This is a genomic window from Paraburkholderia sediminicola (genome assembly GCF_046026895.1).
Taxonomy (GTDB): Bacteria; Pseudomonadota; Gammaproteobacteria; order Burkholderiales; family Burkholderiaceae; genus Paraburkholderia; species Paraburkholderia sediminicola_C.
Map to the genome: position 1 here is coordinate 1 of NZ_JAQQEU010000066.1, position 40,467 is coordinate 40,467.

Here is a 40,467-nt window from a genome sequence, read left to right on the forward strand (position 1 = left end):
ATCATATTCCATCGACTCGCGCGGACCGTACTGCTCAATGAGACTTGCGTGTGTCACGATGCCCTGCCTTTTTCTTTAGAACTGGTCTTCACTCAGCGCCAACATGCCTTCGTTGTTCTTCGCGCTGACGATGGATGCCTCAAGCGCAACGGCGTTAGGCAGAACATGATCGGCAAAGAACTGAGCGGTTGCGATCTTCGAGTCGTAGAACGATTTATCTTCAGCGTGTTTCTCAGCCGCCACCAGTAGAGCACGTGCAAATTGCCAGCCCACCAGTACGATGCCAGCCAGCTTCAGGTAGGGCACCCCGCCAGCAAACACTGCGTTTGGATCGCGTTTGGCGTTTTCGAGCATGAATTCCACCGCGCTTGCCAGGGCCTGGCGGCCTGTCGTGAGCCGCTTGTGCAACGACCGGAACGCCGGGTTGGAGGAGAACGACGCACAGTCCTGGAGTTCTCCGAGCGTTCGATCGATCTGGCCGAGGATCGCCTTCGCCACTGCTCCGCCGTCGCGCAAGGTTTTGCGCCCGATCAGATCGTTCGCCTGAATCGCCGTGGTGCCTTCATAGATGGTCAGGATACGCGCGTCGCGATAGTACTGCGCAGCGCCCGTTTCTTCGATGAAGCCCATACCGCCGTGGACCTGCACGCCGAGGCTCGCCACTTCGATCGAGATTTCCGTGCTCCAGCCCTTCACAATCGGCACGAGATATTCGTAGATGGCCTGATGTTCCGCCTGCACGGCCGGGTCCGTATAGCGATGCGCGATGTCGCTATGGGTGGCCGCAACGTAAGCGAGCGCACGCGCGCCCTCGGTTAGCGCCCGCATGGTCGCCAACATGCGCCGAACGTCCGGGTGCTCGATGATCTTTACCGAGTGCTTGGCCGATCCATCGACCGGCCGGCTCTGCACGCGATCCTTCGCGTAGGCGACTGCCTTCTGATACGCGCGTTCAGCAACGGCGATACCCTGCACACCCACACCGAAGCGGGCCGCGTTCATCATGATGAACATGTATTCGAGGCCGCGATTTTCCTCGCCGATCAGATGGCCGATTGCGCCGCCATGATCGCCGAACTGCAGCACCGCGGTCGGGCTCGCCTTGATGCCGAGCTTGTGTTCGATCGACACGCATTGGACGTCGTTGCGCTCGCCCAACGAGCCGTCTTCGTTGACGAGAAACTTCGGCACGGCAAAGAGCGAGATGCCCTTGACGCCCTCTGGCGCATCGGGTGTACGGGCCAGCACGAGATGGACGATGTTTTTCGCCATGTCGTGTTCGCCCCAGGTGATAAAAATCTTTGTGCCGGACACGCGATACGTTCCGTCGCCCTGGGGTTCGGCGCGCGTGCGTACCAATGCCAGATCCGAGCCGGCTTGGGGTTCGGTCAGGTTCATCGTTCCGGTCCACTCGCCCGAGATCAGCTTCGGCACCCAAGCCTGCTTCTGCGCTTCAGTGCCGGCCGTCAGGAGCGCCTCGATCGCGCCGTCCGTCAACAGCGGGCAGAGGGCGAGCGACAGGTTGGCGGCGTTCAGCATCTCGATGCACGGGGTCGCCAGCAGTTTAGGCAAGCCCTGGCCACCATATTCGACCGGATGCACGACACCTTGCCAGCCCCCTTCGGCGAACTGGCGGAAGGCTTCCTTGAAGCCCGGCGTGGCGAAAACCTCGCCGTCGCGCCAGATACTCGGATTTTTGTCGCCTTCGAAATTCAACGGCGCAATTACGTCGGCGCTAAGCTTCGCCGCTTCGTCGAGCACGGCTTGTGCCGTGTCGGCAGTCGCGTCCTCGAAGCCTGCGAGTGCCGACACGCGATCGAGATCGGCAAGTTCGTTGATGACAAACAGCATGTCCTTGACGGGCGCCAGGTAGCTCATGATGGATTTCCAGAGATGCAATCGAAGAAGGGCCGCGGGCAGGAGAGACTCGATGGGCCGGCGCGGTAACAGTTGAACGGATCTTAGTCCCGTATGGACGCGAATCGACTACCCGAATCGGCCCATCTATTGACAAAATTGGCCATGACTTGCGAGTGAGACGAGTCGCCCCATGCGTATTGACCCCCACGCATGGGGTCAGCGGGCCCGCTCGCCGTTCAACGCTTCACCCGCCGGGCGGCGGCGCGCTCAGGGTTGCCGGCGATATTCACCCGGCGTGCTGCCGGTCCAGTGCCGGAAGGCCCGATGAAACGCAGTGGGGTCGTCGAACCCGACATCGCCCGCGATCGCGGCAATCGGGTCCCGCGTACCGGTGAGACGTTGAATCGCGATATCACGCCGCAGCTCGTCCTTCAGCGTCTGAAATGCGGTCTCCTCGGCGGCGAGGCGCCGGCACAAGGTGCGCACCGAGCAGTGAAGACTGCGCGCGGCGTCTTCCACGGTCGGCACGTCCGGCAGACAGGATGCGAGGTACTGCCTGATGCGGTGGCTCGTGAGCTGCTCGCTGAAGGAAACGAAAATCCAGTCCTCAGGCGCCCGGTCGAGAAATTTGCGCAAATTTGTCTTGCGCTGGCGGACGGGCATGTCGAAATACGCGGCGCTGAAGCGCATCAGCGTTTTTTTGCAGTCGAAACGGACAGGTCCGGGGAACAGATACAGGTGATCCACCGTATGCGGCGGACAGGAGAACGCGAACTCGACTTGCAGCAGCGCAATCTTCTGACCGATCAGCCACGAAGCCACGCCGTGTGCGAGCTTTAGCATGAGCTGTTGCCCAAGCATGCTGACTGTCGACGATGGATCAGGGTGAAGGGCAATGCACGCGATCAAGCCCTCTCTACGCGATTCGAACCTGAAGTCATCGAGGACAATGTGAAAGAACTGCCCGAACCGATGCATGGCAATTTCCAGGTTGGGCGCATCGAGCAGGCTCAGGCAAAGAAACTTCAGTGTGCCGCTTCGCATCGGACGGGCGAAGATGCCAGGCATTTCATCGTCGAACTCAATGGCGAGGGCACGGTATAAAGTCGAAAACTGTTCTTCCGTGACGCGCGCGCCCGGTTCGGTCAGCAGCGCAGGTGAGATGCTGGCTTCGTCCAGATACTTGACGATCAGACCTGGCCGCGCACCGGCGGCAGCAAGGAAACCGTTGAGCAGTGAGATCGGGACGGTGGCGCTGGGCGGATGCATGAGCGTTGACGAGGCTGGTTGACGTCAGTTCACCATGGGCGGCGGCTCGGGCAATGGACTGCGGGGAACCGCGCGACGGGGTGCCCGCCGTGGCCGCCAAGTATCGCCACGCGCCTCTTTGGCATGGATTCCATCGTGACCCCGTGCACTACTATCGGTCACGTGCGTCATTGTACGGCACAGTTCAGACTCGGCAACAGGCTATATGTACCTACAGGTCAAAGTCAGTGGAGATCGGGAGAGCCGCGTGGGTATGCCAGTCCATCCAGTCGAAATGTCGCGAACCGTCGGCCCAGGCCCAGTTTGTTTTTGGCTTGCGTTTTTCCGAGGATTCGGCGTGCCGCGCGCTTCTTTCGTGCTCGATTTTTCCTGCGGGGCGGATGCCGTTCGTGGTTGTGGTCACGTTCACGTCGTCCGGCTCCAGACTAGACGGAATTGATTTGGAGTTCATAGTAATAAGCGACAGGGATGAGTAAGCTCGATGGAGCGTTGGCGCCAGTGTCACGCCGCAAGGCGTGACACTGACGTCGCCCGTGTGTGGGCTGTTTGATTCGGGTCCGAAACGGGAACTATGCCGCGCGCACTTTCACGTAGCGTCCGGGCGCTGGTTCAACCGGCTTGTGAATGGTGCTTCCCGGCTTCTTGCGCGCATTGACCGGTTCTCCAGCGTACGGCTTGAGCCACTCGATCCAATGGTTCCACCAACTGCCCGGCCGTGTTTCGGCCGACGCCAGCCACGCGTCCGGATCGCCGGTCGAATCACCGCTGGCCTTGAAGCTTCGCTTGTTCTTCGACGCAGGATTGACGACCCCAGCTATGTGGCCACTTGCGCCGAGAACGAACTGAGTCGGACCGCCAACCAGTTGAGTGGACCGGTAAGCCGATCGCCATGGCACGATATGGTCTTCCTCGGTCGCCAGCACATAGGCAGGGGTGTCGATGCGTCCCAGGTCGACTGGCGTGTCGCACACCGTCAACCGCCCCGGTTTGCACAGGTTGTTCTCCAGATACATATTGCGCAAATACCAGGTGTACATAGGCCCCGGCAAATTCGTGCTGTCGGCATTCCAGTACAGCAGATCGAATGCCGGGGGCGACTTGCCCTTCAGATAGTTGTCGATGACGTAAGGCCAGATCAGATCGTTTGCTCGCAACGTCTGGAAGGTGAACCCCAGTTCCTTGCCGGAGTAGATGCCACCTCGGCCGATTGCGGCCTCTCGCTGAGCGACGCCCGCTTCGTCAATGAAGACGCCCAGCTCGCCGGGTTCTTCGAAATCCAGCATCGTGGTGAGCAACGTGATGCTGGCCAGCTTGTCGTCGCCGCGAGCCCGGGAGATTGCCGTGGCCGACGACAAAATGGTGCCGCCCACACACCAGCCCACTGCATTGACACGGTCGGCGCGGGTGATCGCCAGCGCGACGTCGATGGCTGCCAGCGCGCCTTGTTCGACGTAGTCGTCCCACGTCGTATTGGCCATCGCGACATCGGCGTTGCGCCACGACACCATGAATACCGTCATTCCCTGTTCGCAGGCAAAGCGCACAAAGGAATTCTCGGGCTGCAGATCGAGAATGTAGTACTTGTTGATACAGGGCGGCACGATCAACAATGGGCGCTTGGCGACCTTGTCGGTGAGCGGCGCATACTGGATCAACTGGAATAGATCGTTCTCGAACACGACCGCGCCCTGGGATGCCGCCACGTTGCGCCCGACCTCGTAGGCGGCCTCGTCTGTGATCGAGATGTTGCCGCGCTGCAGATCGCCAAGCAGATTGGTGAAGCCGTCACGCAAGCTGTCGCCGCTCGATTCGAACACAAGCCTGAGCGCCTCGGGATTGGTCGCGACGAAATTGGCCGGGCTGAGCGAGTCGATCAACTGCCTCGCGAAGAATTCGAGCTTCCGTTTATCCTTTTCGCTCAGGATAACTGCATCGATGACGTCTTCAAGCAAGCGCGCGTTGAGCAGGTAGTTCTGCTTGAGCAGGCAGTACCAGGCGTTCTTGCGCCAGTCTTCCGCAAGGAAGCGACGGTCGCTGCGCTTCGGGGCGATCACGAGCTCGGTTTCCGCGCCCATTGTGCTGGCCAGCGTGCGGGTCCAGACCGACGCCAGCTGTGGCCAGTACGCCGAGTACGCGTCGAACAGTGCCAGAGTGTCGACTGATGCTTCCGGCGGCTGCGCTTTCGTGTGCGTGTGGTCCAGAGGATCGCCATTCGTGTCCTGGCACACCAGGGCGCGCCAGAGCGGCTGCCCGGACTTGAGGAAGCCCTGTATATATTCTGTAGGTACGTTTAACGGCATGATTACAACACCTCGCCTGATTCACTCACGCTGACTGGCTGCTGGGCGCTGGCCGCGCGTTCAGCCAGACGACGCGCACTGGACGTGACCATGACGACTGCTTCGCCTTCGATCACCACTTTTCCTCCAACCGTACAGATGGTAGACATCACGACGCGGCATTTTTCCAGCTGCAGTTCTTTCACAGCAACCGTCGCATGCACAGTATCGCCGGGCCGGACCGGTGCCTTGAAACGCAGGTTCTGTCCGAGATATACGGTACCCGGCCCGGGCAGATGCCCGGCGAGAGCCGCAGAAATCACACTTGCGGACAGCATCCCGTGCGCAATGCGCCCCTTGAACGGGGTGGTCCGCGCGAATTCCTCATTGACGTGGACTGCGTTGTTATCGCCGGATGCGGCCGCGAAGGACATGATGTCTGCGTCCGTAATGGTTTTTGCAAAGGTGGCGCTTACGCCCGCTTCCAGGTCTTCAATATCGTAACCGCCGATTTCGTTCATCTGTCGCTCAACTAGTTATTACCGAATGAATGGACTGTCTGTTTCCGAAGCGCTACCGCACCGCGGGGTCAATTTCACGGCGAGCCCGCAAAATGCCGCAAAGTGAATTGCTGCCGTGGCGCCAGGTTGCTGGGACGTGCATGTCTCGATAGGCACCGTATGACTCATGATGCAATTTCCGACATGCAATCGAAAAGGCGCGCGGGCAGTGCAGACTTGATGATCCGGCGCGCTAACAGTTGAGCCGATCTTAGTCCCGCTTGGACGCGAATCGACTATCTGAATCGGCCCATCTATTGACAAAATCGGCCACGACTTGCGAATGAGACGAGTTGCCGATGGGTGTTTACCCGTTGCACAGGGCTGCGGTCCAGCTTGTCGCTCAAGGCGTCGCCCGGTAGGTGGGCGCGCTCAGGGTTGCCCACGCTACTTGCCATGTGCCTTTGTTCAGAAGGGAAGGAATCCGATTTATGCGCAGCTCCGGCTGACGCATGAGCACTGCTATAAAGCAGTGCAATACATGGCTCATAAAATGCACGCTGATCTCCGGTTGGTCCTTGCTCGCGTGCTCAACGACGACTGCCCACCCCGGAAAATAGCCGCTCACATCTATCCGGTCCGCTGACTCAGGTATGCTGGAGCATTCGAGATTGCTTCCGTTCAAGGGGAGAACATGCGGCGCGTCGTATTCAATCAGAAAGGTGGTGTCGGCAAATCGACCATCGTCTGCAACCTGGCGGCCATCAGCGCGAGCGAAGGTCTGCGCACTCTGGTGATCGACCTGGATGCCCAGGCGAATTCAACTCAATACCTGCTCGGCCCGCAGGCCAGCGAGGTCCATCCTACCGTCGCCGGTTTCTTTGAAACCGCGCTGACGTTCAGCTTCAGGCCCGTAGGAGTCACGTCGTTCATTCATCCGACGCCGTTTGAGAACCTGGACGTGATGCCCGCTCATGCCGATCTAGACGCGTTGCACGGCAAACTGGAATCCCGCTACAAGATCTATAAGTTGCGTGACGCGCTCAACGAACTCGATATGTATGACGCGATTTATATCGACACGCCGCCGGCGTTGAACTTCTACACGCGCTCTGCGCTAATTGCCGTCGAGCGTTGTCTGATTCCGTTCGACTGCGATGACTTTTCCCGTCGCGCGCTTTACACGTTGCTCGAAAACGTGAAGGAGATCCAGCAGGATCACAACGTGGCGCTGGAGGTGGAGGGGATTGTCATCAATCAGTTTCAGCCTCGTGCGAGCCTGCCTCAAAAGCTGGTTGACGAACTCGTCAGTGAGGGCTTGCCGGTGCTGGCTTCGCGGCTGTCTTCGTCCGTGAAGATCCGCGAATCGCATCAGCAGGCGACCCCCGTCATTCACCTCGATCCGGGACACAAACTTTCGCAGGAGTATCGGGCCTTGCATCGCGAACTGGCCGGAGCGATCTGAGCGGATGCCGACCGTCGTCTGCCGGCGCTTCATGCCCGCAAGGATGAATTCATCGGACTGCTACGCCGCATAGCCGCTCTCTAAACTCGCCGAGCTCGCGTTGGCGGGCATCGTCCGCGACGTCGCCCGCCGGCGGTCCTCCCATCAAGCGGGCGTTCGCCCGTACGACGCCCGCTGCTGCCGAAAATCGCGCCCCCGCGCCACGGGACGCCGGTTCCACCCGATGGCGGATGAATGACCCTCCCCATCCCGCCCCCGACCGGTTCAGGACTTTTCAAAAGTCACAAATTAACGCCGCTTCCTCTCTTCCCTCCCGGTCCGCCGTGATCAAGAATGAGGGCATCAGAAACCGGAACCTCGATTGCATCGCATTCGAACGAGGCGGTGAAGAACCTGGAGGCACGCAATGAAAACCCGAGTCGCTGTTATCGGCGCAGGCCCTTCCGGCCTGCTGCTTGGCCAGCTTCTGACGCAGGCGGGAATCGACAACGTCATTCTCGAACGGCAAACGCCCGACTACGTTCTGGGGCGTATCCGGGCCGGCGTGCTCGAACAGGGCACGGTCGATCTGCTGCACGAAGCCGGGGTGGGCGCCCGCATGGATCAGGATGGCGTCGTGCACGAGGGCATCGAACTCGCCTTCGCGGGCCGTCGCGTACGCCTCGACCTGAAGGCCTTGACGGGCGGCAAGACCGTCACCGTCTACGGCCAGACCGAAGTCACGCGAGACCTCATGGAAGCGCGCGCGCAGTCGCATGCCCCGAGCATTTATCACGTAACTGATGTCCAGATTCACGACATTACCGGCGACTCCCCGTACCTGACCTACGAGAGCAACGGTGTGCGTCAGACGCTGCACTGCGATTACGCGGCGGGCTGCGACGGCTTTCATGGCGTCTCGCGGCAGACGATCCCGGGCGAGGTCCTGCGCGTCTACGAGCGCATCTATCCGTTCGGCTGGCTCGGCCTGCTGTCCGATACTCCGCCGGTCCACCACGAACTGATCTACGCGCATCATCCGAACGGCTTTTCGCTGTGCAGCCAGCGCTCGCCCACCCGTAGCCGCTACTACCTGCAGGTGCCCTTGACCGAAAAGGCCGAAGATTGGTCCGACGAACGATTCTGGAACGAACTCAAAAACCGCCTGCCCGATCATCTCGGCGATCAGCTCGTCACCGGGCCTTCGCTCGAAAAGAGCATCGCGCCGCTGCGCAGCTTCGTCGCCGAGCCGATGCAGTATGGACGCCTGTTCCTGGTCGGCGATGCCGCGCACATCGTGCCGCCCACGGGAGCCAAAGGTCTCAATCTTGCCGCGAGCGACGTGAACACGCTGTATCGAATCCTGCTCAAGGCCTACCGCGAACAGCGCACAGATCTGCTGGCGCGCTATTCGGATATCGCGTTGCACCGGGTCTGGAAGGCTGTCCGCTTTTCGTGGTCGATGACTTCGCTGCTGCACGAGTTTCCCGACAGCGACGCGTTCAGCCGCAAGATTCAGGAAGTCGAGCGGGACTATCTGACGAGCTCTCGAGCCGGCATGACGACGATTGCGGAAAACTACGTCGGGTTGCCCTACGAAGCCATCGAATGATGCAATCCCGCGCCGGCATCAACATTCGCCGACCCGCCTCGACGATTTCCGCGGCAGTTCGGAATGGACAGCTATTCCGCTGATCATTAGATGGTCCGGATGGCGGGACTTGCGCGGCCGTCCCGGTTGTGACTTTCTCAGCGCGGTGCGACCGGGTGGGCGCAGAACCGGAATCTCGCCGAAACATGTCGCGAGCATTTGCCGATGCCATTGGTCTATGCAATGTGGGGCATCAGCGAGATTGCCGCGATGGCAACGGATGTCGCGGAATTCCTGGGCGGGGCGATAGGTTTGTCCCTCCTGTTTCATCTACCGTTGCTCGGTGGCATGGTGGTAACGGGGGTAGTCACTTACGCGATTTTACTGGCTGAAAAGCAGGGGTTCCGTCCCATCGAGTTGATCATCGGAGGGCTCGTGGCGGCAATCGCAATGTGCTACCTCGTCGAACTCTTTATGGTTCATGTGGCGTGGACTGCAGCGGCTCGCGGAACCTTCGTGCCGACGCTGCATTCAAGCTCGGCTTTGACGGTCGCGGCGTGGATTCTCGGCGCTACGGTCATGCCACATGCCATTTATTTGCACTCCGGCCTGACACAGAGCCGCGCATCTGCCCGGACCGTGGAGGGGCGGCAGAAGCTGGTGCGCTTCTCCAATCGGGAAGTGATTATTGCCCTCACGCTCGCAGGTCTCGTCAATATGGCGATGGTCGTGATGGCGTCCGCTGCATTTCACAAGGGGCACTCTGACATTGTCGAAATTGAAACCGCTTACCATACGCTGAGCCCCTTGCTCGGCGCCGGTGCTGCGGCAGTTTTCCTCGTTTCACTGCTTGCGGCTGGCGTTTCCAGTTCGGTCGTGGGAACGATGGCGGGACAAATGATCATGCAGGGCTTTATCGGTTTTCGCATTCCGGTGTGGCTGCGTCGCATGGTGACGATGGTGCCGGCGTTTGTGGTAATCGCGTCGGGCGTGAATGCCACTGATGCGCTTGTATATAGCCAGGTCGTGTTGAGCTTCGCCCTTCCCGCGCCGATGATTGCTCTGGTGATCTTTACCCGCAGGCGCGACATCATGGGTGCGTTTGCAAACGGTCGCCTGGTGAATGCCGCCGCAATTCTCGGGACTGCAGTCATTCTCGTGCTCGACGCCATTCCGATTCTGCAAACCTTTGGTGTGAACATCCTAGGGTTGCGTGCTGCCTGAGCGGCTATGTCAATCGGAACACCAGGCTATGCAAAGTACCCGCGGCCATGTGGCAATGCTCGTTGTTGCACCGGAGGCGGAGTCCATGGGTTCTCGTGCCCCGAACTCGATAAAGCGCCCGGGTTGGCTGCCTCAACATTAGTGCGGATCCCGAACGACTTTCAGTCGATGGGGCAACGGATAACAAAATTCCGTGTTGTAGCCCGAGCCAGCGGAGCAACCCCGTTGTTCACCCGTTAAGCATGGCTTTTGCCACCATCCCCAACGAAACGCAGACCAGCACGCCGGCGAATCCGATCTGTATATGCCGGGCAGACAGACGACGCGATGCGCCGCGCCCGACGATCATCCCAAGCACTGTCGTGAGGCTGAACAAAAGCGTGAGCATGATCGGGGGCGACGCGCCGGCTTCCATCGCGGAGACGACCCCGCCGCTGCCGACCAGGGCGACGACCATCAGCGAGGTGGCCACGACTCCGTGCATCGAGACATTCGTGAGCTTGCGCAATATCGGCACGATGACGAATCCGCCGCCCACACCCAACAAACCAGTCATCAAACCCGTCAATGCGCCGGTCCCTGCAAGCGCAGCGCCGGTTGCCCAGGTCCATGCGAGGCGCCCCGTGCATGGATCGACACGGCCCACACAAATTGGCGACATCGTTTGCTCCGAGGTCTTCTGGCCGGTTGCCTGGGTGAGGAGACGAAGCGCAACGAGCAGCATGACCCCCGCAAACAGCTCGATCAGCAATCGCTGCGGCAGCTTGTGGGCGAGGCTTGCGCCGAGCGAGGTCACCGGCACGCCGGCGACCGCCATGAGCAGTGCAGCGCGATACCGCACGAGGCCGCGGCGGAAGGCTTCAACCGCGCCGATCGCCGCACTGCCGGCAACAGCGATGAGCGCGACGGGCGACGCCTGCTGTATTGGCCAGCCCATCCCCACGACGAGAGCGGGAACCGCAAGAATGCCGCCGCCGGCACCGGTCAGTCCGAGGACAGCCCCCACAAGGGCGCCAAGTATCAGTGAAGTCAGCATGAGTGTTCGACAAGAGGAATGGGCCGCGAAACCGGCTGGCGCTGGCGCAATGCGGCATGACAGGGATGTTTTCGCAAGGCTCAGCCGACGATTTCCGGCTTCGCCAGCCACTCACGGCCCTTGAGCATCGCGCGCCAGTAGAGCGGAGGCAGCAGGCGCTCCTTCAGTAGCCAGGCCAGTCGCGAAGGGCGCTTACCGTTGATCAGCCAGGCCGGGAATGAAGGTGCGACCTTGCCCCCATACAGGAACTCCGCGAGCACGATCTTGCCGCGCGCCACCGTGAGCGGGCACGATCCGTAGCCGTTGTAAGCGGCTTGCCCGCGCGCCATGCCGAGACTCGCGAGCACGTTGTGGGCGACGACGGGGGCCTGCTTGCGAGCAGCCGCTGCCGTTTTTGCATTCGGCGCATTGATCACATCGCCTAGCGCGAAGACGTCGCCGAACTTCTTGTGGCGTAACGTGTTCTGATCGACATCGACCCAGCCGCTTTGATCGGCCAGTGGGCTCACGCGGATGAAGTCGGGCGCCTTTTGCGGCGGCACGACGTGGATCATCTCGAAGTCATGGGCGACCGACTCGACCGTGCCATCCGGAAGCACACGGCAAAATGTGGCTACTTTACCGGGACCATCGATCGCAGTGAGGTTGTAATTGAAATTGAGTCCGATGCCATACCGCTCGACATACTCCATCAACGCCGGAACATAGTCGGCAACGCCGAACAGCACGGCGCCCGCGTTGAACATCTGAACCTGGATGTCTTGCAGCCGGCCTGATCGCTCCCAGTAGTCCGACGACAGGTACATCGCCTTTTGCGGCGCGCCAGCGCATTTGATCGGCATCGGGGGCTGCGTGAAGATGGCCCGGCCACGCTTCATCTCCCGTACGAGTTGCCACGTGTACGGTGCGAGATCGTAGCGATAGTTGGACGTCACGCCGTTGCGCCCGAGCGTTTCCGCAAGACCGGCTATCGCTTCCCAATCGAGCTTGAGCCCAGGGCACACGATCAGTTTTCGATAACGGATGGCACGGCAGCCTTCAAGGATCACAGCGTGATTGTCGGGTTCGAAAGCGGCGACGCCTGCCTTGATCCAGTGAACCTTTTGCGGCAAGACGGCCGCCATCGCGCGCGCCGTCGTCTCCGGTCTGAATATCCCCCCACCCACCATCGTCCAGCCGGGCTGATAGTAATGCGTATCCGCGGGGTCGATGATCGCAATGTCGAGTCGCGCGTCGCGCGCGAGGAGACTGGAGGCCACGGCAATGCCTGCGGCACCGGCGCCAACGATCACGATGTCATGACTTGCCGTCGCGACCTGTACCGGCTGCACGCCGCCATTGGCAACGCGGTGAGTGAGCGCGCCCAGGTCGTATCCGGCCGTTTTCGCGGCATCGAGAATTTCCGGGAGCGGTTTCGACGATGCCTCGCAAAGCCCCCATAACGTTGCCGCACGCATACCCGTGCGGCAATAGGCAAGCACGGGCGTCTCGAGTTTTCGCATGAGGTCGCCGAATTGCATCGCGTCGTGGTCGCCGACCTTTCCCGATTCGACTGGCAGATAACAGGCCACGATACCCTGCGCGCGAGCGGCTGCCTCGATTTCGGCGAAGGTCGGCTGGTCGGATCCTTCCCCGTTGGGTCGATTGCAAATGATTGCGCGATACCCCGCCGCACGAATCGCGGCCACATCGCTCACTGCAATTTGCGGCGATACGGACAGGTTGTCCGTGAGCCTTCTGAATTCCATGTTTTTCTCCAGTAGTCCTGATATCCCGATGCGACGACTCAAACGGCGTTCAGCGGAATCTTGATGTACGAGATGCCGTTTTCCTCGGCTTCGGGCAACTGCCCGGCTCGCATGTTGACCTGCACCGATGGAAGGATCAGCTGAGGCATATCGAGCCTGGCATCGCGCGCGGTGCGCATGGCGACGAACCTCGATTCGCGCGTTCCTTCGCGAACATGGATGTTGCGCTCGCGCTGCGCGGCGACCGGGCTGATGAATTGCACTTCGCGGCCGCCGGGCTGGTAGTCGTGGCACATATAGAGCTTCGTTTCAGGGGGCAGGCTCAGCACCTTGCTGATCGAACGAAAGAGCGCCTTTGCGTCGCCGCCGGGAAAGTCGCAGCGCGCGGTACCGTAGTCGGGCATGAACAGCGTGTCGCCCACAAAGGCCGCCATCTCCAGGCCGTCGCTTATCACATAGGTCATGCATGCGGGCGTGTGGCCCGGCGTATGCATCGCGCGACCCTTCAGTCTGCCGATTTCGAACTCATCGCCGTCGGCGAGCAGCCGGTCGAATTGCTTGCCATCGTGTTTGAAATCGAGCCCGGCGTTGAAGAGCTTGCCGAAGACCTCCTGCACGCGGATCACCTGCGCGCCGATTGCGATCTGGCCGCCGATTTTTTTCTTCAGATAGGGCGCGGCCGAAAGATGATCGGCATGCACGTGTGTCTCGAGCAGCCAGCGCACGTTCACGCCCAGTTCGTGAACGCGCGCAACGAGCTTGTCGGCGCTTTCCGTGCAGGTGCGCCCGGACTTCGGATCGAAGTCCAGCACGCTGTCGATCAACGCGCACTCGCGCGTGTCGGTATCCAGTAGCAAATAGCTGATGGTGGAAGTCTTCGGATCGAAAAAGCCCTCGATAACCATTGAGCTTGCAGTATTCATTGTCGGCTCCTTGATGCAGATCAAACGGGTCGGGCCTCTTATGCAAACCCTGTGCCATTTGCCGCTGCCCTTGCCGACGGCTTGCAAGTAACTGATTCAAAAGATATTTCGCGGCCTCGCCGGACGTGGCTGACGGCGAATCGCGCGGTTTGGCTGCTGACACTGCCAGAATTGGCAGTGCCGTGGCAGAGTTGGCAGAGGCACGCTATAGTGGAAGCCCCTTCCGAATGCTGTCACGCATGAAATCGCACCTCCCCAACAGCGGTCTGGACTCGTTACCAGCGGCCTCTGCTGACGAACCGGCGCCAGACGTCGACTCTCTCGTCTCTTACCTTGAGCACGACCCTCATCCCATGATCGTGCTCGACCCGCAATACCGGATTCTTGCGGCCAATACCGCGTACCAGCGTCAATTCGGTGTCGCCGGCGAACCGCATATCGGTCACAAGTGCTATCAGGTCTCACACCACTACGATGTTCCCTGCGATCAGGCCGGCGAGCACTGTCCGATGAGACGCGCGCTGGAGCTGGGTGCGCCGGATCGCGTGCTTCACATTCACCACACGCCGCGCGGCCCCGAGCACGTCGATGTCGAACTGCGTCCGATCTTTGGCGCCCCGCGTAAAGTCATTGCTTACGTCGAGCGGCTGGTGACGGTTCGCAGTGCGTCGGCCAAACCGAGCGCAGAGGGGCTCGTCGGCCAATCAGCCGCCTTCAATGAAGCGATCTCCGCGCTACAGCGCGTGGCGCCGTCAAAGTTGCCGGTGCTACTGCTAGGCGAATCCGGCACCGGCAAGGAACTCTTTGCAAGTGCGCTACACGAGGCGAGCCCGCGCGTGCAGAGCCCGTTTGTGGTCGTCGATTGCTCCGGCATCGCGGAGTCGTTGTTCGAGAGCGAGTTTTTCGGCTACGAGAGAGGCGCCTTTACGGGCGCCATGACGCGAAAGCCTGGGCTTGTAGAGACCGCGCAAGGCGGAACGCTTTTTCTGGATGAAATCGGTGACGTTCCGTTGTCGATGCAGGTGAAGCTGCTGCGCCTCATAGAGACGGGCACCTTTCGACGTGTGGGCGGCACTGAGACATTGCATTCCGACTTCCGTCTCGTTGCGGCCACGCATAAGCATTTGCTCGAAATGACGCGTGACGGGCGATTCCGGCAGGACCTGTATTACAGGATCAGTGCGTTTCCAATCGGGCTGCCGCCACTGCGCGAGCGGCGTGGCGACATTGTGCTTCTCGTCGATTCGATTCTCCAGCGCATCGGCAACGCAGGCGATGCAGGCGGCCGCGGGCCGGGCCACAAGCTGACGGCCAGTCGCGAGGCACTTGCAAAACTCGAAGCTTATCCATGGCCCGGCAATATTCGCGAATTGCGCAACGTGCTCGAACGCGCCTGTCTTCTCTCCGATGGCGGTGTGATTCGACCCGAGCATTTGCCGGAAAACATCGTGGAAGGCACTACGGAACGTTCAGGTATGGTCGAGCGTTCCACGTCGACGCATTCATCGCACACGGTGTCGGACGATGAACTGGTGAACTTCGTGAACGCGTTTTCCGGCACGCGCAAAGCACTCGCATCGCATCTCGGATGGAGCGAGCGGACGCTCTACCGTCGCCTGAAAGAACTTGGTCTAAGTTCTTGAATCTCACGTCGAGAAAGATGGGCGCCGCCTCAACGCACGGGCTGTCACGGCGACTGGCGAGCGGATCTCGCCACGGGTTTTGAACACCCTGAAGGCGAGTGACGCGAGGGGGGCGCAGACGCGACCGCGTTCCTGCGCCACGCGCGCATGCCGGTTCCGCAGATTGGCGACGACATCAGGCTCCAGCTGCCCACACGTGCGGGTCGGCCCTCACCGCCAAACCGAATGTACGGGACAGCGATGAGCTTGGCGATGTCCTGGCTAGAGCCCGCTGGCGAATCGGACAATGTAACGCGTCACGGCGCCACCGCAGGCGCATTGGTCGGCTTTTGCCCCGCCGCTTTTTGTTGAGCGTTCTGCAAGTTCTCGGGATAGTTGATCTGGTTCCCGGCCGGGTTATACCCGTTCTTCTCAAGCTGATTAAGCTCAGCGTTCTTCTTTGCTTGCCGCGCCTTGCAATCGGCCTTCTTCTGCGCCTTCAACTCCTGCTTCGACACGGAACTATCCGGAACAGTCGCATCGCTACTCGCAGCGTATGCGTCAAGTACCGGCGTAGCAATAAGGCCAAAAGTCACAGTGGCCGAAACAGCGAGTAAATAGAGATGCTTGGACTTCATACGTTTCTCCCGATCAATGCTTTGGCAAAACGAAGCTGCTGATAGGCCGTCCAGGAGACACCGGAGCCGTAACCTGTGACTGCCGAAATAGGGGGTACTGCGCGAGCGAGACAAAAGCATAACTCCGAAAGGCATGGTCCGAAGCGCTTGAGACGCATTTTCCCTATTGCCGCGAAAGAGATTCCCCCTTTGTCTCTTTGTTTGAGGGAACGGGGAATATACACTCCGGCAAAACTACACCAGAGCGGATTAGGAGACGCACCTCACGGAAGCTACCGCTTTCCTCTGCGCGTTTGCCATCGACGTCTGTTTACCTCATGCATTGCCGCATCCCGGACGAGTTTAGTCTGCGCTCGAACGTTTGCCGGCATAAGCCTGTGAGAACAAGCCGGAATCGTCCATTCGCGATTTTTTGAGAGACGCAGTCGAGCGTTAGATCGCATGCAGAGGATAACTACATAAATGGAGATGAAAATGAAAAAGCTTATATTCGGGTTGTTTGCGGTTAGCGCGGCGGCAACGGCCACTGCTCAAAGCAGTGTCACCTTATACGGTATCGTCGACAACGGCATCCTTTACGAGACCAACCAGCCAAAAGGCAATGTTTTTGCCGCGCAAAGTGGTGGTTGGGCGCAGTCAAGATTCGGTCTGAAAGGCGCTGAGGACCTCGGCGGAGGTACTCAGGCCATTTTTCAGCTGGAGTCTCGTTTGAATACCCAGAACGGCAGTTTCGCGAACGGCAGTTTCTTTGAGGGACAGGCGACTGTCGGTCTTCACAACGATACCTGGGGGCAAATCAAGTTCGGCAATATGGGCTCAGCTGAGATAAGCCAATACTCGGGCGATGTCGACCCCCAGCAGACGAAGCGGTATTCGATCGGGACACTTGTACGAGGACGCATCTTCTCTCAAGCGGCGAATGGCGTTGAGTATCTTTCGCCGACGATTGCCGGGTTCACGCTGCAAGGTCAGTATGATTTGACGAACTCGTCTACGTGGAACGCCGGCGACCCCGGGAGCGCGCCAGGCCAGCTGGGAACTTCAAACGGACTGGGAAGCGCACAAGGTCGTTCCGATGGCATCAAATTGTCTTACGCAAATCGAGGGCTGTTCTGGCAAGCGACGTATGACGAGATTCGCGACCCTAATGGCCAATTCAGCAACGTCTATCTGACATCCCGTTCGATTCTCACGGGGTTGACCTACACGTTCGGGCCCGTGACTGCGTATCTTGGCTACCAGCACCTCAGCGCCCCCGATGCATCTAATGCTGGATACTTCGGCACGACCACGCCGACAGCATTGCCTGCGGGAACGAGTCTTCCCACGAACGTCAACCATGAATGGATTGGCGCGATATGGCAGACCACCCCTGCGCTTGCTATCACTGGAGCGGTTTACCATGCCAACGCAAACAACGGCAATGGAAACGCAACGCTGTACACGCTAGGTGCAAACTATTCACTCTCGAAGCGGACACTCCTGTACACCGAACTGGCCTATCTGCGAAACAGTTCAACTTCTAATTTAGGCCTGGATAGCGGCTTGTACGGAGCGAATCTCAACAACGACCCAATCAACGGAAGTGCTTCCAGCACTAATCCCAACTTCGGCAAGAGCCAGTTTGGGGTCATGGCAGGTCTGGCTACAAGGTTTTGAGGGGGCATGGGAGTTTAGGAGGAGATGTGATTCTCCTGGGCTTCCAGCGACCTCGAACTCCTGGCGGTGCCCCATAACGCTCTAGCGAACAGTTGCCGCCTCGCATCCTCAACTACGCTCGGCGATAGTGGCCTACCCGCGAAATCGACTGGCTATGTGGTCAGTAATATTTTCAGGCGTGACGACCACAACCGACGAAGACTGCGAGACGGCCGACGCCGGTAGAAGCTTGTGATAATGCATGATGTGCTGGCACGCTGACCGCATGTCTTGCCGGAGGTCATGATGCAAGACTGCTTGAATCTTTCCAGCACGTAGAAGCTGCACATTGTCCCTGTCCAGGTCATGACCGATGAAGCAGACCGGAACTTGTTGCTGTGCTTGCAGCGCGCGAAGAATCGAGACATTACCTCCGCCCATCGAGTACACGGCGGCGATGGGAGGATCGTCGTCGAGAACGCTGCGGACTCTTTCTTCAGTTGGCAAATCAAGCCCATGTCCGCCGCTTGCATCGATCAGTTTGAGTTGGGGGTAACGCTTGCGCAACGCTCGACGAAAGCTGATCTCGCGTTCTTCCTCCCCCCGAAATTGCTCGTCGCTCATCGTTATCAGCACATTAGCCGGCTGTGGTCCCAGCAATAGGCCCAGAAGGTAAGCGGCCGTGGCGCCAGCGACGCGATTGTCGAGCCCCGCGTAGGCGATGCGGCCTGACAGCGGTATGTCGGTGAAGATCGTGACGACAGGAATTCCATGACGCTGGAGTTCGCCGACCACCTCAGCAATCTCGGGAACGTCGCGGGCCTTCAGGAAAACCCCGTGGCTGCCTCTTCGGGCGATGGACCGGAGAGCCTCCACGACCTCGGGCGTAGTCATCGTCTCCCGCAACAGGAAGCGCGGACGAACGACCGCCGGGTGCATGAACGCGAGTTCCGCTTCGAGCGCATCCTTTATCTCGTCGCTGAACCGCGCCGGTGCTTCCACTACCACATCGACGATGAGCTTCCGCCCTGTGTTTGCCAGGTTCAGCTCCTGTTTCTCCAACTCCTTTATCGCTTGCTCAACCCGCTTGCGAGTGTGCTCCCGGACGTTTGCACGTCCGTTCAGCACCCTATCGACAGTTGCCACTCCAAGCGCTGCCTGAAGCGCGATTTCCTTGATCAAGAAGCGGTGAGCCAATCCGACCCTCCCTGATTGATAGATTTTTGATGTGTTTCTGAGGCGGAGATATCTGCTTCGAGAGCCATCCTACATCCAAAATGAGACGCGCGGATGGGCTGCCAACTAGAAAACCATTCGGGTCAACCAAATCCAAGACGAGTTTGCAAGTTTCCCTTGCGAAGCAGGCGGGGCTCCATGACCGCGACAAAACGCCAAACTGATAGATTGTTGATGTGTTTATATCATTCAAAGATAGATTTGCCGGACTATGATGATGTCAACGCGACGAAAAACGACTCAGCGAATTCGCGCATGCTCCCGTATCCCGCCCGGATGCGGGCGGAGACAAGGCGTAATGGTGCAAGGGCATGGACCAGTTCAAGGAACTACAGCTGTTCGTCGAGGTGGCCGAGACGGGCAGCATCAGCCGAGCGGCGGAAGCTACCGAGCTTTCCATCTCGGCGGCGAGTCGGTATTTGATTTCGTTGGAGGCGAGGCTCGGAATCCACCTGGTGCGGAGGACGACCCGCAACCTTTACCTGACTGAGGCCGGCGCCGAATTTCACCGGCGCTGCAAATCTATCCTCGCTGATCTTGGCGAAGCAGAGGCTGTAGTCAAGGAAGCAGTTGTCCGTCCAAGCGGCGTGCTTCGCGTTACAGGTTCCTTGTCGTTCTGCATGCTGCACATCGCGCCGATGCTTCCTGATTTCACGGCACGTTACCCCGACATCACGGTGGACGTGGTGGCTGCCAACCGTTACTGCGACATTATCGAGAACGGTATCGACGTCGCGATTCGTACGAAGGTCCTCGAGCCAGACAGCAACATTACGATTAGAAGACTGGCGTCAACGCGCCGGATTCTGGCTGCTTCGCCAGGCTACCTCGAGGCGAACGGCTGTCCTCGATTCCCAGCAGAGCTTGCGAAACACAGGCTGCTGAACTATCAACTTGCCGACAATCCACGCGAGCTCTCATTCACACGAGGGGGCGAGAACGTTGTTGTCAGAGTAAAACCATTGGTCGAGTCGAATGACGGCCAGATATTGCGCGTCGCCGCGCTCGACAACATGGGCATCCTCGTCCAGCCCAAGTACATCATCTACGACGACGTCAAGGCCGGCCGCCTCGTTCCGGTGCTCGACGACTGGGACCTTCCCCGGCTGACCATGAACATCGCGTTTCAGACCCGCTCGCATCTTCCGGTGAAAGTACGGTTGTTCATTGATGCGCTTGTGGAACGGTTCCAGCAGAACGACTACGAACGGCATTGGACGGCGTGAGCTCTGCGCTCACCGCAGTTGAGGCTTCTTCCCACTCAGCGCGAATGACTTTCCCTTTCTAGCTCTGTTTTGCCAGTCACAGCGAATATAGACTCGTCTCAAAGCTGCAGAAAAGATTGATGGAGACATTCGATGCAAAGCGCAACCTCTACAGTTCAGTCCATGTCGCCGTACTTCGATGAAGCTCGCTCGGACGAAGTCGTCAATGCACGCATGAGCGAAGCCGCCGACGCTCGTCTGCGCCAGGTGATGTCGGTCCTGGTCAAGCATCTTCATGCCGCGGTCAAGGAAATCGAACCGACGCATGAAGAGTGGTTCACCGCCATCCGCTTCCTGACCGAGACGGGGCAAATGTGCACGGACTGGCGGCAAGAGTACATCCTGCTCTCGGATATCCTCGGCGTCTCGATGCTGGTTGATGCAATCAACCATCGTCGCCCGAGCGGTGCTACGCCGAACACGATTCTGGGGCCCTTCTACATCGCCAACGCACCCGCCTATCCGAACGGCGCGAACATCTGCCTGGATGGAAAGGGCGAGCCCATGGTTGTCGAAGGTCGGGTAACCGATATCAAGGGACACCCGATTCCGAACGCGAAGCTCGAAGTGTGGCAGACCAACGACGACGGCTTCTATGATGTGCAGCAGAAAGGCATTCAGCCCGACTCGAATCTGCGCGGCGTCTTTACATCGGATGCCGAAGGCCGCTACTGGTTCAAGTCCGTCAAGCCGCGTCACTATCCGATCCCCTCCGACGGCCCGGTCGGAAAGCTGTTGGGCGCAATGGGCCGACACCCGAACCGGGCGGCTCACCTGCACTTCATCGTGACCGCGCCTGGCTTCGACCCGGTCATCACTCACATTTTCACGCCCGACTGTCCCTATCTTGCCGAAGACGCGGTGTTCGGCGTCAAGCGTGAACTCATCGCCGAATTCAACAAGATTGAAGACCCGCAAGCTGGCCACCGCGTCGGGTTCTCGTCGCCGTTCTGGACTGTTTCCTGGGACTTCACTCTCGCGACGTCCAGCGAGCCCGCCCAGGCAATCCCGTAATCGTTCGGCACGCAGAGTGTGCCGTCAAAAAGCCGATGACATTGAGTGACACAGGAGTACTACATATGACCGCGAAGAAAGAACTGCTGGCTGCATACTGGACCCTCGCTGGCGACGTTTATCCGTGTGCACCGAACGAAATCAGTCCGTTCCCGTTGCGCGACCGCTGCGAAGCGGCTTCGCGTGCAGGCTGGAGCGGCATCGGCCTCATTCTCGACGACCTCGAGTACAGCATCGGGAAGTACGGGGTGTCCGGCATCAAGAAGATTCTGGACGACACCGGCATGAAGTACTTCGAGCTCGAAATCCTCATGGACTGGTACTTCGACGGAGAGGCGCGCGTCAAGTCGGACGAGTGCCGTCACCGCTTCATCGAACTGGGCGGCGAACTGGGCATGCGCAATCTGAAAATCGGCGCGAACCCCTTCGACAAAAATCCAGCCGACTTCGCGCGCATGACCGACGAATTCGCGAAACTTTGCGAAGACGTAGCGACGGTCGGCGCGACGGTTGCAATCGAGTTCATGCCTTTTTCTCCGATCCGCAACATTGCAGAAGCGCTGAAGGTTGCTGGAGGCGCCAACCAGCCCAACGGTGGTTTGATGGTCGACCACTGGCACGTAGCGCGCGGCGGCAGCCCATATAGCGAGGTCGCGCGAATCCCGGCGCGTTTCATCAAGGGAGTGGAGATGGACGACGTTGGTGCGCAGGTCAAGGGGTCGCTGTTTGACGACTCGACCTTCAACCGGCAGCTTTGCGGCGAAGGTGCAGGCGACTGCCCGGCCTTTGTCGAAGCCTTGGAGCAAGCCGGCTGCGCGCTGCCGTACTACGGCGTGGAACTCATCTCGGAGGTGCACCGAAAATTTCCGCTCGACGAGATGGCAAAGCGCGCTTTTGATTCCACCATCGCGCAGTTCTCGGCAAAAGACACGACTGCCGCCTGAAGCTCTTGACCTCAATCAACAAACTATTCCTGGAGACTCACATGATTCGAATCGCCGTACTCGGTGCTGGTCGCATTGGTCGCATTCACGCTGGCAACGTCGCCGCGAGCCCCAATGCACAACTGGTCGTGGTGGCAGACCCGATTGAAAGCGCAGCCACGTCGTTGGCGACCCGTTTGGGCTGCGAAGCCTCGACGGACGCCGCGGCGGTTCTCGAGCGAAAGGACATCGACGCGGTCGTCATCGGCACGCCCACGGACACGCACATCACGTTCATGCTCGAGGCCGTCAAACACGGCAAGGCTGTGCTGTGCGAGAAGCCCATCGACCTGGACATGGACAAGTCGCTTGCCGCAGCGAACCAGGTCGAGCGCCTGGGTGGTCGCGTCATGCTCGCGTTCAATCGACGTTTCGACCCGACCTCGCAAGCGTTCCGCAAGGCGATTGACGCAGGCGACGTTGGCGAAGTGCGTCAGGTCATCATTTCGAGCCGGGACCCGGGCATGCCTCCCCGTGACTATGTCGAGCACTCGGGCGGCATCTTTCGCGACATGGTTATCCACGACCTGGACATGGCCCGCTGGCTGCTCGGCGAAGAGCCGGTCGAGGTGATGGCCATGGCCAGCCGTCTCGTCGACGAGTCGCTTGAGAAGCTGACCGACTTCGATACGGTGATGGTGCAGTTGCGGACCGCTTCGGGCAAGCAATGCCATATCAACTGCTGTCGCGAAGCCGTGTACGGCTACGACCAGCGCATGGAAGTGTCGGGTTCGAAGGGAATGCTGCTGCAAGAAAATCTTCGTCCATCGACGATTCGGCGCTGGTCCAAGGAAGCGACCGACGTCCGCGAGCCGCTGCTCAACTTCTTCCTCGAGCGCTACGAGGCTGCGTACAAGGCCGAACTCGAAGCCTTCGTCGACGCACTGAACGCGAACTCGCCTTTGCCGACCTCGGTGCAGGATGGGTTGAAGGCGCTGCGCCTTGCGGACTGCGCGCTCGAGTCCGCTTTGTCGGGCAAAGCCGTCAAGGTGTAACTGGAAATCCGGAGGAGATAAGTCATGACGCGAAAAATCGGTCCCAACGAAACGCTCGGCGTAGCATGTCTTGGAATCACTCATCCCCATACGTCCGGGCGGGTCAAGGCAATCCAGCGTCGCACCGACGCAAAGATGCTCGGCGCGTGGGATGCAAGCCCGCTGCTCACGCCGTTCGTCGACGCGCTCGGTCTCGAGGCGCGCTCGAAGGAAGACATCCTGGCGGACGAGAATGTTCATGTCGTGCTCGTCCACTCCAAGAGCGAGAAGATGGCCGATCTGACCATTGAGGCGCTCGAGGCGGGCAAGGCGGTGTTGTGCGAGAAGCCTGCCGGCCGCAGTTCGGTCGACGCCAGGCGCATCGTCGAGGCTGTGGAGCGTACCGGCGGGCTCGTGCAAGTCGGCTATTGCTGGCGCTTTGCTCCTTCGGTCGACGCCATGCAAGCCGCTCTCAAGAGCGGTCGTCTCGGGAAAGTCATTCAGGTGCGAGCTCACGGTGGCTGCTCACACGACGAGGCGGGCACGCCGCACATGACGCAGCCGGGCGATATCGGCGGGGCGGTGTTCGTTATCGGCTGCCACCTGATCGACCGCATTCTTCTGCATTTCGGCTTGCCGCGCTCCGTGAATGCCCGAATCACGAAGTTCCCGAATTTTCACGGTGACGAATCGCGTGAAGACGCGGCGGGCGCGGTGCTGAACTACGAAGACAAGATTGTCACCGTCGACTTCATGTCGTGGGACGTCCTGCCGTGGACCGAGAGCTGGGACATCACCGCCTACGGGACGGAAGGCATCATGTCTTCCCGTTCGCTGCCCGCGAGCTACAAGATCTATGACGCGGGCAAAGGCGGCCATCCGGAGGGCTGGACCGAGTGGCAAGAGACCAGCTTCCCGGAAATCTGGGCGACGAAAAAGACCGAGTATTCGCCCGATATCGCTGAAATCGGCAACCCGGTGTACTTCGACCGGGAGTCGAACGCGTTCTTCAACGCGTTGCGCAACGGCACGCAGTCGGTTGTGCCCGCCACGCAGGCATACAACATTAGCCGCGTCATCGAGGCTATGTTCGCTTCTTCCAAGGAAGCCGGTGCAGAGGTCGTTATCGGTTAAGAGCTTGAACGGCTGACGCCTTGGGGCGTCGGCCAAAGATTCCGTACGTTATAAAGCCGGAATCACAAATACGCATTCCTAAATAGGAGACGAAATCATGAAGATTCTGAAGAGTGTCGCGGTCGTCCTGGCTGCTTCGGCAGCTTTCTCGGCAATGTCTGGTGCTGCTTTCGCCCAGGATAAGGGCGTTGTTGGAATTTCATTGCCCGACAAGACCGAATCCCGGTGGATTACCGACGGCAAGAGCATGGTCGACGCACTGAAGGCAAAAGGCTACTCGGCCGACCTGCAGTATGCGAACTACGACGTACCGACGCAGGTGAACCAGGTCGAGAACATGCTTGCGAAGGGTGTCAAGGCACTGGTCATCGCACCTATCGACGGCAAGACGTTTTCTGACGCCATGGCGCTCGCCCACAAGAAAGGCATCAAGGTCATCTCATACGACCGCCTGATTAGCCAGACCAAGGATGTCGACTACTACGCCACCTTCGACAACTACGGCGTCGGCGTTCTTCAAGGACAGAGCATCGTCAGCGCGTGGCAGAAAGCCGGCAGCAAGACCCCGTTCAACATCGAAGTGTTCGGTGGTTCCTCGGACGATAACAACGCCCATATGGTCTACGCGGGCGGCATGTCGGTTCTCAAGCCGTACATCGACAGCGGCAAGTTCGTGGTTAGGAGCAAACAGGTTGCCTTCGAGAAAGTCGCGACGCGCAACTGGGACGGCGCTACGGCTCAGGCCCGGATGGACAACTTGCTGAGCGCTTTCTACGGCAAGGACCGCCTCGACGCGGTCTGGACGCCCAATGACGCGATTGCAATTGGCGTTGTCTCGTCTCTGAAGGGTGTCGGCTACGGTTCGGCCCAGCAAGTCATGCCAGTGGTCACGGGGCAGGACGCAGACATCCAGAACGTCAAGAGCATTGTTCGGGGCGACCAGACCTCGACCGTGTTCAAGGACACTCGCAAGCTCGCCAGCGTGACAGCCGAAATGGTTGATAACGCGCTGAGCGGCAAGCAGGTTCCCATCAACGACACGAAGAGTTACAACAACGGAGCGAAGATTGTTCCGACCTATCTCGTGAAGCCTATCCTCGTCGACAAGGCTAACTACCAGTCGGAACTGGTGTCTAGCGGCTACTACACGCAGGCCCAACTCAAGTAAAGCATCTGAACGTCAGCGATGCGGGGCCTCCAGCGGCCTCCGCTTCTCGCAGGTACGCCCCCGAGCGTGACCAAACAGAGGAATTTGACCATGGATACCATTCTGGAGATGCGCGGAATTCAGAAAAGCTTTGGCGCTGTCAAAGCTCTGAATAACGTAAATCTGAGGGTACGTCAGGGCGAGATTCACGCCATATGTGGAGAAAATGGCGCAGGAAAATCGACCCTGATGAAGATCCTCAGTGGCGTCTATCCGCACGGCTCTTATTCTGGCGACGTCCTTTACGACGGTCAGGAGCGGGCATTCGCCGATATTTCCGATAGCGAGGCAGTCGGAATCATCATCATCCATCAGGAGCTAGCCCTCGTGCCGATGCTCTCCATTACCGAGAACATCTTTCTCGGCAACGAGCAGTCGAAGCGCGGCGTCATCGATTGGCAGGTATCGCGCGCGAAAGCGAAGGAGTTGCTGACGAAGGTCGGCCTTGTGGACTCTCCGGACTCACCAGTCGGCACGCTTGGAATTGGCAAGCAGCAACTCATCGAGATTGCCAAGGCGTTGTCGAAGGAGGTTCGTCTGTTGATTCTTGACGAGCCGACCGCAAGCCTGAATGAGAAAGACAGCGACACACTGCTTAGCCTGCTGCTCGAGCTCAAGTCGCGCGGTGTGACGTCGATCATCATTTCGCACAAGCTTAACGAGATTTCGCGCGTCGCGGACGGCATTACCGTTATCCGTGACGGCTCGACGGTCGACGCCCTCGACTGCAAGGCCCAGAGCGTGAGTGAAGACCGAATCATCAAGGCGATGGTTGGGCGGGAAATGTCCGACCGGTATCCGCCGCGTACGCCGAACATCGGCGAAGTGATTTTCGAAGTCAAGGACTGGCGTGTCCAGCATCCTACCCAGCGCGACCGTGCAGTGATCAAAGGCGTGAACCTGACGGCGCGCAAGGGCGAAATCGTCGGAATCGCCGGGCTAATGGGTTCTGGGCGCACGGAACTCGCCATGAGCGTCTTCGGCCGCACGTATGGTCAGGACATCACGGGTCAAGTGCTGATGCACGGAAAGCACGTTGACGTTTGGTCGGTCCAGAAGGCCATCAAAGCGGGCATCGCCTACGTGACCGAAGACCGCAAAGGTAACGGTCTGCTCCTGGACGACAACATCAAGCGGAACATCACGCTGGCGAACCTGTCCGGGGTCTCCAGGTTAGGCGTTGTCGACGAGCACGAGGAGATAACGGTTGCGACCGACTTCCTCAAAAAGCTCCGGATTCGTGCTCAGGGCGTTACCCACGTGGTTGGCAACCTGTCGGGTGGGAACCAGCAGAAGGTCGTGCTCAGCAAGTGGCTGTTCTCCGAACCGGAGGTGCTGATTCTCGACGAGCCCACGCGAGGCATCGACGTGGGAGCGAAGTACGAGATTTACAACATCATCAATCAGGCGGTTGCAGCGGGTAAGTGTGTGGTCATGATTTCCTCGGAAATGCCTGAACTTCTCGGCATGTGTGACCGCGTTTATGTCATGAACGAAGGCCGGTTTGTCGGCGAATTCACCGCGGAAGAAGTCTCGCAGGAAAAAATCATGCGAGCAATTATGCGAAATGGAGGCATCGAAAATGCGTAAGGCACTCTTTCCGGTGGTCGCCGAAGGCACCGAGGTTAAGCAAAGCGAAGTCTTTGGCGTGGTCAAGCGAATTGGCAGCGAGTATGGACTGCTCCTTTCGCTCGTCATCATCATGGCGTTCTTCCAAGTTTCGACGAGCGGCGTACTGATGCAGCCGCTCAATCTGACCAACCTGGTGCTTCAGAACAGCTACATCGTCATCATGGCCCTTGGCATGCTCATGGTGATTGTTTCAGGCCACATCGACCTCTCCGTCGGTTCAACGGCAGGGTTGGTGGGCGCGTTGGCGGCAGTATTGATGGTGCAGTTCGAGGTCAACTACATCTGGGCAACCATCATCTGCATCGCAGCCGGCGCGCTGATCGGCGCCATACAAGGCTACTGGATTGCGTTTTGGCGGATGCCGTCGTTCATCGTGACGCTGGCCGGTATGCTGGTTTTCCGTGGCATGACAAACCTTGTGCTCCAGGGCCAGTCCATCGGTCCGTTCCCTGATGCATTCGGCGCAGTGAGTTCGGGTTTCATCCCTGATTTCTTTCACGGTCAGGCGCTTCACATCACCTCGATTCTCCTCGGCGTGCTGGTCGGCGTGCTGTTCTTTGTGATTGAGCTTCGGCATCGTGCCGGCGCGGCGAAACATGGCGTCGAGAGCGGCTCGTTCTCGATGTTCGTGACGAAGAATGTCGTCCTTACGGCACTGATTGTGTTCTTCTGCTACCTGCTCGCATCGTATCGTGGCTTGCCTACCGTGCTCGTCATCATGGGTGTGTTGATCGGCGTGTACACGTTCATCATGAATCGCACGACAATCGGCCGTCGAATCTACGCGGTGGGCGGCAACGCGAAGGCCGCGCGGCTGTCGGGCGTCAGCGTTCCGGCGGTGAGCTTCCTGACTTTCGTGAACATGGGTGTCCTTGCAGCGCTGGCAGGTCTGATCTTCGCCGCGCGTCTGAATAGTGGAACGCCGAAGGCTGGCACCGGCTTCGAGCTCGACGTGATTGCTGCATGTTTCATCGGCGGCGCATCCGCCTCCGGTGGTGTCGGAAAGGTCGTGGGTGCGGTCGTGGGCGCCTTCATCATGGGCGTGATGAACAACGGCATGTCCATCATGGGTATCGGCGTGGACTATCAGCAAGTCATCAAAGGCATTGTTCTGCTCGCGGCCGTGTTCGTGGACGTATACAACAAGAACAAAGCGTAACGACTCTTTCTACGACAGCCAGATCTGGAAATCAGCGGGGCCGGGCAACTGGCGAGCCCCGCTGACATGCATACTTGAATCATGAGATTGCATCTCTGACATTTGGCCTATTCATAAGTATTACTGATGGAATTAAATATGGTCAAGCATATAGTGATGTGGAACGTTCGCGGAGCGACTCCCCAGCAAAAGAAGGAATCCGCGATGCTGGTAAAGACCGCGTTCGAGAGTCTGGGCGGAAAGATTCCCGGGCTTACCAGGCTGGAGGTCGGGCTGGATGTAAGCGCCGTGGATTACGCGTGCGACGTAGTCTTGTACACGGAATTCGAAAGCCAGGAGTCGCTCGACGCCTATGCGTCGCACCCTGAGCATCTGCGAGTGAAGCAAATCGTGGGTGACGTTCGTATTGCTCGCTACCAGGTCGACTACATCTAGGCGAGCTGCACCGTTTGACCACATAGGAAGCCAATCTCATGTATGAGTTCACCTACACCACGCAGGCGTCGAGGGTCGTACTCGGTGCTGGAAGCATGAAGCTGATTCAACAGGAAGTGGAGACGTTGGGCGCGCGCCGGGCGCTGGTACTCTGCACGCCCGAGCAAAAAGCTCAAGCTGAAATCGTTTCGTCTCTTCTTGGACCTTCGAGCGCAGGAGTCTTCGACGGCGCCCAGATGCATGTTCCCATCGAGAACGCTCGCCGCGCGCGCGAACACGCGAAGTCAGTCGACGCGGACTGTGCAGTGGCTATTGGTGGCGGCTCGACGATTGGGCTCGGCAAGGCGATTGCGCTCGAATCGTCGTTGCCGATTATCGCGATTCCGACGACGTATGCTGGGTCCGAGATGACTCCCATCTACGGGATTACTGAAAACGGCCTGAAGAAAACGGGTCGGGATGCCAAGGTGATCCCCAAGACGGTCCTGTACGATCCGGAGTTGACGATCGGGCTCCCGGTTCGTCTCTCGATTGTCAGTGGGCTTAACGCTATCGCCCATGCTGCCGAGGGGCTGTACGCAAAAGACGGAAATCCCGTCATGTCGCTGATGGCGGAGGAAGGCATTCGCTCGCTCGCCAACGGTCTGCGTGGAGTAAAAAAGAACAGCAAGGACAAAGCGGCGCGCAGCGAGTGTCTCTACGGTGCGTGGCTGTGCGGAATGGTGCTCGGCAATGTCGGCATGGCGCTTCATCACAAGCTGTGTCACACCTTGGGCGGAACGTTTAATCTCCCTCATGCTGAGACGCATGCAATCGTTTTGCCTCACGCTCTCGCTTACAACAGTACCGTTGCGGGTGAGGCTATGGGTCGAATCGCCAGGGCGTTGAACGTAGACTCAGCGCCTGACGGTCTTTACCAACTCAACGAAGAACTCGGCGTTCCGCGAGGTCTTCGCGAGATCGGGTTGGGCGAAGCCGATCTCGACTACGCGTGCAAGGTGGCATTGTCGAATCCATACTGGAACCCGCGACCGATTGAGAAAGAACCGCTTCGAGCACTGCTACAGCGCGCTTGGGAGGGTGCCCGTCCCACCGCGTAACCTTCGGCAAACTTTTTTCCCAGTGGCATTCCATCGTCTCCAGGAGGGGTTCGCGCACCCGTGGGTTGCGGGCAGCGAAAACGCGGGCGCGGTCAAGCCGAATTCGCCTGCGGGAGATGATGTTGCCACCGGTTACTCCGCAAATTGCGGTGTCGAAGAATTCACGCAGGCATGCGTGCGCCAATACCCTTGCAGCGGTGAAATGCTACCGCGCCATAACCGGCGCGATGGCTTCGCCCACCGGCGCATCCGCCGACGCAACATCAGGCGCAACATGCGACAGTTTCATCATGCGCGGCTGTAACAACAGCGCGACGAGCCCGCTCCAGCCGGTTTGATGCGAAGCGCCGACGCCGCGTCCATTGTCGCCGTGAAAGTACTCATGAAATAGTATGAGATCCTGCGACCGCGGGTCCGCCTGCAGCATCGGATAGGCGGCCATCACGGGCCGCACGCCTTGTGCGTCTTTGAGAAAGAGGGTGGTGACGCGCCGGGCAAGATCGTCGGCAATCTCGCTCAGCGTGCAACAGTTGTCCGTTCCCGTCGGATAGGAAACCCGAAACTCATCGCCGTAGTAGCGATAGAACTCATACAGCGATTCGATCAGCAGGTAGTTGCACGGTATCCAGACCGGCCCGCGCCAGTTCGAATTGCCGCCGAAAACACGCGAGTCCGATTCCGCGGGGAGGTACTTGATACAGAAGCTCACGCCGTCATGGTCATAGACGTACGGTGCATCGCGATGCACACGGGACAGCGCGCGCACGCCGTGCTTGGAGAGGAACTCGTTTTCATCGAGCGCGCGGCGCAGCAGCGCTTTCATCCGATGTCCGCGCAACAGCGACAGCAGCGTGGTCCTGCCCTTGCCGGGCTCCGTCCAGCGGGACACCAGCTTCGCCAGATTCGGCCGATGATCGAGGAACCACGCCAGCCGTTCACGCAAACCCGGCAGGTGGCCGTACACGTCTTCCTCCAGCACGTGAACGGCGAACAGCGGTATCAGGCCGACAATCGAACGGATGCGCATCGGCACCCGGGTCCCGTCTGGAAGGTGCAGTACGTCATAGAAGAATTCATCGTGTCCGTCCCATAACCCGGTGCTGCAGACTTCGCTGCAACTGACCGCTTCCGCGATATACAGAAAGTGCTCGAAGAACTTCACCGCGATTTCGACGTACGCGTTGTTCGTCGTCGCCAGTTCGAGACCGATCTGCATCAGGTCGAGCGCATACGAGGCCATCCATGCCGTGCAATCGGCCTGATCGATGCGGCCGCCCGTCGGCAGCGGTGAAGACCGGTCGAAGATGCCGACATTGTCGAGTCCGAGAAAGCCGCCCTGAAATATGTTGCGGTCATCGGCGTCCTTGCGGTTCACCCACCACGAGAAATTGAGCAGCAGCTTGTGGAACATGACTTCAAGAAACTCGTGATCGCCAACGCCCGTCAGTTCGCGATCGAGTTCATACACGCGCCATGTTGCCCACGCATGAACAGGCGGGTTCGCATCGCCGAACGCCCACTCGTAGGCGGGCAGTTGCCCGTTCGGATGCATGTAGCGCTCCTTCACGAGCAGCTGCAATTGCTTTTTCGCGAAGTCGGGATCGATCATGGCGAACGCGACCGCATGAAACGCGAGGTCCCACGACGCGTACCATGGGTACTCCCATTTGTCGGGCATCGACACGATGTCGCCATTGCACATGTGCCGCCAGTCCGCGTTGCGCCCGTGCCTGCGGGCCCCTGGCGGCTTCGGCTGGCCGGGGTCGCCGTCGTGCCAGCGCGTCACATCGAACTGGTAGTACTGCTTGGTCCACAGCATGCCGGCGAGTGCCTGACGCTGCACGAGCCGCGCATCGGCGTCGTCGATGTCGTGCTGAAGCGCCGCATAGAATTCGTCGGCCTCCGCTTGCCGGCGCGCGAAGAGAGCTTCCATGTCGAGCGGCACGTCGTCGGAAGCCCGTTCGGCACGCCAGCGCAGATACACCACCGAGCGCTCATGAGGCGCGCACTGCAGGTCAACATGCGCGGCGGCGCGGGTGCCGCTGTCGCGCCGGATGGCCTGCTCGTCGCCGTCGACGAGGTAGTCATTGAAGCCGTCCTTGAACGGCCCCGCTGCTTCGATGCCGAAAATGCGACGCACATTCGTTTCGTTCTCGCAGAAGAGCCACTCGATCGGCTGTTGCGCCGCCGCCGTCACGATCATCGTTCCGAGCGCGGGATTGTGTGCGACCACGCACACGCCTTCCTTTGCGTTCGGCTCCAGCGTGAGCGATGGCTTGCCGGGCTTGCCCGACCACGCCCCTCTGTTGCGCGCCCAGAATTGCGGCAACACATGAAGCGCCGCGCGCTGGTCCGCGCGATTTTCGACGGTGACGCGCATCACGATGTCGTCGGGAGTGTGCTTCGCATACTCGACGCAAACATCAAAGTAGCGGTTATCGTCGAACACGCCCGTATCGAGGATTTCATATTCGGGCTGCTCGGCCCCGCGTCGCAGGTTCTCGTCGATCAGATCCTGGTACGGGTACGCCTCGTGAGGATACTTGTACAGCATCTTCATGTACGAATGCGTCGGCGTGCCGTCGAGATAGAAGTAAAGCTCCTTCACGTCCTCGCCGTGATTGCCTTGCTCATTCGTCAACCCGAAGAGCCGCTCCTTGATGATCGGATCGTGCCCGTTCCAGAGCGCGAGCGATACGCACCAGTCGAGCGGGTCGTTGCCGAATCCCGCAATGCCGTCCTCACCCCAGCGGTACATGCGGCTGCGCGCATGGTCGTGTGGAAAGTAGTCCCATGCGGTGCCGTCTTCGCTGTAGTCTTCGCGAACAGTGCCCCATTGCCGCTCGCTCAGATAAGGCCCCCAGCGGCGCCAACGGTCAAGTTCCGGACCATGGAGCCGGGCACCTTCGTTCGACTGGAGCAGCTTGATTGCGCGTAGCGGTGGCATGGAACCTCCCGGGCCGACATCGACCATCCACGCTCCCAATGCGTGAATGTCGTTCCTTTTCCATCACGAGCGCCGCATGCGCAATGCACATCAGGTGCTCAGCATCCTCTAGACGGCTCCTCAATGATAAGCGCCATCGCGCTGCAACGCGCGACCCTTGGACCCGCCTTGTGTTGCATACTTAGGCGAATCACATCGCCGGGAACATCGACATGGTTGCGGAGCTTGCACACTCGTGGTTGACCTGCAGCGCACCTGTGGCCGCAGCACGGGCCGCCGGCCGCCCGCTCGTGGCACTGGAATCGACCATCATCGCTCACGGCATGCCGTATCCGGAGAACGTTCGCACTGCGCGCGAAGTGGAGGCCTTGATCCGTGACCTGGGCGCCGAGCCCGCGACTATCGCACTGATCGGCGGGCGAATCCGTATCGGGCTTTCGTACGACGAGCTGGAACTGCTCGGCCGCTCGGATCAGGTACACAAGGTCAGCCGTCGCGACTTGCCGGCCGTGCTGGCCGGCGGCGGGCTCGGCGCAACGACAGTGGCTGGCACGATGATTTGTGCCGCCCTGGCCGGCATCGAGGTCTTCGTTACTGGCGGAATTGGCGGCGTGCACCGGGGCGCGCCGGATACCTTTGATATTTCGGCCGACCTGCAGGAACTGGCGAGGACCTCGGTGGCGGTGGTCTGTGCCGGTGCGAAGTCCATCCTTGACATCGGGCTCACGTTGGAATACCTGGAAACGCACGGCGTGCCGGTACTCAGTTGCGAGCAAGACAATTTCGCCGCGTTTTACGCGCGCGACAGCGGCTTTCGCGCGGACTTCAGGCTGGACGACGCAGTGCAGCAGGCTCGCTTCATCCGCACCAAGTGGGACCTGGGCCTCGTGGGTGGGGTGGTACTGAGCACTCCGGTGCCGGAAGCGGCAGCGATGAGGTCCGAAGAGATCGACGCCCTGACTCAGCAGGCGCTTGCCGAGGCCGCGGCTGAAGGAATCTCCGGTAAGGCCGTGACACCTTTCTTGCTGGCTCGCATCAAGGCACTGACGAGTGGGCGCAGCCTGACGACTAACATCGCGCTCGTGAAACACAATGCCGAAGTGGGGGCAAGGCTGGCGCTGGCGTTGGCACACGCCGGGGGTAGGGCAGGCGGGGCATAGCCGTTGATCATTCAGTGGTTTCCGCGCTGACGAACGGCTCCAGCGGCACGGCTGCAACGTCGGCATGGTTATAGCTTCCGAGCGTATCGCCAATGTCGTGCAGCAGCGACCTGCGCATAGCGGTCGAACCACGCGGCCCGCGAACTCGCGACATGGCCCGGATCGCGAAGCACGCCGGCCCCCGCACGTGTTCGATCGACGCGGCCGCCGCGCACGGATGCGCTCCGGGGCTAACGCCTGACGACGCGCCTTAGCGTCTCCGACGGCGTTTCCCCAAACAGCTTCTTGTAGTCGCTGGAAAAGCGCCCCAGATGCATGAACCTCCCGCCCATTGCGATCGAAGAGGATGTTTCGCTCAGAACGATCGGCAAACATGTTGCGGCGCACCCCTTCGAGGCGGTATTTCTTCAGATACGCCATGGGCGCCTGGCCAAAATGCAACCTGAAGCCGTCGAACAGTTTGTAGCGAGACACGCCAGCCGCCCGTTCGATGTCTTCGAGCGTGAGATTCTCGTGCGCGGTGCTGGCACGCATTGATCCTTGCGTTCAGCTGGCCGTTGCCGTCGCGCGAGATGATCAACCGTTGGCGGCCCGCGCGCATCGTCATGAAATCGTGCGGCTTCGGGATCTCGCTCTCGTGGCACGCGTAGATCCAGTTCTTTTCGAAGATGAGTTCCATCTCGAGTTCGAACAGTGCCGGCTCGGTGTACATCTCTCGCGCGATCCGTTACACGCCTTCCGCGGGGCGGAAATCCAGGCAGCCGCCCACGAATTCCTCCCACTGTGACGGGTTTCCGCTAGTGCTCACGATATGTCTCCTCCTGCCGTTTTACGGCGTTGCAATTGATTGCCGGCAAGGGGGATTGAATACCTGATCGGAGGTCGGGGCTATCCGGCTACTCGACGTTCGCTATCCGTTTTTTGGGGTCCGGGATGGCGTCCTCGTGCCCATGCCGCCGGCGAGGCGGAACGCAGCGGATGACGCCTGCGCTCGAGCGCCCGCGCGCGGCCGCCTCAGCGGCGACAACCGCGGGTACACTTGATAGATCACGTGCCTTGCCGCCGCCAGTTGCGTGCTGTCATCCTATCCGGGCGTAGCATCGAACCAGTCCACGACATTCATTGCGTATGCTAAACGACCTCTGGTACAAAAACGCGATCGTCTACTGCCTGTCCGTGGGCACCTACATGGATGCGAATGGCGACGGCGTCGGCGATTTTCAGGGCTTGATGCGCCGGCTCGATTACCTGCAGGGTCTCGGCATCACGACGCTCTGGCTGATGCCGTTTCAGCCTTCGCCATGCCGCGACAACGGCTACGATATTTCCGACTACTACAATGTCGATCCCCGCTATGGCACCCTCGGCGACTTTGCCGAGTTCACGCACGCGTGCCGGCAACGCGGCCTGCGGGTGATGATCGATCTGGTGGTGAACCACACGTCCGATCAGCACGCGTGGTTTCAGAGCGCGCGCCGCGACCCGCAGTCGCAGTACCGCGACTGGTACGTGTGGTCGAAGAAGAAGCCCGCGAACGCGACCGCCGGCATTGTGTTCCCTGGCGTGCAGAAATCCACCTGGACTTACGACAAGGAAGCCGGCCTCTGGTATTTCCACCGCTTCTACGACTTCCAGCCCGACCTGAACACGGCGAACCCGCACGTTCAGGCGGAACTGCTGAAGATCATGGGCTTCTGGATCCAGCTCGGGGTATCAGGCTTTCGTATGGACGCCGTGCCTTTCGTGATTGCGACAAAAGGCCCGCAGGTACGGCAGCCCGTCGAGCAGTACGACATGTTGCGGACCTTCCGCGAGTTCCTGCAATGGCGCAAGGGCGACGCGATCATCCTCGCCGAAGCAAACGTTCTGCCCGACACGGACATGCAGTATTTCGGCGACGAGGGCGAGCGTCTGCAGATGATGTTCAACTTCCAGGTCAATCAGGCCACGTTCTACACGATGGCGAGCGCCGACACCGCACCGCTCAGGAAGGCGCTTCGCGTAACGAAGCAGCGTCCGGCGACAGCGCAATGGGGCGTGTTCCTGCGTAATCACGACGAACTCGACCTGGGGCGTCTCACGCCAGAGCAGCGCGAGACCGTGTTCGCCGCATTCGGGCCGGCGCCTGACATGCAGCTCTACGAGCGTGGCATTCGCCGAAGGCTCGCGCCGATGCTCGACGGCGACCGGCGTCGCCTCGAACTCGCGTATAGCGTGATGCTCACGTCGCCGGGAACGCCGGTGTTTCGTTACGGCGACGAGATAGGCATGGGTGACGATCTCCGCCTGCCGGAGCGCGAATGCGCGCGCACGCCCATGCAGTGGTCGACCGAGCCGCACGGCGGGTTCACGAAGCATTCCAAGCCGGTCGCACGGGTCATTTCAGGCGGCCCATACGGCTTTGAACGCGTGAACGTCGCGAGCCAGCGCCGCGATCCCGATTCGCTGCTGAACTGGATGGAGCGCCTGATCCGCATGCGCCGAGAAGTGCCGGAGATCAGCTGGGGCGATTTCTCGATCCTGCGGATATCGCGCAAGGACGTGCTCGGCTTGCGCTACGACTGGCGCAATAACTCGGTGGTATGTCTGCATAACTTCAGCGCGGCCGCATGCACGGTCAGTTTCAAAACCGGAACAGGCGATCCAGGCGACGCGCGGCTCGTCAACCTGCTCTCCGATGAACACAGTCAGGCCGATGCAACCGGACGGCATACGGTGGTGCTCGAGCCCTATGGCTATCGCTGGTATCGCGTGGGAGGTCTCGACTATCTGCTCAAGCGTAGCGAGGTCTAGCAGGCGATTCCCTTCTCGACGCAACGTCACCCAATTTGCCACAGGCGCCGGCATTTCGAGGAAGGTCATAGGCGGATTTCAGAGAATAGCGCGAGTTCTTGCGGCTCGTCTTGCTCGCGAACTCGCCTCCGGAAGGCGACCGCCGCAAGTGAGGGAATACCCTCTCATCATCTCGCTTGAACGACCATAAAGCCGTGTGCTACATTCAAATTGTTACCGGTAACTACAGCCGGTAGATCAAAGGTTCAGTTCGTCTAACCGGCCGGTGAAGGTGGGCCGAGGCGATCGGACCGCGCACACCGGTCACTCCAGTAAGCCCTCTCTGATGAGCATTATTCAAAACCCTGTTCTGCGCGGCTTCAATCCAGACCCCTGTGTATGTCGCGGAAAAGACGCGTGGTACATCGCCGTATCGACGTTCGAATGGTATCCGGGCGTTCTTATTTACGAATCGAAAGACTTCGTCAACTGGCAGCTCAAGGCCACCCCACTAGACCGTCTTTCGCAGCTGAACCTCATTGGGGAACAACCTTCCGGCGGGATCTGGGCGCCAGCCTTGTCGTATTACGACGGCCTCTACTGGCTCGTCTACACCGACACGAAGGCATGGAAAGGCGAACAGAAGATTTCGCCGCTGCGCGACATGCACAACTATCTCGTGACGGCCCCGGACATTACCGGCCCGTGGTCGGAGCCGGTGCATCTCGTGTCCGGCGGATACGACCCGTCGCTGTTCCACGACGAAACCGGCAAGAAGTGGCTGGCGTATATTCGCCGCGATTTCAGGGGCATCCACGCGGATCTATTCGCGGGCATCATTCTGCGCGAGTACTCGGTGGAGGAGCAAAGGCTGATCGGCGAAGAGCGTGTCGTCTATAAAGGCGCGAATCTGAAGACCGACTACTTCATGAAGTGCCAGATCTACGAAGCCCCGCATTTGATGAAGAAGGGAGACTGGTACTACCTCATCACTGCGGAAGGCGGGACGGGCTATACGCATGCGACCTGCGTGTCCAGGTCGCGCGATATTTTCGGGCCCTACGAGTTTCATCCCGAAACGCCCATGCTGACCTCACGCGAGGCGAACGGAGGAATCCAGCGGACCGGCCATGGCAATCTGGTCGAAGGTCCGCACGGCCAATGGTATATGACGTACCTCGGTTCCCGGCCGATCGACGCGCAGACGAAACGCTCACCGCTAGGCCGCGAGACCTGTATTGCGTCGATTGAATGGCGCAACGACTGGCCTGGTCTCAGCAGCGCAGGTGTGATTCCATCGGAGTCCTTCACGGTGAACTCCGACGTCGAGCAGAACCTCGATAGCAGCTGGCACGTCGATTTCAGCCACCGCGCCACGCTGCCTCTGGAACTGCAGAGTCTGCGAGTGCCGAAGAGCGACACCTGGTGCAATCTGAACGAGCGTCCCGGCTACCTGCGCATACGTGGCCAGGAGTCGCCGACGTCGCGCTTTCATCAAAGCCTGTTGGCGTGCCGCGTGCGTGACTGGCAATTCGAAGTCGAAACGACGCTGGAGTTCTCGCCCAGCTCGTATCTTCACATGGCCGGACTGATGGCGCGATACGACGAGAGCACGTTCTACTACCTGTTCATTACCCGCGACGATGACGGCACGAAAATCCTCTCCTACATGGAGATGGATGCGGGCAGTTTCGCCTATGACAATCGGCTCGCCGTACTGCCGGAAGGCTGCGAGACCAACTTGCGGGTGCGCGTCGAGAACACGAAACTGCGCTTCTCCTATCGCTCGGACGAGGGCGCCTGGATAGAGGTCGGCCTGGAAAAGGATTTCACCAAGCTGAGCGATGAATATGCTACTCCCATTGGTTTCACGGGGGCTTTCGTGGGGATCACGGTCAACGACATGCTCGGCTTCCGTGAGCCGGCTGACTTTAGACTTTTCTCGTATCGCCAGTTGCCCGGGTAGGGCTTCGATCCTCGCAAGTTAGTAATGAACCTGTGAACCTCGCATCAGCGGCTTCGCTTGTCGATCTACAAGGGCTCAGTCAGGGACAGCCGTGTGGGCAACCCATAGCACGGCGCCGACGAAACCCGGGTTACCTGCCGCTGTCCGAGCGTGACCGTCTGCCGTGCCGGACGGCACTTGCGCAGTGCGCTCGTGCCGTTCATCTCGCAAGAACCTTTGAACCATTCTGGCTGCGCAAAACACGGGAATGTGTACAGCTCGCGGAAGAAGAACATAGCGAGCCTTTGACCCTTTGCACCACCGCGTGTTGTCAGCGGACCATGGATCGCTCTGTTATTTTTGCGGCGATCACGCATTAACGTTCGAAAAAACAATCAAGGAGACGAAAATGACCCGCAAAATCATCGGTCTAAGATGGTGGATCATCGGCACCATCATGCTCGCTTCATGTCTGAATTTCCTGACCCGAAGCACGCTTGCGGTCGTCGCTCCAACGCTCACCACGCAGTTGCATTTGACCGCGCAGCAATACTCTTATGTGCTGAGTGCCTTTACTATCACGAACGCGCTACAGCCAATCACCGGTTATGTCACCGATGTCATCGGGCTGAAGGCGGGCTTTGCGCTCTTCTGCCTCGCATGGTCGGTCATCACCATGTCTCATGGTCTGGCCCATTCCTGGCAGGGCCTGGCGCTGACGCGAGGGCTTCTCGGCTTGCCCGAGGGCGCGGTCCATCCCGCGGGCATGAAGGCCACGTCGCATTGGTTCCCCGCGAAGGAACGGGGTATCGCGGGCGGCATCTACAACATTGGTGCGTCGTTGGGTTCGATGCTCGCGCCGCCGCTCGTCGTCTGGGCAACACTGTTCTACAACTGGCAGTTCGCCTTCGTGGTCACGGGCGGACTCGGCTTCATATGGCTGGCCCTCTGGCTATGGCTCTATGACTCGCCGGAGAAGCACCGCGCGATTTCCTCCAGCGAGAAGGAATACATTTTTTCCGGTCAGGAAAAGCATTTGCAGGCGAACGCCGCACGACCGTCCATCTTCTCTATCATCAGCCAACGCAATTTCTGGGGCATCGCCTTGCCGCGATTTCTCGCCGATCCGACGTGGATCACGCTTAGCTTCTGGCTGCCGCTCTATCTGAGCACCGTGCGACATATGGATCTGAAGCAGATCGCTCTGTTTGCATGGCTACCATTCCTGGCAGCGGATATCGGCAGCGTTTTTGGCGGAGCGCTCGTAGCAGCACTGCTTAAATATACGAGCATGAGTGTGGTCAACGCGCGACGATGCGTCTTTACCTTCGGTGCCTTGATGATGTTGCCCGTGCCGCTTGTCGGATTTGTGGAGCACCCTTTGACTGCCATCGCGCTTCTCTGTTTGGGTGGCTTTGCTCATCAGACGTTATCGGTGACGGTTATCACCATGTCAAGCGACCTGTTTCGCAAAAACGAGGTCGCCACTGTGACGGGTTGTGTGGGGACCGTTAGCGCCATCGGTCAGTTCTGCTTTACGTTGGTCGTTGGAGCCGTGGTCGGCCATGTTGGCTACACGCCGGTTTTCATTCTTCTGGCCATATTCGACCTGATTGGTGCGACTGTGTTGTGGACGTTTGTTCGCATCAAAATAGACGAAACAATTCCCCCAGCGCACGTGTCGGAAAGCTGTCCGGCACTCCTGAAGCAGTAAGAGTAGTCGACCAGTGAG

The 40,467-nt window shown here is 59.6% G+C and carries 30 protein-coding genes and 3 pseudogenes; 20 read left to right on the forward strand and 13 right to left on the reverse strand.

Annotation, left to right across the window (positions count from 1 at the left end; all coding sequences use genetic code 11):
* Positions 1 to 75: 75 nt before the first annotated feature.
* The 5 genes from PQR02_RS31035 to PQR02_RS31055 form a co-directional block, all read right to left on the reverse strand.
* A complete protein-coding gene (locus PQR02_RS31035; protein WP_408240695.1) occupies positions 76 to 1,878 on the reverse strand; it encodes an acyl-CoA dehydrogenase in 1,803 nt (600 codons plus the stop codon).
* Between the two features lie 249 nt (positions 1,879 to 2,127).
* Complete coding sequence (locus tag PQR02_RS31040) at positions 2,128 to 3,129, reverse strand: AraC family transcriptional regulator (protein WP_408240698.1); 1,002 nt, start codon at positions 3,127 to 3,129, stop codon at positions 2,128 to 2,130.
* Positions 3,130 to 3,340: 211 nt separating this feature from the next.
* Positions 3,341 to 3,538, reverse strand: a complete 198-nt coding sequence (locus tag PQR02_RS31045) for a hypothetical protein (RefSeq protein WP_408240701.1) — start codon at positions 3,536 to 3,538, stop codon at positions 3,341 to 3,343.
* Positions 3,539 to 3,698: 160 nt separating this feature from the next.
* A complete protein-coding gene (locus tag PQR02_RS31050) occupies positions 3,699 to 5,429 on the reverse strand; it encodes a PHA/PHB synthase family protein (RefSeq protein WP_408240704.1) in 1,731 nt (576 codons plus the stop codon).
* 2 nt (positions 5,430 to 5,431) lie between these two features.
* Positions 5,432 to 5,929 carry a MaoC family dehydratase gene (locus PQR02_RS31055; protein WP_408240706.1) on the reverse strand — a complete coding sequence of 166 codons (498 nt, stop codon included), beginning with the start codon at positions 5,927 to 5,929 and terminating at the stop codon, positions 5,432 to 5,434.
* 673 nt (positions 5,930 to 6,602) lie between these two features.
* Between PQR02_RS31055 and PQR02_RS31060 the strand changes: the two genes are divergently transcribed.
* The 3 genes and pseudogenes from PQR02_RS31060 to PQR02_RS31070 form a co-directional block, all read left to right on the forward strand.
* A complete protein-coding gene (locus tag PQR02_RS31060) occupies positions 6,603 to 7,373 on the forward strand; it encodes a ParA family protein (protein ID WP_408240709.1) in 771 nt (256 codons plus the stop codon).
* Between the two features lie 406 nt (positions 7,374 to 7,779).
* A complete protein-coding gene (pobA, locus tag PQR02_RS31065; RefSeq protein WP_408240712.1) occupies positions 7,780 to 8,964 on the forward strand; it encodes a 4-hydroxybenzoate 3-monooxygenase in 1,185 nt (394 codons plus the stop codon).
* A gap of 153 nt (positions 8,965 to 9,117) precedes the next feature.
* Positions 9,118 to 10,167 (forward strand): annotated as a pseudogene (locus PQR02_RS31070) (Nramp family divalent metal transporter); the annotation flags it as partial.
* 229 nt (positions 10,168 to 10,396) lie between these two features.
* Here PQR02_RS31070 and PQR02_RS31075 read toward each other — a convergent pair.
* The 3 genes from PQR02_RS31075 to PQR02_RS31085 all read right to left on the reverse strand — a co-directional run bounded on the left by PQR02_RS31075 (position 10,397) and on the right by PQR02_RS31085 (position 13,874).
* Complete coding sequence (locus PQR02_RS31075) at positions 10,397 to 11,203, reverse strand: sulfite exporter TauE/SafE family protein (RefSeq protein WP_408240715.1); 807 nt, start codon at positions 11,201 to 11,203, stop codon at positions 10,397 to 10,399.
* Between the two features lie 80 nt (positions 11,204 to 11,283).
* Entirely contained in the window at positions 11,284 to 12,951 is a 1,668-nt protein-coding gene (locus PQR02_RS31080; RefSeq protein WP_408240718.1) for a bifunctional protein tyrosine phosphatase family protein/NAD(P)/FAD-dependent oxidoreductase, read from the reverse strand.
* Positions 12,952 to 12,989: 38 nt separating this feature from the next.
* Positions 12,990 to 13,874, reverse strand: coding sequence for an MBL fold metallo-hydrolase (locus PQR02_RS31085; RefSeq protein WP_408240721.1), 885 nt, complete (start codon positions 13,872 to 13,874; stop codon positions 12,990 to 12,992).
* 239 nt (positions 13,875 to 14,113) lie between these two features.
* On the opposite strand from PQR02_RS31085, the gene PQR02_RS31090 reads away from it, so the two are divergent.
* A complete protein-coding gene (locus tag PQR02_RS31090) occupies positions 14,114 to 15,517 on the forward strand; it encodes a sigma-54 interaction domain-containing protein (protein WP_408240777.1) in 1,404 nt (467 codons plus the stop codon).
* 296 nt (positions 15,518 to 15,813) lie between these two features.
* On the opposite strand, the gene PQR02_RS31095 is transcribed toward PQR02_RS31090, so the two are convergent.
* Entirely contained in the window at positions 15,814 to 16,134 is a 321-nt protein-coding gene (locus PQR02_RS31095) for a hypothetical protein (RefSeq protein WP_408240724.1), read from the reverse strand.
* A 474-nt stretch (positions 16,135 to 16,608) separates the two neighbouring features.
* On the opposite strand from PQR02_RS31095, the gene PQR02_RS31100 reads away from it, so the two are divergent.
* Complete coding sequence (locus tag PQR02_RS31100; protein ID WP_408240727.1) at positions 16,609 to 17,793, forward strand: porin; 1,185 nt, start codon at positions 16,609 to 16,611, stop codon at positions 17,791 to 17,793.
* A gap of 132 nt (positions 17,794 to 17,925) precedes the next feature.
* Here the strand turns inward: PQR02_RS31100 and PQR02_RS31105 are convergent, their stop codons facing one another.
* Positions 17,926 to 18,969 (reverse strand): LacI family DNA-binding transcriptional regulator, encoded by a 1,044-nt coding sequence (locus PQR02_RS31105; protein WP_408240730.1) that lies wholly within the window; start codon positions 18,967 to 18,969, stop codon positions 17,926 to 17,928.
* 350 nt (positions 18,970 to 19,319) lie between these two features.
* Here PQR02_RS31105 and PQR02_RS31110 point away from each other — a divergent pair, with 350 nt between their 5' ends.
* From PQR02_RS31110 to PQR02_RS31155, 10 genes are all read left to right on the forward strand, one after another.
* Positions 19,320 to 20,234, forward strand: a complete 915-nt coding sequence (locus tag PQR02_RS31110) for a LysR family transcriptional regulator (RefSeq protein WP_408240733.1) — start codon at positions 19,320 to 19,322, stop codon at positions 20,232 to 20,234.
* A gap of 132 nt (positions 20,235 to 20,366) precedes the next feature.
* Positions 20,367 to 21,287, forward strand: a complete 921-nt coding sequence (locus tag PQR02_RS31115) for an intradiol ring-cleavage dioxygenase (RefSeq protein ID WP_408240736.1) — start codon at positions 20,367 to 20,369, stop codon at positions 21,285 to 21,287.
* Between the two features lie 65 nt (positions 21,288 to 21,352).
* Positions 21,353 to 22,231, forward strand: coding sequence for a sugar phosphate isomerase/epimerase family protein (locus PQR02_RS31120; RefSeq protein WP_408240739.1), 879 nt, complete (start codon positions 21,353 to 21,355; stop codon positions 22,229 to 22,231).
* Between the two features lie 41 nt (positions 22,232 to 22,272).
* Positions 22,273 to 23,265 carry an inositol 2-dehydrogenase gene (gene iolG / locus PQR02_RS31125; protein ID WP_408240742.1) on the forward strand — a complete coding sequence of 331 codons (993 nt, stop codon included), beginning with the start codon at positions 22,273 to 22,275 and terminating at the stop codon, positions 23,263 to 23,265.
* Between the two features lie 24 nt (positions 23,266 to 23,289).
* Positions 23,290 to 24,378, forward strand: a complete 1,089-nt coding sequence (locus PQR02_RS31130) for a Gfo/Idh/MocA family protein (protein WP_408240745.1) — start codon at positions 23,290 to 23,292, stop codon at positions 24,376 to 24,378.
* A gap of 97 nt (positions 24,379 to 24,475) precedes the next feature.
* Complete coding sequence (gene chvE, locus PQR02_RS31135; RefSeq protein WP_408240748.1) at positions 24,476 to 25,546, forward strand: multiple monosaccharide ABC transporter substrate-binding protein; 1,071 nt, start codon at positions 24,476 to 24,478, stop codon at positions 25,544 to 25,546.
* Positions 25,547 to 25,636: 90 nt separating this feature from the next.
* Positions 25,637 to 27,175, forward strand: coding sequence for a multiple monosaccharide ABC transporter ATP-binding protein (gene mmsA / locus PQR02_RS31140; RefSeq protein WP_408240751.1), 1,539 nt, complete (start codon positions 25,637 to 25,639; stop codon positions 27,173 to 27,175).
* Positions 27,168 to 28,376, forward strand: coding sequence for a multiple monosaccharide ABC transporter permease (mmsB, locus tag PQR02_RS31145; RefSeq protein ID WP_408240754.1), 1,209 nt, complete (start codon positions 27,168 to 27,170; stop codon positions 28,374 to 28,376). Before mmsA ends, mmsB begins: the two co-directional genes overlap by 8 nt.
* A gap of 138 nt (positions 28,377 to 28,514) precedes the next feature.
* Positions 28,515 to 28,811, forward strand: coding sequence for a Dabb family protein (locus PQR02_RS31150; protein ID WP_408240757.1), 297 nt, complete (start codon positions 28,515 to 28,517; stop codon positions 28,809 to 28,811).
* A 38-nt stretch (positions 28,812 to 28,849) separates the two neighbouring features.
* Positions 28,850 to 29,911, forward strand: a complete 1,062-nt coding sequence (locus PQR02_RS31155; protein WP_408240760.1) for a maleylacetate reductase — start codon at positions 28,850 to 28,852, stop codon at positions 29,909 to 29,911.
* A gap of 205 nt (positions 29,912 to 30,116) precedes the next feature.
* Here PQR02_RS31155 and PQR02_RS31160 read toward each other — a convergent pair whose 3' ends face one another.
* Entirely contained in the window at positions 30,117 to 32,858 is a 2,742-nt protein-coding gene (locus PQR02_RS31160) for an MGH1-like glycoside hydrolase domain-containing protein (protein WP_408240763.1), read from the reverse strand.
* 212 nt (positions 32,859 to 33,070) lie between these two features.
* Here PQR02_RS31160 and PQR02_RS31165 point away from each other — a divergent pair, with 212 nt between their 5' ends.
* Complete coding sequence (locus tag PQR02_RS31165) at positions 33,071 to 34,018, forward strand: pseudouridine-5'-phosphate glycosidase (protein WP_408240766.1); 948 nt, start codon at positions 33,071 to 33,073, stop codon at positions 34,016 to 34,018.
* 19 nt (positions 34,019 to 34,037) lie between these two features.
* Here PQR02_RS31165 and PQR02_RS31170 read toward each other — a convergent pair.
* Positions 34,038 to 34,127 (reverse strand): annotated as a pseudogene (locus PQR02_RS31170) (phosphohydrolase); the annotation flags it as partial.
* Between the two features lie 206 nt (positions 34,128 to 34,333).
* Here PQR02_RS31170 and PQR02_RS31175 point away from each other — a divergent pair.
* Positions 34,334 to 34,555, forward strand: coding sequence for a hypothetical protein (locus PQR02_RS31175; protein ID WP_408240780.1), 222 nt, complete (start codon positions 34,334 to 34,336; stop codon positions 34,553 to 34,555).
* Here PQR02_RS31175 and PQR02_RS31180 read toward each other — a convergent pair.
* Positions 34,536 to 34,826 (reverse strand): annotated as a pseudogene (locus PQR02_RS31180) (Rieske 2Fe-2S domain-containing protein); the annotation flags it as partial. The gene PQR02_RS31175 and the pseudogene PQR02_RS31180 sit on opposite strands and share 20 nt — an antisense overlap.
* 320 nt (positions 34,827 to 35,146) lie before the next feature.
* Here PQR02_RS31180 and PQR02_RS31185 point away from each other — a divergent pair.
* The 3 genes from PQR02_RS31185 (at position 35,147) to PQR02_RS31195 (ending at position 40,449) form a co-directional block, all read left to right on the forward strand.
* A complete protein-coding gene (locus tag PQR02_RS31185; RefSeq protein ID WP_408240769.1) occupies positions 35,147 to 36,811 on the forward strand; it encodes an alpha-amylase family protein in 1,665 nt (554 codons plus the stop codon).
* 325 nt (positions 36,812 to 37,136) lie between these two features.
* Entirely contained in the window at positions 37,137 to 38,756 is a 1,620-nt protein-coding gene (locus PQR02_RS31190; RefSeq protein WP_408240771.1) for a glycoside hydrolase family 43 protein, read from the forward strand.
* 388 nt (positions 38,757 to 39,144) lie between these two features.
* A complete protein-coding gene (locus PQR02_RS31195; RefSeq protein ID WP_408240774.1) occupies positions 39,145 to 40,449 on the forward strand; it encodes an MFS transporter in 1,305 nt (434 codons plus the stop codon).
* Positions 40,450 to 40,467: the final 18 nt, after the last annotated feature.

What these genes read in the sequence shown, in the direction of transcription:
- chvE (WP_408240748.1), top strand. Translation starts at nt 24,476, where the DNA reads ATGAAGATTCTGAAGAGTGTCGCGGTCGTCCTGGCTGCTTCGGCAGCT.
- PQR02_RS31035 (WP_408240695.1), bottom strand. Translation starts at nt 1,878, where the DNA reads ATGAGCTACCTGGCGCCCGTCAAGGACATGCTGTTTGTCATCAACGAA.
- PQR02_RS31050 (WP_408240704.1), bottom strand. Translation starts at nt 5,429, where the DNA reads ATGCCGTTAAACGTACCTACAGAATATATACAGGGCTTCCTCAAGTCC.
- PQR02_RS31195 (WP_408240774.1), top strand. Translation starts at nt 39,145, where the DNA reads ATGACCCGCAAAATCATCGGTCTAAGATGGTGGATCATCGGCACCATC.
- PQR02_RS31090 (WP_408240777.1), top strand. Translation starts at nt 14,114, where the DNA reads ATGAAATCGCACCTCCCCAACAGCGGTCTGGACTCGTTACCAGCGGCC.
- PQR02_RS31085 (WP_408240721.1), bottom strand. Translation starts at nt 13,874, where the DNA reads ATGAATACTGCAAGCTCAATGGTTATCGAGGGCTTTTTCGATCCGAAG.
- PQR02_RS31055 (WP_408240706.1), bottom strand. Translation starts at nt 5,929, where the DNA reads ATGAACGAAATCGGCGGTTACGATATTGAAGACCTGGAAGCGGGCGTA.
- iolG (WP_408240742.1), top strand. Translation starts at nt 22,273, where the DNA reads ATGATTCGAATCGCCGTACTCGGTGCTGGTCGCATTGGTCGCATTCAC.
- mmsA (WP_408240751.1), top strand. Translation starts at nt 25,637, where the DNA reads ATGGATACCATTCTGGAGATGCGCGGAATTCAGAAAAGCTTTGGCGCT.
- PQR02_RS31080 (WP_408240718.1), bottom strand. Translation starts at nt 12,951, where the DNA reads ATGGAATTCAGAAGGCTCACGGACAACCTGTCCGTATCGCCGCAAATT.
- PQR02_RS31040 (WP_408240698.1), bottom strand. Translation starts at nt 3,129, where the DNA reads ATGCATCCGCCCAGCGCCACCGTCCCGATCTCACTGCTCAACGGTTTC.
- PQR02_RS31075 (WP_408240715.1), bottom strand. Translation starts at nt 11,203, where the DNA reads ATGCTGACTTCACTGATACTTGGCGCCCTTGTGGGGGCTGTCCTCGGA.
- PQR02_RS31150 (WP_408240757.1), top strand. Translation starts at nt 28,515, where the DNA reads ATGGTCAAGCATATAGTGATGTGGAACGTTCGCGGAGCGACTCCCCAG.
- PQR02_RS31160 (WP_408240763.1), bottom strand. Translation starts at nt 32,858, where the DNA reads ATGCCACCGCTACGCGCAATCAAGCTGCTCCAGTCGAACGAAGGTGCC.
- PQR02_RS31165 (WP_408240766.1), top strand. Translation starts at nt 33,071, where the DNA reads ATGGTTGCGGAGCTTGCACACTCGTGGTTGACCTGCAGCGCACCTGTG.
- PQR02_RS31115 (WP_408240736.1), top strand. Translation starts at nt 20,367, where the DNA reads ATGCAAAGCGCAACCTCTACAGTTCAGTCCATGTCGCCGTACTTCGAT.
- pobA (WP_408240712.1), top strand. Translation starts at nt 7,780, where the DNA reads ATGAAAACCCGAGTCGCTGTTATCGGCGCAGGCCCTTCCGGCCTGCTG.
- PQR02_RS31155 (WP_408240760.1), top strand. Translation starts at nt 28,850, where the DNA reads ATGTATGAGTTCACCTACACCACGCAGGCGTCGAGGGTCGTACTCGGT.
- PQR02_RS31060 (WP_408240709.1), top strand. Translation starts at nt 6,603, where the DNA reads ATGCGGCGCGTCGTATTCAATCAGAAAGGTGGTGTCGGCAAATCGACC.
- PQR02_RS31120 (WP_408240739.1), top strand. Translation starts at nt 21,353, where the DNA reads ATGACCGCGAAGAAAGAACTGCTGGCTGCATACTGGACCCTCGCTGGC.
- PQR02_RS31130 (WP_408240745.1), top strand. Translation starts at nt 23,290, where the DNA reads ATGACGCGAAAAATCGGTCCCAACGAAACGCTCGGCGTAGCATGTCTT.
- PQR02_RS31185 (WP_408240769.1), top strand. Translation starts at nt 35,147, where the DNA reads ATGCTAAACGACCTCTGGTACAAAAACGCGATCGTCTACTGCCTGTCC.
- mmsB (WP_408240754.1), top strand. Translation starts at nt 27,168, where the DNA reads ATGCGTAAGGCACTCTTTCCGGTGGTCGCCGAAGGCACCGAGGTTAAG.
- PQR02_RS31175 (WP_408240780.1), top strand. Translation starts at nt 34,334, where the DNA reads ATGAACCTCCCGCCCATTGCGATCGAAGAGGATGTTTCGCTCAGAACG.
- PQR02_RS31190 (WP_408240771.1), top strand. Translation starts at nt 37,137, where the DNA reads ATGAGCATTATTCAAAACCCTGTTCTGCGCGGCTTCAATCCAGACCCC.
- PQR02_RS31110 (WP_408240733.1), top strand. Translation starts at nt 19,320, where the DNA reads ATGGACCAGTTCAAGGAACTACAGCTGTTCGTCGAGGTGGCCGAGACG.
- PQR02_RS31095 (WP_408240724.1), bottom strand. Translation starts at nt 16,134, where the DNA reads ATGAAGTCCAAGCATCTCTATTTACTCGCTGTTTCGGCCACTGTGACT.
- PQR02_RS31100 (WP_408240727.1), top strand. Translation starts at nt 16,609, where the DNA reads ATGAAAAAGCTTATATTCGGGTTGTTTGCGGTTAGCGCGGCGGCAACG.